The organism is Bradyrhizobium sp. (assembly GCF_022844465.1).
Lineage (GTDB): Bacteria > Pseudomonadota > Alphaproteobacteria > Rhizobiales > Xanthobacteraceae > Bradyrhizobium.
Map to the genome: position 1 here is coordinate 1235462 of NZ_JALHLP010000001.1, position 57671 is coordinate 1293132.

Here is a 57671-nt window from a genome sequence, read left to right on the forward strand (position 1 = left end):
ATTTCGCGAGAAGTCAAAATCCCAGTTGGCGTCGGAAATCTGGAGTATGCGATGGATTTTGCCTCAACAAGCATCCTTCCCATGCTCCTTCCCTACTTCGATTCGGACGATGAAGTTGAATATCTCCAGCTTGCCGTGGCAAGCCAAGGCATCCTCCAGGGTCTCGACGCAGAAGGCCGCTTCCATCGTGATCGACAGCCGCCACGATAGAACCCTAATTCGTGCGCGTGATCGCAATGCCGCAAAGCAGCTACAGAGAGATTCGCGGCGAGGCTCGAGCTGGGTAATACGAGGACGACGATGGAGCGCCTCTATCCCCTTCCGCCGCATGAACGTTTTGACATGCCGGCGGTTCGCAGATCGTTTCGGGTCGGCGAATCAACTCTCAACGAACTGGATGCGGCCATCGGAGGCATGAACTACACCCCCGGCACGAAAACTGATAATGTGATCGATACACGCGGTGGGCAGGATAACATTTTGTGGTTCACCATCACGAAGGATACTGACGGTAAGTCAGCAGCCTCACGTGAGGCAAGAGCCGACATTTCCCAGCGAACGCACTAGTTGCCCGGCGACCAGGGATTACGAGATGATCACAGAAGGGAGCAGCGCTATGGACATCACCTTGATCCAGAAAAATATCGCGGCGGTCGCAGCCGGATGGTCGTCCGAATCGGCGGCAAGGCTGGAACGGCGCGCGCTCGACAAGGCCGATTTTGCGACGCTGCGGGACGCCGGCCTGACCCTGACCGGCGTGCCGGAGGAGATGGGAGGGGTGTGGCAGAGCGGAGTGCGGTCGACGCGCCCGACCGCTGCGATATTTCGTACCCTCGCCCGCGTCGATCCTTCGGTGGCGTTGGTGGCCACCATGCATCCCACCGTGCTGGCGCTGTGGCTTGAGGAGCCGGCCGAGCCGCCGGCCGACTCGAACGCCTGGCGCGAGCAGCATGACCGCGTGCTGGCCGCGGCGAAGGCGGGGCATTGGTTTGGCACCATCTCCTCCGAGCCGGGCGGCGGCGGCGACTTGATGGCGACACGGGCGACGGCGGAAAAAGGTAGCGATGGCGCTTGGCGTCTGACCGGCGACAAGCAGATGGGCAGCGGGTCAGGCGTGACCTCTTTCATGATGACCGTTGCAGTCCCAAAGGGAGAGATGACGCCCGATATCTTCCTGCTCGACACCCGCGAATTGCCGTGGGACGGTTCGCGCGGCGCCACGCTGGTCCGCGCGTGGGACGGTCACGGAATGGCCGCAACACAGAGCCACGCGTTTCGCTACGACGGTGTCGCGGTCGAGCGGCACGCTCAAATGGGCGGCGCGATCAAGCTGGTACCCCGCGTCTTGCCGATCATTGCTTACATGTTCTCCTCCGTGATCATGGGCATCCTCGATGCGGCGCTGGCCGAGGGTAGGCGGCGTCTGCAGCCGCGCGCGGAACGGATGTCGGCATTCGAACGAGTGAGCTGGACCAAGGCCGTCAACGACATCTGGCTGGCGGAGCAGGCCTTCCAAGGCATGGCACGCGCGATCGAGAGCGGTGCAGCGTCACCCGGCGTCCCGCGCGGAAAGCTCGCCATCGCCGAGCTCGCCGAGGCTTCCATGCTGTCGATCTCTAGGGCGATCGGAGGGGCAAGCTATTCCCGGTCGAGTCCGTTCGGGCAATGGTCGCAGGACGTGCGCGCACTCGGTCTGCTTCGTCCGCCCTGGGCCCTCGCCCATCACCAGCTGTTCGAAGCAAGCTTCGCCGATTGAGACGGTCGGACCTTTGACCGATGTCGGCTTTGCGCCAAAAAACGGTCGTTCCAAAACGGAACGCACGCATGTCGCGTGTCAATAGGGATTCTGAGAAGGTGGCCTCAACATCCAAGTCCTTCAACACGAGGACTGCACGGGCAAGCCGGATGCGCGACGCCGAGTCGGTTCGGCACGAAATTCTCTGCGATCTCGCGAAGATGTTCACGCAAGACGGTACAGACGGGTCCGAGGACGAACTGGACTTCTATGAATACAAGTTTCTACGGGCGTTGCGATTCCTCGAATCGATCATGTGCGCAAGGCGGTGTCCGAGGGGAGAAGCGCGAGTTCAGCTCGCAGCGTCGGAGATTCAAGCTGACCAGCCCGCTCGATCTGCCCCGGTCGCATCGGCAACAGGGGTTGCGTGCTATCGAGCGCCTGTACCTGGCTTTTCTCATCGACACACAACACAATAGCGCGTTCGGGTGGCGACAAGTAAAGCCCGACGATATCGCAAACTTTCTCGACGAACGGCGGATCTGTAGAGAGCTTGAAAGTCTCGACGCGGTGCGGTGCAGGCCGATTGCACGCCAGATGCGATGCACCGTCGAAGGCGCATGAGCGATCTCCTTAGCCATGCTCCTGAGGCTCCGGTGGGTGCCACCCTTTGGTGGCGTCTCCAACGTCTTGCGGATCATGCTCGCGATTTCGTCGTCGCCAATCTCACGCCGCGCGCCAAGCCGCGGCTCGTCGTAGAGAACGTCCATACGGCGTTCGGCAAAGCGATGCGCCATGTTCCAACGGTTGCAGCGCAGACCCCGATCAAGACACTAGCTAGAACCGAGATTCCCCCTTAAGAAATCCGGTTTGTCAGGCAAGCTCTGGTTGTTGGACGGACTGCTTGCCGGGCCGGCGTTTGCGGCGCGGTGGCTGCGACGGCGGATTGCAATGATTTCAGGAAATCAATCTGCGGCCTTCCGGCGGCCCGAACGAGTTCAGGCGGCATAGATGCGCAGAACGCCGTAGAGCACGGTGCCGGCCACGAGCGCAGCGGCGATCAGTGTCAGTGCGACGGACTGTGCCCAGGTCATGTGCTCGCTTCTCCGGTTATGGCAGATTGTGGCGTCCACAGCTTCTGCAGCAGCAGGACGACGGCAAGCAGGACGAGGCCGATGACGTCGGTGACGGCGCCGGGATCGATCAGCAGCATGGCGGCCGCAAAGAACAGCGCCCGCTCGAACCACGTCGCGACACGCAGGAAGTAGCCTTCGAGGCTGGCTGCCAGTGCGACCACGCCGATCGTGCCGGTCAGCACCGCGCCCAGGATCTCGGGCCATGGCCCCTGGAACAGCAGCGCAGGGTTGTAGACAAAGAAGAACGGCACGATGAAGCCGGCGGCGGCGAACTTCATCGCCTGCACGCCAGAGGCCCATAGCCCGGCCCCGCCGATCGACGCGGCAGCATACACCGCCAGCGCCACGGGCGGCGTCACCGCCGACAGGCACGAGAAGTAGAACGCGAACATGTGCGCCGCCATCGGCTCCACCCCGAGCTTCATGATCGCGGGCACCAGCAGCGCCGCCTGCATGATGTAAGCGGGGGTGGTCGGCATGCCCATGCCGAGAATGACGCCGGCGACCATGGTGATGAGCAGCGCGGGCAGCAGCGAGCCATAGGTGAAGTCGATGAGGAACGCCGTGAACCGCAGCGCTAGACCGGTTTGCAGCACGATGCCGATCACGATTCCGGCGGACGCGCAGGCCATCGCCACCGGCACGGTCTGAACCGCGCCGTCGCGCAGGCCTTCGAGGCACTCGCGCCAGCCCAGCCCGGTCGAAGGACGCAGCCACGAGATGCCGACCAGCGCCACCGTGGCGATGATTGCGCCATAGGTCGGCGTGAAGCCGTAGAGCAGCAGCGTCAGCAGCACGATGACCGGCAAGAACAGGTGCCCCTGGCGCAGCATGATGTGGCCGAGGATGGGTAGTTCCTCGCGCGGTATCCCCTTGAGCCCCGAGCGCACGGCGTTGAAGTGGATCGCAGCGAATAGCGCCCCGTAGTAGAACAGCGCTGGTATCGCCGCGGCGATCATCACCTGCGTGTAGCTGACGCCCTGGAACTCGGCCATGACGAAGGCCGCCGCCCCCATGATCGGCGGCATGATCTGCCCGCCGGTGGAAGCCACCGCCTCGATGGCGGCTGCCGCCTCGGGCTTGAAGCCGGTCTTCTTCATCATCGGAATGGTCAGCCAGCCGTCGACCATGACATTGGCGACCGCGGAGCCGGAGATCGTGCCGAACAGGCTCGAGGAGACTACCGCTACCTTGCCGGGGCCGCCGCGCGCGCCGCCGGCGATCGCGTTGGCGAAGTTCATGAAGAACTGTCCCGCCCCGGATTTCTCGAGGAAGGTGCCGAAGATGATGAAGAGAATGACGTAGGTGGCGGCCACCGTCATTGGCACCCCGAAAATGCCCTCGGTGGTGAAATAGACTTGGTCGACGGTGACCTCGAGACTGAGTCCCTTGTGGTAAGTCCAGCCGTACAGCCAGGGGCCGGCGAACCCGTAGACCAGAAAGACGATCGCCACGATCGGCAGCGCCGCGCCGATCGTGCGCCGCGTCGCCTCCAGCACCAGCAGGGTGGCGGTGATTCCCACCGCGATGTCCATTCGGGTCAGCGTATCGGCGGTGGGAAAACGGTTCACGATGTAGTCGTAATTTACGAACAGGTAGCCGATGCACGCCAGCGAAAGACCCGCCAGGGCGAGATCCTCCCATGGTATACGATCCTGTGTCGCGTCCTGGCTGCGCGGCCACAACAGGAACGACAACACCAGGCTGAAGGCGAGCGTGATGTAGAGCAGGGCCTGCTGATCGGGGGCGTATACCGTCAGCCGGGCGTAGACGTGGTATACCGACATTGCGATTGCGACGACGCCAACGACCAGGCCCGCGTGACCTGCAAGCTTGCGCACTGGACGTACTCTACTTCTTGAGCAATCCGGCTTCGCGGTAGTATTTCTCCGCGCCGGGATGAATCGGCATATCGAAATTCTGTGCCATGTCCGCTCCCGTCACGCCCTTCATGACACTGGTGACGTTGCCGAACTCATCCCGCCCTTCCACGATGGCCTTAGTGATCTTGTAGATCACGTCGGCGGACGTCCTGGAGGATGCTATCAGCACGGTGGGCGACTGGAAGGTCTGCACGGCCTCGGTCACGCCCTGCTCCTTGTAGAGACCGGCCTTCAGGGTGTAGGGCACGAAGCCCGGATTGAGCTTGCGCAGTGCGGCGATCTCCTCGTCGGTGACGCCGAGCACCCGCACCGGCATCGCTGAGCCCAGGTCCATGATGAAGGACGCTGGCACTACCGTGAACCATCCGACCGCCATCGCCTGCCGGTTCTTCACAGCCTCTGCATTGGACGTTATCGGCCCGTAACTCTTGGCGCCGAGATCGTTCAGCGTCATGCCGTTGACCTTGAGCAGATACTCCCAGCCGGCCGCCAGGCTTGTGTTGCCGCGTGCCGGCAGCGCTACCGGCTTCCCCTTCAAATCCTTGACACTCTTAATGTCGCTGCTCGCAGGCACCACCAGCTGCCAGACGTTGGGGTAGAAGTTGGCCACGAAAAGACCCTTGTCGGTCTGCTTGCCGACGAACTGACCCTCGCCCTTCTGCGCATCCGACATCACGGTCGTCATCGACCAGCCGATATCGGCCTTGTCGTTGCGGATCTTCTCCATGTTGACGAGGGCCGCGCCTGGCTCGACCTGCACATTCAGCTCGGGATACCGCTTGTTGACGACCTGCGACGCTGCCGCCGCCATCGGTGTCCAGCTCCCGCCGGTCGGGCCGGCGCTAAAGATGACATCGGTCTTCTGCTGGGCATGGGCGGCGCCTGCCGCGGCGACGGCCAGTGTTGCCGCGGCGGCCAGACGCAGGAGTCGTCGTGAACCACGGATGTGGACGGACATCGTCAAATCCCCCTTTGCCGTAAACTCTCCCTTTGGCGCAGCTTGTTTGGGCTCTCGTCCGCACATTGACGGGGCGACTTTGTCGTCACCCGCGGCATGCGATTATCCGGCACCTGCTCTGCAGCAGGCACGCTATTGCCAATCGCGCCGCATGTCAACGAACTGTGCCGCGCCGACGTTTGCACGCACTGCATCACGGTCTGTCGCAGGTATCGCGGTGGTTGAGCGTGCGTCGCCGGCATCACCTGGCGCCATCGCGCCCTAACGAACTTGAACCTTCATAGGACCGATTCCCTCGAGATCGAAACGATAGCTTGCGTCAGCTTCCGGAAAAATCGTTTTCAAGACGCTTCCGGTCATCACGACCTCGCCGGCCTTGAATTCCACGCCACCCGAAGCCAACTGCGTGGCGAGCCACGCGACCGAATGGAAGAGATGCCCCAGGATATCACGCCCGTGGCCTTCGCCGATCGCAACGCGGTCCTTCGTTGCACGGCCGACCACGCCCGCAACGTCGGGCCATGTCGCCGCGAATTCAGACAGCACAATGCCGGCGTTCCAGGAATTGTCCGCCACCAGCGAAAGCACATCGACCTTGGCTTAATCGGCGCTTCGATCGTCCACGACCGCGACGGCAGCGCCAACGCCGCCGATCCTTAGGTTTTTTCAGCAAACTGATAGTTCGTCCGGTCCCGGACGATCGTGGTAGACTGAATGTCCGAAAAGGTACGGTACCTTTCTATTGCGTGGCCTGTACTGGCTGCTTTTTCAGGACGAATCCTTTGTATTGCTGCGCGGCTATGTCGTCGCAGATGTCGCGGTACTTATCGAGACCTGCGACGTAGGGCATGAATACGCGAGGCTTGCCTGGGATATTAGCGCCCATATACCAAGAATTCGCCAGTGGGTAGAGCGTCTGATCGGCCACCTCGTTGACATGAGCGACCCAGCGATTCTCCTCTTCGGAATCAGCTTCGATCGTGGAGTAGTTGTTCGTCTCAATATGCACGATGAAGTCCGAAATCCAGTCGACATGCTGCTCGATGGCGGCAATCATGTTGGTTTTCACGGACGGGCTTCCCGGCCCAGTGATGATGAACATGTTTGGAAAGCCGGCGGTCATAAGGCCCAGATACGTTCCGGGACCATCGGCCCATTTGGTAGTGAGCGCGAGATTGTTCTTGCCACGAATATCGATGTCGAGCAGCGCGCCCGTCATGGCGTCGAACCCGGTCGCGAAGACGATGTCGTCCAGTTTATAGTCAGCACCCCGAGTCCGCAATCCACCTTCATAGATCGTTTCGATTGGCAACGTCTTCGCGTCAACAAGGGTGACGTTGTCCCGATTGAAGGTTTCATAATAACCAATGTCCAGGCAAAGACGCTTGGTACCGATATAATGGTCGTTCGGCATCAGGAGCTTTGCCACCTTCGGGTCGCTTACAGTTTCAGCGATCTTATCGCGTACGAATTGGCAAGCCGTCTCGTTGGCATCCTTGTCGACCAGCATATCTTTATACGCATACAGGAAGCTAATGTTGCCACCGGTCCCCCATTTGGCTTCATAGCTTCTCGTCCGCTCCTCCAGCGGGACGTCAAACGCCGATTTTTCCGGCGGCGGGTGCCCCGCAATTCCGAATGGAGTTTGCCGAGCTGCCTGCCGCCATTCGCGGTAGCGAGCCTTGTGCGTCTGGCTGACTTCCATCGTTAGCGGGCGATTGACAGAGGGTACGCTGTAGTTCGCCGTGCGCTGGAAAACGAAGAGGTGCGCCGCTTGCTCGGCGATATTCGGAATCATTTGGATACCCGACGAACCGGTACCGATGACGCCGACCCGGCGCCCTGAAAAGTCGACGGTCTGGTGCGGCCAGAGCCCGCTATGAAACCAGCGTCCTTTGAATGAATCGAGCCCCTCGAACTGCGGCACCCGTGGCAGCGACAGATTTCCCGACGCCATGATACAGAATTTAGCCGATGCGCGATGACCGCGGCTAGTCACGACAGTCCAGCGGCTCTCAGCCTCATCAAACGTCGCTGACGTTACCTTGGTATCGACGACAATGTCGCGCCGCAGATCGAATCTTTCCGCAACATGATGAATATACTTGAGGATATCCGGCTGCGCGGCAAAGCGCTCTGGCCAATCCCATTTCTGCTGTAACTCGTCGGAAAACGAATAGGAGTATTCGAGGCTCTCGACGTCACAACGCGCACCTGGATAACGATTCCAGAACCATGTTCCCCCGATGTCAGTGCCAGCCTCGAAAACCTTGGCCCGAAGGCCGAGTCCCCGCAGGCGATGGAGCGCGTAGAGACCGGCAAAACCAGCGCCCACAATGATCGCATCAAACTCCTCCGGGGCGCACGCGCTTACATCTTTCGGTGTCATAAAGTTACTCCATTCAGCATTTCACACTATTGATCTGGTTTTGACGCTTCAAGGATTGAGATTCTTACGGCCCTCGGACTATGTGTACCAAAAACCTAAACCCGGTGCGCGTATCAAAAACCTAAACCCGGACGTAGTGGTGATGCAAGCCGCCCAGGATTGGCAGCGGCAGAATGCGGCCGACGGTCTGAATGGCGTACGATGCCGGCGCATCTTTTTCCAATGACCGGCGCGTCACCGATGTGGGATTGCCCGGCGGGATGAACGGGCGGCAGCTTGCGTATTTTGGCCGGACCGTGCGACCTGATCTCAAGGTGCTTTTCATTACGGGATATGCCGAGAAGGCGGCGATGGGAGATGTCGCACTGTCTGTCGCCAGAAACGAACTCACCGTTGAATAAAACTTGGGGCACCGTCATCCTTGATGATCGCGTCGGGTGTGGCGTCGTCAGGGCTTTGGTGCGGTCGGCGGCGATTGTAGAAGTCGAGATATCGGCCGATCGAGGCGCGGGCCTCGCCGACGTTGTCGTAGGCCCGCAGGTAGACCTCCTCGTATTTGACGCTGCGCCATAGCCGCTCGACGACCACGTTGTCGCGCAGGCGCCCTTGCCGTCCATGCTGATGGCGATGCCATTGTTGGCGAGCAGGCTGGTGAAGGCCGCGCCGGTGAACCGCGAGCCCTAGGTGGTGTGGACTCTAGGGATTCCCTTTTAGGAGCAAATCAGATTCAAGGCTGCTTTTGGGGAGGCAGTCTTGGGTGTGAAGAACCGTTTGGTTTTGAGCGACGCGGCTTGGGAGCGGATGGCGCCGCTGATTATCGGCCGGCCTAACCAAAAAGGCTCGACCGGGCGCGACAACCGGATGTTCGTGGAAGGCGTGCTATGGATCGTGCGTACGGGCTCTCCCTGGCGTGATCTTCCGGAGGCATTCGGGGATTGGAACAGCGTGTTCCGGCGCTTCAGCCGGTGGAGCGTCAAGGGTGTTTGGTCGCGCATCTTTGAGGCGATGTCCGATGATCCAGACTTCGAATATTTGATCGTGGATTCTACCATCGTCCGGGCACATCAGCACGCCGCCGGGGCTAAAAAAGAGGTCTGAAGATCAGGCGCTCGGCCGCTCGCGTGGCGGGCTGAGCACCAAAATACATATGGCCGTCCGAGGCCTGGGCTGTCCGGTTCGCTTTACGCTGACGGCAGGCCAGAAGGGCGATGCACCGCAAGCTGCCGCATTGATCGAGGGATTGCCCGCCGAAATCGTCATGGCTGATACGGCCTACGACGCCGACCACCTGCGGCAAGCCATCGCCGCCAAGGGTGCGCTCGCCGTCATTCCCAACAACCCGTCACGGGCGCTCAAATATCCGCTCGACAAGCACCTGTACGCCCAGCGCCATCTCGTCGAATGCTGCTTCTCAAAACTCAAGCAGTTCCGCCGCGTCGCAACCCGCTTCGAAAAAACCGCGCGAAATTACCGGGCCGTCGTCACTCTCGCCGCTATCATCTTATGGATGCGATAAGTGTCCACACAACCTAGTCCGTGTTGAAGATTTCCGGCTTGCCGTAACGAGCCAGGGCATCCTCCAGTCTCGACCCAGAAGGCAGCTTCCATCGTGATCGACAACCGCCAGGACAAAACCCGGCGGGTCGCCCAATCTAGCACGACAGCGAGATAGACGAAGCGACGCGACCGGGCTCAGGGCTTCGTGGTGCGCGGACGGCGATAGAGCGCTTCTATCCCCATCCGCCGCATGAGCGTCATGCCGGCGGCCGATCATGCACCCCTGCAAAGCTAGCAGGCCGCGCAACATACGCGAACCGGCGAAGGGATATTCCAGGTGCAGCCGAGCCAGACGCCGCATGATCGCGAAGATCGGCGTCCGGCACCAGGCGCGGCAGGTAATAGACGCTGCCGCGGCTGATCCGCAGAACCCCCGCCTGCCTGGTGATCGACAGGTCGTGCTTGCGATCGATCATCGCTTTGCGCTCAGCAAGCCCGCCTTGGTGAACGCTCCTTCAAAAAAATCGTTCTCCAGCGTCAGCTCTCCGATCTTGGCATGCAGCGACTTTGCGTCGATGGCTGCCTGCTCCGCTCCGGTCCCGCCGCCGGGACCGAACGCATCGGCGGCCTTGCTCTCAAGCTGAGCCTTCCACGTCGTGATCTGATTGGGTGAAGGTCGAACTGCTCAGCAAGTCGGGGCATCGTCCGGTCACCTTGACGGCGGCAAGCGCCACCTTTGCCTTGAAGGCCGGTGTGTGGTTTCGGCGTGCTCGTCTGCTCATGGTCGCTCCTGATTCGCGGGCTTATCGTGCCGTCGTCAGGCAGAAATTCCACTTATCGCCCTATGCAGAATTCCGGGACCGGCTCGCCTCTAGTCGATAGTACCGGTGCCTAGGCTAGGCTTGATTATCCTCAATTTGAAGAAGTATCTGTTCCAGATCTTCCTTCAACTCGATCAAAGCTTTGGCAGAGGGCCGCTGGCGGCCCAAATGCAACGGTAAGGCTGCCGCAACGGCCTGACGGGCTTTTCCTGACATCCTCCGTGCAGGATCAATCTTAAAATGCCTTTGTTGCGCGAGCAGGCAACAGACCGGCCCGTGCCATCGTAACCGTCTTCGGGCATATAGATCGCACAAGGTGAATACAGGTGAAGAGGTTTTTAGATCTCACAATTACATTTCTCCTTGCCTTAGCCAGCGCGGCAACCGTGGCGTACGCGATGGCGCACTTCGTACACTACAGTCTCGGCTTTTCTAGATCCGCATTAAGCGAACAGGCGCTGATCTGCGCGGCACTCATCGCCGGCCTTATCACGATCGAAACGCTCGCGAACACGAAAGATAACAAGTGATCCGACGATGAGAACCATAGAACGGGTTGTTGTTCTCACTATCTTCATAGGAAGTGCAGGCGTGGCCGCATTGTTTACCGTGTTGCTTATCCGTTACGGACTGGGAGTCCCGCCAGCGGTATTGAGGCTGAATGCTCTCATCTCGGCGGGGGCCCTTAGCTTCGTGCTTGCAGTGGCGATTGTCGGTGGGGCCGACGAAAGAGAAAAGTAGCAGGAGGCCTATCGCGAGGTCATTCAAGATCGGGGCTTTAAATGCTTAATGGCAAGACAGTCAAGAACCAACCGTTGGCTTACTGCGTTCCCTGCTCAGACAGAACACCACACCGTTACGAGCGGGTAGGCGTCGATGGACGACTGACATCCAAAGCGGTCTGCTTGGTTTGCAATAATGATTCACGCAGCGAGGCCGTTTCGCAAACTGCTGCGGGATCGTGTCCGTCGCCATGAGTGTCTGGAATTATGCACGCGGCTTACCGTTGGCCGTCGGTCGCAATTCAGTCCTGAAATCGCTGGATGAATGACTGCCTGACAGGCTTTTCCTGACGCGCTCGGATTTTGTTGCGCTCTAGAATGGGGCGGCAGTCGGCGCGCGACCGCCCATAGACAGAGCGGGTGTGATGGTTGAGCTATACAATTGAAAGTTGCGAAGCCCGTCTGGAAGCAGGCAATTGCATGACCGCGCTATTTTTTTCAAGCGTTTGGTGGTCGACGCCGCCAACCCAAAATTTGCAGCTAAGCTTCAGGCGCTGGTCGACGAGTATGAAGGCGAGGCCGCACGAATTGAGACACCAGTGGAGGCGCCCGCTACGCCGGCAGTTCAGAACTCACCGGCAACGTAATCCCGCGGCAGTCAGATTGGTTCAAAATCCTCCGCCGAAAGTGTCGCTGGTGGATTCAGACATCCGCTCTTGTTCGCACGCAGAACGTCGGCCCAAATCATGCAGCCCGATACGTACGTCCCCGGCGATGTTCGAGACTTCATACTGAAGCACATCGCTTCGGTGGCACAACTCGAAGCGTTGCTGCTGATCTGGTCCAGCCCGGAGGAGCGCTGGGAATTGCTTGATATTGCGGCCCGTATCTACACTAGCGAGGCAGAAACAGCGAAGGCTCTCGAAGGGCTTTCTGCCGGCGGAATCGTCATTTGCATGAATGGAGTCTTCCGCTTGAACGTTTCAGCGGACGTCGAAATGATTCGAAGGATTCAAGAGGTATACGCCCGCTATCTCATCCCGGTGACGGATATTATTCACAGTCAATCCCTGAATTCTCACTCAGGAGAGGAGAAGTTCAGCCTCCAAAAGGACCGATGAAGTTCCCATGATCGCATGTACCGGTTGCCTTGATGACGGCGCATCCTTTGTCCCCAAGCGCATTTTGCGAAGACTCGCGGCCTGGGCAGTGCTTCTGGCGGCCTTGTTCGTTGTGCATCCGTCCTATTCACAAAAGCTCTATCCTTACGAACCGCTGATGATGGATCCGTACACCACGATTTATGTCAACGATGGCTCGTGTTCGGCTGGCAAGGTCTTGAAGGTGCGGGGGGCACCGCGAAATCAACGGCGAAAGAAGAGCTGTGTGCCAATGAGTGACCTGCCAGGCGCTGCGCGTACCGGAGCTTCCAGATAGCAGGGGACTGCGGCGGCGGGCGGGGATGAGATTAGGCATGATGCCGCCACGACAATGGCCGCCGACACGATTTTCCACGATTCATCTAAATACTCCTGGTCTCGAGCCTCATATCAAACTCGACCGACAACGCGCCGTCGGAGATCGTTCTGGCAGGTTAATCCTGACGGCGGTCTGGATGGCTGAAAGACGCTTCGCACGCGCCAGCATGAAAAGCTGATCTTATGCACCACACGGGTTGGCGTGTTCCGTCCGGCTTAATTAGGCGTCGCGAGCCAGCCCTGCTTGATGCCATAGCGAACGATATCCGCGCGGCTACGAAGGCCCTTCTTCTCAGATGCGCGCGCCTTGTAGGTCTCAACGCTTTTGACGCTGATTTCGAACTTCCCGGCGATCTGCTTGTTACTGAATCCTTGCGATACAAGTTTGAGAACGTCCTCTTCGCGCGGGCTGAGTTCACCGCCATCGTTCTCGCTCGCCAACACGAGTTCGGGCACCTTCGTTGACGCCTTTTCGGCAATTGCTGGGTCGAGGTAGAGGATTCCCAGGTTGACGACCCGGATGGCGCGCAGCAGTTCGTCTCCGGCCGATCGCTTCAAGAGATATCCCCTCGCTCCGGCGTCAAGAACCGGATGGACATAAGCGCGATCCTCATGAACAGTAAGCGCGATGATCTTTGCTTCCGGACACCGCTTGCTCAAACGACGCGCCAGTTCCATACCGCTGAAATCGGGCAGGGATAGATCGATCACCGCGATGTCCGGCGAGCATTCACAGATCGCCTTCAGGCCGGCAGCTCCCGTATTTGCCTCGCTGACAAGTTCGATATCAGGCACGCCCAGCAATAGCGCTCGTATGCCTGCCAGTACCACAGGATGATCGTCGACAAGGGCGATGCGAATGGGGGTCATAGGACTTTCACAGGCTCTTCCAGCGGTATCTGAACAAAGATCGTACTCCCTTTTCCTGCCGCGGATTCCAGAGCAATCTTGCCGCCGAGAAGCGCGACTCGTTCCTTCATGCCGGAGAGGCCCAATCCGGGTGCTCGACCGCCACCCGACACATTACGTTGGGAGGTTTCCTGGTCGAAACCTATTCCGTCGTCTTCAAGAACCAGCGCTAGCACCTCCGATTTTCTCTCCAGTACAAGGCTAACTTTGCTGGCCTGGGCATGCTTCAGAACGTTGTTCAACCCTTCCTGAACCAACCTGTACAACACCGCGGCGACATCTGTGGGCAGTGGATTGTCTCGCCCGAACGTCTGAATATCGACACGAACGCCGTAGCGCTCCTGCCACTTTGCAACATAGGCTTCGATCGCTTTGAAAATTCCGAGGTCGTCGATCGCCGTCGGCCGCAGGTCCGAAGCAGCGCGATGAATATCTCGGCCTATCTGTGCCGCAAGCTGTTCTAGCCATCGTACCTGCTCGGTTGCCGCTTCTCCATTGTTTCCTCTGGCCAACCCCTGCTCGAGTGCCTTGAGTCCCAGAGACAGCCCTGTCACAGTCTGGCCGATCTGATCGTGCAGCTCCCGCGAGATCCGGCGCTGCTCCTCTTCCTGGGCGGAGGCGAGCCGTCGAAGCAAATGCGACCGCTCCGCCTCCGCGCGCTTGGAAACATCGATGTCGGCCAAGACGCCGTGAATAATATGGCGATGATTGGGCCGCCCTTCAGCTCTCCCTGCCGCGCGCAACCAATACTCTCCACGGTCGTCGGACTGAATCTGAAATGCGACGCTGCTCGACTTGCCGCTCGCCAGGCACTCGGCACCAAACGAGGTCAAAGCCGAGCTATGCGATGGTTTGATTACCGCGAAAATCTCATCGGCCAGCCATCTTGTTTCGCCCAATCGGGCGCTGGGTAAGCCCAGCAGTGCGCAAAAGCGACTGCAGCCGCTGAACTCGTTCGTATGCAAATCCCAGCGCCAGGTGCCAAGTTCAGCGGCGTCGATCGCAAGCGCACCTCGGTTTTCGCTGTCCAGCAAGGCCGCTGTCGACTCAAGCGCCTCCATGCGGCGCCGTCGGGCAATTTCGCGGGCGATCACTAGGCCCAGTGCAATTGCGAGCCCGACGCTCGCGGCCATTCCGCCAAACAGCAGCCGCAAGGAGCGGAATACGGGAGCGTTCAGTTCGGCGAGCGGAACTCCCACGTTTACCGACCATCCTTCGGTGCCGGCCAGGACGCGATGGATAGTTTCAACATCCACACCCTCTCGCGTCTGAGTTCTCCGCGAACCTCCGCGAGCAATGGCTTCCTGCACCGCAGGCGTTTTCGCGTCTGCATTGGCGGATTTCGTGTCTGGCGTGCGCGCCACCATTCTCTCTTTGGCGTCAATCACGGCGCCGGCCCATCCGGCTGGTAGCCCGGCTTGACCGAGAATCGCGGCGATCTGGTCGGGTAGCAATCCAATTGTAAGGATGTAGCGGAGTTCGCCATCCCTGATAACCGGGACGCGGAGGGACACCAGCTGTTTACCGATCGAAGCTTGGTAAGGACCAAGTCCGCCTAGGACCGGTTTTCGCGTGCGGAGAACAGCGTTGAAACTTTCGCTGTCCATTACTGGACCGAGCGGCGCACCGAGTGGGCGCAGCACGTTCAGTACGTGCTCCTGATCAGGCTTTGTCAGAGCGGCTGTCTCCCATAGCAGGCGGGCGGCCACGATTCGTGTTGCCTCGCGGTAGAAATCCTCCATATTCCCATTGTCGAGCGCGGCCGAGCTTGCAAGCGTTTCCGCGATCTGCATCTCACGCGAAATTTCGGCTTCAATCTGATGCGCGACTTGTGTCAGCGCTTCCGTGGCGGCCCTACGTGCGTGGCTTCGTTCTTGGTCAGCGGTTATATAGACTATCCCCCCCCCCCAGAAGCAGGACAGGGATGGCGGCGGTCAGAGCAAGCGCGGCGAAAAGCCAGACGCCCTCCTTGCCTCGTCCTGAGCCAGAGGAAAGCCTGTCAGCCAACTCCTTAATCACAGCTGTTCGCATTCGTACCGCCGGAGTAAATTGACCACAGGCGGGCTACTTTTACGTGGTGTTCCCCGGTCGGACTAGGGCCCAGACTCATTAAATCCACCATACCAGAGCTGTGGCGAGGCAGACAGAAGCGAGGTAGTTTCGCGCCAGCCTGTCATATCGGGTTGCGATGCGCCGGCATCGCCGCGGGGGCTTCAATCGATCGGACGCTTTCGGCCGCGGTCGCGGCGACCTGAACCGGGACAAGCCGCGGTCCCGCGCCGCTTGCTCGGCGATATTCGGAATCATTGGACACCCGACGAACCGGTACCGATGACGCCCGACCCGGCCCCCTGAAAAGTCGACGGTCTGGTGCGGCCAGAGCCCGCTATGAAACCAGCGTCCTTAATGAATCGAGCCCCTCGAACTGCGGCACCCGTGGCAGCGACAGATTTCCCGACGCCATGATACAGAATTTAGCCGATGCGCGATGACCGCGGCTAGTGGACCTCTCGGTGATCGTCGATGAACGCGATCATGGCTTGTACCGGCGGTCGAGCCATCGCAAAATATGCCGACGCCTTGCGCAGGATCTCATTGGCCTGGCGAAGCTCCCGGTTCTCCCGCTCAGCGCCTTGAGCCGGTCCGAGACATCGGATGGAACGCCGGATCGTCGGCCGCTGTCGACCTCGGCCTTCTTTACCCATTCATGCAATGTCTGCGGGGTACAGCCGATCTTGGCTGAGATCGAAACAACCGCCGCCCAGCGCGAGGCATGCTCGCCCTCATGGTCCAGAACCATCCGAACCGCGCGGGTCCGGACTTCAGGTGAGAATTTGTTCGTCGTCTTGCTTGTCATGGCTCCACCTTCTCAAGAGTTGGAGCCTCCGGCAATCCCGGGGCGGTTCAGTACGCTGCGAACAACCGAAAGAGCGTGGTCGGCCGCCCAAGAATAAGCGCTGGCAAAAGGGGGCTGCCTGGCTCGCCAACGATCTGCCGGCACGCTTCCCCGAGCGAATTCTGCCTATCGATCACGCGGTTGCCGAGCACTGGGGCGCGGAGCCCGTGGGACGGATAAGTGGCCGACCAGGAGCAGTCGAGGAGCTCCGTTGACGCCTGGTTACCGATGCTCCGGACCATGAGCTTCCAATATTTTTTCCAAGCCGACTTCATGCCCACACACCCACCCGCCATGCTCGGCTGGTGCATCGCTGGGTTGGAGCATCGGCCTAGAGTCGACCTCTTATGGTACGCACTTGATGCGGCGCACAAAGCCGCCCAAATCCATCGTGGCAACCTGCGCGTTGCATGGCTGCAGCCGATGCCGCGGCTCGTTAGCAAAACCGGAACAGACTGATTACAGATATCCCATTGCGGCCAAATATGCCCTATGCTTCTCGGATAGCTAGACTATTACTAGCCGGATACTCACACCGAGATTTGATATGGCGCTTGTGAAAACCTCAAAAGTTGCGGGTTCGGTCGCGAAAAGCCGGCGTTTGAATGTGGCTGCCACTTCGACGCAGTCCGTCCCGACGACTAGGGATCGTAAATCAAACAGGGGATTGAGCAAGGACAAGGTGTCCGAGAGGGTAGCAGCGGCCACCGAAGAGCTTGCGAGCGGACTGGCCCAGGCTTCGGCAGCGGCAGAGGAGCTTCGGCGGTCGATGGAACAAATCGCAGCCGGGGCCGACGAGGCCGCTGGCGCGTCGCAAGAGCAGTTGGCGGCAATCAAGCAGGTCACGTCGAACCTGACCGCAGCCAGAGGTGAGGCCGATAGCTCGCGGCGAAGGACCGAAGCTGCGCAGGTCCTGCTTGCCGAAACGGGCGCGCAGATCGGCGCGTCTGTCCAATCGATCGAGCGCAACTCGGCGCGGCAGGTGGCCTCTGGAGAAATTATCGGGGAGCTTGAGCGCCGGGCGCAGGATGTCAGCGAGATTACCGGCGCGGTCAGTCGGATCTCCGATCAGACAAACCTCCTCGCCCTCAACGCCGCGATCGAAGCGGCACGCGCAGGAGACCACGGACGCGGCTTCGCCGTCGTTGCCGAGGAGGTCCGGGCCCTCGCCGACGTCTCCGACAAGAGCGCGCTGCAGGTGCAGGGGCTCGCCGAAGAGATCCAAGGGAACGTTCGCAACGCGGCCGCAACGGTCAAGGCAGCGGCCGCGGCGGCCGTCGCGCAAGCCAAAGCCGGACGAGCCGTCATCGAGACATTGTCCGGTCTTCGGGAAGCCATGATCGAACTCGCCGACGGCAGTCAGGCGACGCTTACGGCCGCCATCGAGGCGCAGCGCGCGATCCAGGAGGCACAAAAAGGCGCCGAACTGGTCGCGGGTGCCGCCGAGGAGCAGGCTTCTGCCGCCAGCGAAGCGCAATCGGCAATTCGCCAGCAAGCCCAATCGCTCGACCAGGGCCAGGCCGCTGCGCAGGCCTTGGCATCCGTGGCAGAGCGTCTTCGCGGTGGCACTGCGGACCAATCCGCGCCCGAGCAGATTGCAAGTACGGCGGAAGAACTATCGGCAACCATTCAGGAACTGTCCAGCGCGGCGAGCCAGATATCGACGGCGGTCGAGCAAATCAACCGTGGGTCCCAGCAACAGGCTGCCGCCGCGCAACAGACTTCGGCTGCGCTGGCGCAAATCGAGAAAAGTGCACGCGTCGCGCAGGAAAGGGGCCGGCTGGCGACCGACCGGACGGCGGCCATGGGTAAGGCCCTCGCGGACGGCCGCAAGACCGTCGAAGGTTTGATCGAAGGCGTCACCCAAACCCTCGATGAGACCCGGGGAAGCCTCGAAACCATCGTCTCCCTAGAAGGCATCGGCCGGAAGATCGAAAAGATTGTCGATGCGATTGTCCTGGTGAACATACAGACCAACATGCTCGCGGTGAGCGGCGCCGTCGAAGCGGCACGCTCGGGGGAGACCGGTCGGGGATTCGCCCTGGTTTCGAACGACATCCGTTCCCTCGCCCGCGAAGCGGCAGAAAGCGTCGAGCGCATCAAGGATACGGTGCGCGGCATTCTCGACCAGATCGCCCTGCTGCGCCGCGATCTCGAGCAGATCATCGCCGCCGGCGAAATCGAGGTGCAAAGCAATATCGCGGTGGTGAAGACGCTTCAGGACATGACCGGCGAGATCGATGCCTTGGGAAATGCCAACAAGGTCATTCAGCAAGGCGCGGAAGCGATCCTCGCCGCAGCGGGAGAGACCGCGGCGGCCGCCCGGCAGATTGCAACAGCGGCGGAAGAAGCAAGTTCCGCCTCGCGCCAGGCCGCCACGGCGTCGGCTCAACAGGCTCAAGGCGCCGACGACCTTGCCGCGGCGATCGAAGAAATCGCCTCCCTTTCGGACGAATTGAAGAATCAGAATGGCTGACGCCACCCAATCCAGCGAGGACCAGCGCTTTCTGACCTTCAAGAGCGAAGGACGGCTCTATGCCCTGCCAGCCGCATCGGTGTTGGAAGTCGTACGCATGCCGCCGCTTGCCCGCGTTCCCCAAGCGCCGCGGAGCCTGATGGGTCTTGCCAATCTGCGCGGATCCGTCCTTCCGGTAGCCAGCGTGCGCGCCCTTCTGGGACGACAGGAAGCGGCGACCCATGCTTCCCGGCTCATCGTCCTCGACGGATCATCGCCCGTCGCGCTCGCGGTCGACGAGGTCTCGAATCTGGTCCGGGTTGCGGTCGGAAAAGTCAAAACCGCGGAAGCCGATATCGCTTCCGAGGCCGGTGAGCATCTCAGCGGGGTGTTCGAAATCGATGCTGACGTTACCAAGATATTGGACGTTGCGGAACTGCTCCGGGGGGGATTTGAGCAAAGCGCTCCCAGGCGGCGGGCGGTAGCAGCCACCGTCGCTGCGAAAACCGCCGAGAATGCCTCGATCGAAACCATTCGACAGCGTCTGGTGACATTCGAGGTCGCCGGCCAGGAATATGCCTTCCCGCTCGACGCCGTGCGCGAAATAGTCACGACTCCGGAGAGCCTGATGGCCATTCCGGGAAGCGACGACGCCGTTCGCGGCGTGATGCCTTACCGGGACGGTTTGTTGCCGCTGTTGTCGCTCCGCAAGCTCCTCGGCTTGCCCTCGGCCGTATTGTCGCGGGAGAAAGTACTTATCGTCACCCTCGGCGACGTCCTGATCGGCTTCGTGGCCGATCGTACTCGCGCGGTCCTTTCGGTCGATCCAGCCCGGGTCGAGCCGGCCCCTTCCGTTTTGGCCGCGCGCGCTGGCGGCGAAACCCAAATCAAGGAAATCTATCGGGCGGGACAGGGTCGACTGGTCTCAATCCTGGCGCCGGAACGCTTGTTCCGGGAGGAAGTGATGCGGAAACTGACGCAAGGCGATACCGCGATGAAGGCCAAAGCGGAGGAAAATCATCGGGAATCCGACGCCGACAAACTCCGGTTTCTGATATTCCGGCTCGACGACAACGAGTTCGCGCTGCCGATCGACGCGGTGGATGAAGTCGCACGCGTACCGGACCAAATAACCCGCCTTCCCAAGACGCCAAAATTCCTGGAAGGCGTCATCAATCTGCGGGGCGAAGTCCTGCCCGTCGTGGATCAACGCCGCCGCTTCGAAATGCCGCCCACGACCGACGGCGCCAACAGGCGCCTAGTGGTGGTTCGCAGCGACCGTCATCGTGCAGGGCTGATCGTGGATGGCGTGTCGGAGGTCCTGCGATGCTCGCCGGATGCAGTCCAACCCTCGCCCGATCTGACCGGAGAGGCGCTTGGCCTGGTGCACTCCGTGATCAATCTCGAGGCGTCAGGCAGGATCGTGCTGCTGCTAGATCCCTCGGAGTTGCTGACGCGCACGGAGCGGGGCCTGCTGGATTCGTTCGCCAAGGAAACCCGCAGTAAAGAAACCCGGCAGACCAGGCCGTGATCAAGATACTTGTGGTCGACGACTCGGCACTCGTCCGCAAACTGATCGGCCAGGTCTTTGCGACACAATCCGACTTTGCAGTCCAATTTGCCCGCAACGGCCGCGAGGCGCTGGACGCGATCAACCTCGCCCCTCCGGATGTGGTTACGCTCGACGTTCACATGCCGGAAATGGATGGCCTTACCTGCCTGGACCGGATCATGATCGAGCAGCCCTGCCCCGTGATCATGGTATCGTCCATGACGGCTTCCGGTGCCGATGCCACGCTGGAGGCGCTGCGGCTCGGTGCCGTCGACTTCGTTGCGAAACCAACTGGAGCGGTTTCGCTCCGGATTGGAGAGATGGCGCAGCCGCTGATCGAGAAGGTGCGAGCGGCGGCCGGGGCCAAGCTCAAGACCTCCTTGAGGCTGCGCGAGAGGGTCCGGCACCGGGTCGGCGAGGGCGCCCGAGACCTGCCGCATCGATCTGCCGGGAGTTCCCGAGTCGCCACCAAGGGAGAGGGCCTGGTGCTGATCGGCACCTCGACCGGAGGCCCCCCGGCCCTCGAAGCGCTTCTGACTGGGCTCCCGGCCTCGTTTCCTTGGCCCATCGTCATTGCGCAGCACATGCCGGCTACGTTCACCGGCCCGTTGGCACGGCGCCTCAACGGAATTAGTCGGCTCACCGTCCAGGAAGTTCGCGATCCCATCGTGCTCAACCCCGGCCACGCTTACATCGGCCGCGGCGATGCGGACGTGATCATTTCACGGCGGGGAGCCGGTCTCGTTGCAATGGCCGCACCCGCGCTTGCGAATTATCCGTGGCACCCCAGCACCGATCGGCTGGTGCGGACCGCACTGAACCATATGGCTGCGAGCCAGTTAATTGGGGTGCTCATGACGGGCATGGGAAATGACGGCGCCGGGGCCATGGCTCTTATCCATGCGGGGGGAGGCAGGACGATCGCGGAAGCGGAAGAAACCGCTGTTGTCTGGGGTATGCCGGGAGAACTGGTCAGAGCCAACGGAGCGGATCTCGTCGTTCCCCTCCACAAGATTGCCGCCGAATTGAAAAAGCTGGTGACCTGATGCCCCTAGTCCGAAAACCCTCTTCCCCCACTGGCGCGCCCGTTCCGGACGGTCGGCAACTCTCCGAAATATTTGCCACCGGCTCCGATGATGATCGCTGGACGGCCGCGCGCGGCGCCGCCGACTCTCCCGACGGGCTTTCGCTGCTGGCCGACGCCCTTTCGAGGGAGCGCATCCCGCGTGTACGCGAAGCCATCTTCACAGCCCTCACGAAGATAGCCACGCCCGACAGCGCCGCTGTCGTACTTCCCTATTTGCGTTCGGACGACGCGGCCGAGCGCACCGGAGCGCTGGATGCGCTGCGCGCGATGCCGGCAGCTGCGGCCAAGTTTCTGCCGAGCCTGTTAAACGACACCGATCCGGATGTCCGCTTGCTCGCATGCGAAATTGCGCGCGTATTGCCCGCCGGTGACGGCAGCTGCGCTCTCGGAGAACTCATCGAACGTGAAACGAACAGCAACGTCTGTTCGGCGGCGGTTGAAGTTCTGGCCGAAACAGGAGACCTGGCGAGCTTGCCGATCCTGGCGCGTTGCGCTGCGCGTTTTCCCGACGATCCGTTCCTGACCTTCGCAATCAGGGCCGCCAGCGACCGCATCGGATCATCGGACTGATGACCGATCCGCCTGAGATAACGGAGGAGGAATTCCGCAGGCTTGCCGATTTCCTTTATCGGCGCACCGGCATGGTTTTCACGGAGACAAAGCGCTACTACGTTGAGCGTCGAATCTCGGAGCGGATGGTTGCCACCTCGAGCGAGTCGTTTTCCGTCTACTTCGCCTATCTTCGCAGCGAGGTGCGCAATGAGGTCGCGCAGCTCATTAATGCGTTTACCGTCAACGAAACCTATTTCTATCGGGAAGATTATCAGCTTGACTGCTTGAGCACCGATTTGCTCAGGGAGCGTGTGGCGACGAAGCGACCCCGAGATCCGATCAGGATCTGGTCCGTGCCGTGTTCGACCGGCGAGGAGCCGTATTCAATCGCCATCTGGCTGCTGGAAAACTGGAAGGACGTCGACACCTACGACATCGAGATAGTAGGTTCGGACATCGATACCCGCGTTCTCGAGGCCGCGGCAGAGGGCATTTTCGGGAAGCGCGCCCTGATGAGATTATCGCCCGAATTGGTCGCACGCTATTTCCATAGCCTCGACGACGAGCGGTGGCAGATCCTGGACGACCTGCGCCAGTCCGTGCGTTTCTCGCGGGTCAATCTGATCGAGAACCGGGAAACCCGGCCCCAGGGTCGATTCGACGTGATTTTCTGCAGGAACGTGCTGATCTATTTCGACGACGAATCCCGCCGCGTCGCGGCGGAAAATCTGTACGATAACCTCATGCCCGGCGGCTTCATCTGCCTCGGGCATACTGAATCCATGAGCCGCATCTCGCCGCTGTTCGAGGTCTGCCGATACTCGGGGGCGATCGTTTACCGCAGACCACAGGGGTTGCGCGCGTGACCGACAAAGCCGGAAGGAGGGTCCTGATCGTCGACGACGCCGCGCTCGTCAGGACCTACTATCGCACTGCGCTCGAACAAGGCGGCTTCCTCGTCGAAGAGGCGTTGAACGGATTGGAAGCGCTGGAAAAGTTGCTGCTGTATCCGTTCGATCTGGCAATCGTCGATATCAACATGCCCCATATGGACGGAATTACGTTTCTCCGCACGTTGCGATCGAAGGATATTCCGGTCTCCGGCATTCCAGTCCTGATCACGAGTACGGAGGCGGGTCCTCAGGATATGGCCGCGGCGCGAAGCGCCGGGGCGAACTACTATCTGGTGAAACCGGTCAAGCAGGAAACCCTTGCGGAGTATGCTGCCATCTTCTGCGGAGCGCCGCGATGAACGAATTCGTCGAGCAATTCCTCGTCGAATCGCGCGAACTGGTCGCCCAGGCGATCGACGATTTGATGGCACTCGAGGAGCGCCCTGATGACAGGGAAAGGCTCGACGGCGCGTTTCGGGCATTCCATACCTTGAAGGGAGCCGCCGGCATTGTCGAGTTTGCCGCCATGGCGCGCATGCTTCATGCCGCCGAAGACATTCTCGCTTCGCTTCGGTCGTCGGAAGAGCCGATCGCGCCGAGCGTCCTCGATGAATGTCTGGCCAGTCTCGACCTGACTTCGCACTGGCTGGATGCCATGCAGACGAACGGCGAAGCGCCTTCGACAGCGGAGGGCGAGGCGGATGCCATGATTGCGCGGCTCACCGGCTCGCAAGACGGCGACGAGCGCGATCAGGCTGCCCTCCCGGAAAACGAAGTTTGGTTGAAGCCGCTGCGCGCCGCCGCCGGCGAACATTTTTCCGGTATTTGCACCGCCCTGCGCTATGTGCCGTCTCCCGACGCGTTCTTTCAGGGTCACGATCCGCTGAAAGTTGTGGCCGCCCTGCCCCGCTTAGTGGCGGTCGACCTCGCGCTGACAGACGCGGCCGGTGCGCTCGACAGCATGAACGCGTTCAATTGCGGTTTGGAAATCCGCGCGCTGATGGAAGCGCCGGCCGCGGAAGTATGCACCGCGATTGACGGCGCACCGGGCAAGACAGAAATCATCGAATTGACCTCGCCGGCGACCTCCCTGTCGGAGGGGGATTCTCCGTCGAAGGCGATGTCGCTGGTAGAAGCCCAGCTTCTCGTCTTGCAGAATACCGGACTTGAGGGGCTCGCCGGTCGGATCGCCGCCGCGGGCCGTACAGCCGCTAACGCGTTGCTGTATCTGGGCCGGGCAGAAGCCGCCGCAGACCTGGAGAAGGCTACAGCGAGGGCCCAGGCCGAGCGGAAGGCCGCTCCCTTGATCGCGGCAATCGAGCGGACACTGGGCGACGTTGCGCAACCCGAGCGTCCCAAGAGCGACGGTACCGTGCAGCCTGTAGCACCCCGCGCGCTGCGGGTAGACATGGGTCGGGTCGATGCCCTCGTCAAGCTCACCGGAGAATTGATCGTAGTCAAGAACGCCGTCGGACATGTGTCAAAGTTGCTCCAGGCGAACCTAGATCCCGCCGCCGCGGCAACCTTGCGCGAGCAGCACGCGCTGTTCGATCGATTGGCGGCGGAGCTGCAAGGGGCGGTGCTTCGCATCCGGGTGCTTCCGCTACGCTCGGTTTTCCGCCGCTTTCCAAGGTTGGTGAGAGAGACTGCCGTTGGCGTCGGCAAGACCGTGAGGCTGGTCACCGAGGGCGATGGCACGGAGGCTGATGCCACCATCGTCGACGCGCTGTTCGAGCCTTTGCTGCACGTCCTGCGCAACGCCGTGGACCACGGCATCGAGAGGCCGGAGCAGCGCGCGTCTGCCGGAAAACCGGCGATGGGAACCCTCGTCTTGCGCGCCCGCCGCGAAGCCGACACCATCAGGATCGAGCTCGAGGACGATGGCGGCGGCATCGACCTCGATCGCGTGCGTGCGGTGGGACGCGCGCGCGGGGTTGCCACCCAGGAAGCCATGACGGCGATGACCGACGCCGAGGCGATCAATCTGGTTTTTGCGCCCGGCTTTTCTACCGCTGCCGCCGTTACCGGTCTGTCGGGGCGGGGCGTGGGCATGGATTCCGTCAAGACAGCGATCGAACGTCTGGGCGGAACGGTCACGCTGGAAAGCCGGCCAGGGACCGGGACCACTGTCGGATTGATCCTTCCGTTCAGCCTGATGATGACCCGGGTCATGACCGTCGAAGTGGCTGGTCAAGCCTTTGGGCTTCCCCTCGACGGCGTTGTGGAAACGTCCATCGTCGCTCGCGACCAGATCGCGCCAATCGGCGCCGGGCGGGCGTTCGTGCTGCGGGACCGGACGGTTCCGGTCATCGATCTCGCCGATACGCTAGGCATCGCCCGCGACGTGTCCGGCCAAGGCCAGGCAAAAATCGTCGTCGTGCAGGCGGCAGGACAGATCGGGGGACTTGAGGTCGACCGGCTCGGGGAGCGCATGGACGTCATGCTGACACCAATAAATGGCTTGTTAGGAGGCATGAGGGGCGTCGCCGGAACCACGTTGCTGGGAGACGGGCGCGTACTGATCGTCCTGAACGTTGAGGAGATATTCACTTGACCGTCGTGCTCCATGACGCGAAAACCATCCGCCTGATCGGGGCGTGCCCTGCGGACGACGGAGAAGCCTTGTTACAACACCTGTTGGCCAATCCGGCGGCTGAAATCGACTGGCGGGGCTGCGAGAGCGCCCATGCCGCCGTGATACAGGTACTCCTGGTTTCCAAACGACCTTTGCGGGGCCCCCCCGCCGGTCAGTTCCTGCATCGGTTCATAGGACCCGCGCTTGCTCGCAACGGCAGCCAAGTTTAACCTTTCCCCCTCGTGCCGGGGGTGCGAAAATGGCAGCAACCGGGTACAGCCGAACAATCGTAGAGAATTCATGCCCTACAAGCTCTTGATCGTCGATGACAGCAAGCTCGCCCGGATGTCCGCGGCCAAGGCGTTGAACGCCCTCTATCCCGACTGGACCCGTCTTGAAGCGGCGAACGCCGAGGAGGCGCTCTCCCTAGCCCGGGAAACCGCGTTCGACATTGCTCTGCTCGACTTCAATATGCCAGGTCGCGACGGCCTCCAGTTGGCCTCCGATCTGCTGGCGCTTCGGCCCTCCACTCCCCTCGCCGTCGTTTCCGCCAACCATCAGGAGGAGATCGTCGAGCGCGCCCGGCGCATTGGAGCCATGTTTCTCTTCAAACCCTTGAACGAACAAGCACTAGGTGCTTTTCTCCAGGACGCGGTGCGACGGCTCGAACGGGGCAATGCATGAGTTCAGCGCCTTCTGAACTTCTTACCGAACTGCAACTCGACGCGCTCATCGAGTTGGTGAACATCGGCGTCAGCCGGGCCGCCACCAGCCTCAGGGAAATGGTGGGCGAACAGGTCCATCTTTCAGTGCCGAATGTCTCGCTGGAGACCCGCGCGCGGGCGATTGCGATCCTAACCAAACGCGAGGACTCCAACCTCGTCGCCGTTCACCAGATCTTCGAGGGCGATATCACCGGCCGGGCGCTCCTGATCTTTCCTGAGACAAAGAGTCTCGAACTCGTCCGCGCGATTACCGGAGGCGATCTTCCGCTCGAAGACATCATCGAGCTGGAGCAGGAGGCGTTGGCCGAGACGGGCAATATTCTCCTGAACAGTTGTCTGGCTACCATCGCCAACATGCTTCAGCGCAGCCTGAAGATGTCGCTGCCCGAAGTGTTGCGCGGCAACGCGGCGACTTTCTTCGGCCTGGCGCCGCCGCCTGAGGCCGGTGATGTCGTGATGTTCCTCTTCATCAACTTCGAGGTTCGCAAGCGCGACATCAGCGGCTACATCGCCCTGATCATGGATCTTCCTTCCCTCACCGCCCTGAAGCATCTGCTGGACGAATTCATCGAACGAGAGATGGGCGAAACGACGCAACTTCACAATGATTCGGCTTGAGCGCGACCAGTTTGCAGCGGTCTTCGATGCCATGGACTCTGGCGTTGTCGTGCTGGGTGGCGACCAGCGGGTAATCTACTGGAACTACTGGTTTGCCTCCGCCAGCGACATTTCTCCCGAACAGGCGATCGGAAAGACAATGCCGAAGCTCTTCCCGGGAAGCTCGCTCGGCCGCTTGATGAGGTCCATCTCGGAAGCTCTCACCTTGGGCTCATCCGCCTTCCTGACCCATTCGCTCAACCCGAATTTGCTGCCGCTTCGGACCCGCGCCGGCCTGCCGCTGGTCCACAACGTTTCGGTCCGGCCATTCGGGCAACGATCCTATTCACACTGCTTGCTCCAGATAACCGACGTCACCGGCGCCTCCCATCGCGAGCAGGTCCTCCGGGAGCGGCAAAACGCACGCTACGACGCCGTTGTTGAAGGTGCCTCGGACATCATCCTCACCCTGGATGCGAACGGCATCGTCCAATCCGTCAATCCTGCGGCAATTCACGAAACCCGATTTGAGCGGTCCGAATTGGTGGGGCGCCCGTTGGGGCAACTCTTCGAGCAACCGCGGCAATGGGAGGACCTCTGGCACACGATCCTCACTGGCGACACATCGGTACGTCCTGTGGAACTGGTAGCGAGGCGCAAGGATGGTTCGCGAACGTTCCTCGACGTTTCCGCATCACGATGGCTGAGCGAGGGCCGCGTTTTCATCACCGCCATTCTGCGCGACATGAACGAGCGCCATGTCGCGGAAGAAGCTCTCCGTGAACTAAACCTCAGCCTGGAGCAACGCGTCGCCGAACGTACACAGGAACGCGACCGGATCTGGCAGGTCAGCCTTGACATGCTTGGAGTGGCGACCGCCGACGGCATATGGATCAGCATCAACCCTGCCTGGACGAAGATCCTCGGCTGGGTTCCGGAAGAAATCCTGGGGAAGACATCTGAATGGCTTGAGCATCCCGACGACTGCCGAAAAATGCGCAACGCAGTGGTTCGGCTGGCGGCACCGGGGCAGACGTCGGATTTCGAAAGCAGCTTCCGCACCTGCGGGGGAGACTATCGGGTTCTGTCGTGGACTGCAGTCAATGTCGAGGGACTGCTCTATTGTGTGGCGCGCGATATTACAGAGCATCGCCGCCAGCAGGACGCGCTCGACAAGGCCGAAGACGCCCTGAGGCAGGCTCAGAAGATGGAGGCGGTCGGCCAGCTTACCGGCGGGCTGGCGCATGACTTCAACAATCTGCTGACCGGGATTTCCGGCTCACTTGAACTATTGCAGATCCGCATTTCGCAAGGACGATACAAGGACGTGGAGCGCTATATATCCACGGCACAGGGGGCGGCCAATCGTGCCGCCGCGCTGACGCATCGACTGCTGGCCTTCTCCCGGCGCCAAACCCTCGACCCCAAAGCGACCGACGTCGGCCGCCTCGTCGCCGGGATGACGGACCTCATCAACAATACGGTCGGCCCCGGGATCGAGTTGGCAACCGACAATGCGCCCGATCTGTGGACCACGCGCGTAGACTCGAACCAGCTCGAAAACGCGCTGCTCAACCTCTGCATCAACGCGCGCGATGCGATGCCGCACGGCGGTCTACTCGGGATCAAGACTGTCAACCGCGTTTTGGACAGTGCCGAGGCATTTCAGATGGAGATGCGAGCTGGTGAATACGTCTGCTTGTCCGTATCCGACACCGGAACGGGCATGAGCGAGGAGGTCGTCCAGAGGGCATTCGATCCGTTCTATACGACTAAGCCCCTGGGTCAGGGCACCGGCCTCGGCCTTTCGATGATCTATGGTTTCGCCAAGCAATCGGGTGGTCAGGTACTTATCGAGTCGGCTCTGGGTCGCGGCACGACGATCTGCCTTTTCCTCCCGCGGCACTCCGAGGCGGCGAATGCCTCAGACGACGCGGCCGATTTCGCGTCGACGCCGCGCGCCAGAGCAGGTGAGACGGTGCTCATCGTCGACGACGAGCCATCGGTTCGAATGCTGGTCTCCGAGGTACTTGCCGAGCTTGGATATGCGGCTATCGAATCTAAAGACGGTGCGAGCGCACTAATGGTCTTGCGATCCGAGACGCGCATCGACCTGCTCGTCACGGACGTGGGCCTGCCCGGCGGGATGAACGGGCGGCAGCTTGCGGATTTTGGCCGAACAGCGCGACCCGATCTCAAGGTGCTCTTCATTACCGGGTATGCCGAGAAAGCGGCGATGGGAGATGTCGGACTGGCTGCGGGGATGGCAATTCTCACAAAACCCTTCGCGATGGATGGGCTGGCTACCCGCATCAACGAGCTCCTATACTAGCTTAAGCCGCGTTGCTGTCCGAAAATGCCCGCCCGCAAAGTCCCGCGTTCATTTTACGAGAACGCCCGAGACCGATTGGCGGCGGGTCCGGCTCTTCAGCGACATTCGTGTAGAAGGCGAGTGCGGGATCGAGGCTGTTGGTCCCGATCGTGGGATCAAACAGAGCTTCGCAAAGCCGCGTTTTTCCGACGCCTGAGAGACCAACCAAGCGCACAACCTGTCCGGGCGGGCGCAAAACATCACGAATACGGTTGATGCCATCAATGGCCTTCAGTCCGTCGCCCTCATTCTCGCCGCCTGTCTTGATGCGGGCTTCGTCATCAAAGAGGTAGGAATTCTCAACACCACCCGGCGCGCGCGACCAAGAGCCGAAGGATTGCCACCCTGGGATTGATTTGCCGATCAGGGACCGGACCCACGGGATAAGACCGGGATGATCGCGAAGCCAGGTTGCAATGCGATTGCGGTCATAGAAATCGAGCGCGAGCTTGGAAGCGTCGGTGATACTCTCAACCGCTTCCGCCATCGCTTTTTTGCGGTTCTTGAGCGCTGAATGAGCCGTGGACCCGGTCGCACTTACGATGATGTATGCGCCCGACGCCTTTGCAAGATCGACGATGACAGGGCGCACCACCCCGTCAAGCTTCATCTCGTCAAGGATTTCTCCGCGGGGCATGTCAGGCTTCTTAACCTGAAATCCCGTCTCGGGACGCGGGATGAAGCCGTCGGTGCTTGCGCCAGCCGGTAGACCCACATGCACGTCAAGGCCGCCGTCCTTGGCCGTTTGGCTGCCGCCCCATGTCACGTGCGAGACAGAGTGACCCTGCCGGCGCAGCTCGGCTTCGCATAGCCGCCCAATCAGCGCACGCAGGTCCGTGTCATTCAGGAGGGCAATATCGTCCCCGGTGATTTCAAACATGATTCGAAGCTAGGTAAGCCGCCGAACGTCGTCAATCACTGATTGAAAGCCACTTTGGATGCCACGAGCCGGGCGATGTGCTGCGCAGGCCGGATGCCCCCTACGTCAGAATTTCCTGAAGGACGTGCAGCGCAAGTCGGTTGGAACTGGATGTCACGTCATAACCGACCGGTGGCGCGATGGCTGCCCCGATCCGCTCCATTTCACTTGCGAAGAATGCGCGATGTTTCACCCGGCCTTTGCTGCTCCCGCCCGCAAGGGCGAGAAGCGAAATTGCCGCAGATTCAGACGGGGCGCCCTCGACCGCCTCGATCATCCTGTCCCCGATATCGGGGTCCCGCTCGATCCGCCGCAGCAAGGACGGTGTCCAATAGGCGCAATTCCAAAAGATGGTTTCATGTTTTGCTTCTTCCAAAAGCCAGAATAGCGCATCGATGATCTTGTCTGCCGTACTAACGGCCGACAGAACCTTGAAGGCTGCCGCAAGTTCAACCGCCCGTGGGGAACCGCGCTCCTTCAGCAGGTTTACGATATCGGGCTGATGCCTTCTCAAAGTGACTTCGGCCAAGGCCGCTGCGGCGCACGAGCGGGTGGGGTCTTCCTCAAAGCATTCGACGACCTGCCGCAAAAGCGCGGGCTGGTTCGAAAACTGATCGGCGAACAAATCCGCCGCCACCATGGCCGCCCAGGTGTCCGCATTGGTCTGGCCGTAGCCCTTCGCATGCGTCAGCACAATCGGCATGATCAGCTCACGCAGGCGATCGCTTTCCGGACGAAACCGGGCCACCACCTCGACATGGTCGTATTTCTTCACATGATGTGCCGTCGGAATCGTCGCCGTCAGCAACTCGAAGACATGATCGGCGTTTTCGATTCCGGGATTGAGAACGGAAAGACTCGTCTCTGCTGAAAGCTCCAACCGTTCCAGAACTTCATTGTCACCGCCGAGAGCCATTGCAAAACGCTTCCAGAGCGGAAGCAGCCGCCGAAAATACCGATCATCCTTGCTCATCAAGGAAAGAGATCCGATCCGGATCGAGCGCGACTGTCCCTGGCGGTCCTTGGCCGTTGAAAATGCTTCGAGCCTGTCCGCCATGCCAAGCCCGATCACGCCAGCCGCCCGCCGGTGCTCATATTCAGGTCCGATGGCGTCGAGTTCCTCGACGAGATAGGCTTCCTTGTCTTTATCGAAACTGCCCTTGGCGATGTTCACTTCAGACCAGCCCATGATGGCTGTTCCGCATGCCGCACCATCGGTATCAAACCGCGCGCGATTGAGCAGCGCGAGCGCAGGGTCGCTTGATTGCGCTGCCGCTTCCACATGGTTGACCAATGTCAGCCGGGCAGTCGTGGGAAGCGGAGCCACGACACCGAGGATACGCGCGCACATACCGGGATCATTGCCGAAATTGTGCGAGATCGCTCCGATATTCCCGTCACGCCGCCGGAGTTCGGCAATTGCGAGTTCACGTATTTCCGGGCGGGATGGAAACGTGTGGATCAGCTCGCGCCGCCACATATCGGGGTAGAGTGATTGCTCGGTCAATGAGTCAGCTTCATAGCACGCCCTGAAGAGTTCTTCGTCGTCCGGCGCCACGCCAAGCTTCCTGACGCCCGTGACCAGTATCTCGGTCCGCTCAGGCCGGCTAGCAAAGGCCCGGAGAATCCCTGCGCGGATGGCGGCCTTGTCGTCGATCACATCAGGGAGATATTCGGCTACATAGGCGATCTTTTCGGCGGGCCCGTCGAGCACGGCTTGGAACGCGGCCATTACCTCGGGATCGGCTTTCCCCATCCGTCCACCAGGCCGTGCGCTGACCAGAAGGCCATCGTGTCTCTTTCTTTCAGCGACGAAAGCAGCGCTTTTTTCACGAATGGTAAAGGAAGCGCCTTGCTGATCCGGTACGCCACGTGCTCGGCAAAACGCTCTTTGCTGAGGTAAGATTCGATCAGCGCGATGTTTTCGGCCGACCATGTCACCTTCTCGGTCAGAATATTCGAGTGCGCGAAGAGATCGCGGAAGGCGTAGTCGCGCGACAGTATCTGCGACAGCGTCGGGTTAATCAACTCGTGTGTCGGATCGACGACGATCAAGCTGCCGACGAGAGAGGTTTGGTCGCGGTTGCGCGCCCCGTTGGCGAGCCCCTGTTCGACGTGAGCGATGACCTTCGTCTTGTATTTATTTCCGAAGTAGCTAACGAGGTCGGGCGCAAAAACCTCGCTCGAAAAGCGTTCTTCCCGTCCGAACGCCATCGGCGCAAATATCTCGAGATCGGTGAGGTCAGCCTCGTCCCTTGCCGCTCGGATTCGAATGGCCTCAGTCTGGATTCTGTTATCCCCACTCTCCCTCAAGTTCTCGGCCACCGCAGCCACATCGGCATCCCCCTTCCAGCCCAGGCCAAGCGCAACCAGCGCAGCCTGAACGGTGTCCACCGATCGCGGCGCTCGCAATAACTGTAGCAACGCATCTTTCGTGCCTTGATCGCCGCCCGCGAATTCGGCCAGGACTTGCGCGCTCTCCCTCCAGACATAATTGTTTTCGCCCGCAATGGTCCGAAGCAAATAAGGCATGCACGCCGCCCGCATGGCCTTATCCCATTGACGCATTCCCCGGACCGCGCCCGCACGCTCTGAGCCGTGAAAATCCGGAATCCATTCGGTGAGCTTTTGACCGCATTGGGCGAATAGCGATTGCGAAAATAGCCCATCGGTAATGGAGGATAACAACTGCCGCTGCCGGGCGCCCCAGGCGAAGAGTTCCGCCTCGTTGAAAAGCTTGCCGGCAAGGCGTCGCACGGTCGGCAGGTCATGCGAGAAGTCCGCGAATACAGCTTCGGTTAACAGAGCATCGCGGACGGACCGCTCGGCAACATCGGTCGCGGGAGCCTCTTCAATGGCCGTCAGCAATTGCCCCACTTCCTGCTCGTTCGTCTCCAGATAAAGAAGATAAAGGATCGGCTCGCTCCATGTTGGTTGCGCAGCGCGGCCCTTGATGAAATCAATCCGTTCGGCAAGTGAGGATTGATCGACTTTGCGGGCGACGAGGTATTCCTGCAGGAGTCGATGCAGGAAGCCGATCGTGTCCGGTGCTTTCTTGACCAGCAGCCCGGCACTTTCCTCGCTGAATGAGAACACAGTGCGCGCCGCCTCTTCAGCCAGGTCGAGATTGGGATTGCCGGTGCGGGCCATGATGATTTTTGCCGCCCTTTCGACTGCGTCCGTTTCAAGGCCGCCATCGGCTACGGAACCAAGCAACTCACCCGCATGGAGCCCGTACGCAAAGTCTTCGAGAAGCCTGTCGCGAAGCCTAGTATCGAGCGGAGCCGCTTTGGTTTCGACCGAATCCTTGGCACGACGCTTGGGCTGGTGCTCCAGGAGCTGGTCAACGATCTCCCTGCTGGCTTCAAAGCGGTTGCGCGGAAGAACGCGACCGGCGCGGTGCAGTTTGAGCAGCGCCACGAGAAACAGCGGCGTAAATGAAAGACGCGCGATACCGGCATTCTTGGCGAGTGCGGTGACAAACGTCTTTGCACGATGCTGCGCCTGCGTTTCGACGACGGCGGTTGCTGCATTGGAGCCAAGATCGCTTCGCTCCAATATCCGATACCAAAGTAGCGCCAACGCATCCCGCTTCGTCTCTGACAATGGTGCCAGTCGCACCCGCGTCCAGTTTCCACCTATTCCACTTAATGTCCGCAACCCGTGTGGTCTCGACGTGGCGATCACGGGGACGTTGTGTGTTTCCGCGAACGTCGTAAGCCCGGCCAACACACTGTCCGGCGCGACGTTACCCCGGGCTTCGTCGAGGCCGTCGACGAGGAGGATAATCTTCCCGGTCGCAAGCACCCGCTTCATGTCATTGGCAAGAGCAACATCGTTCTGCGCGGAAATGAATCCGTAGACGACATCTTCCAACGGCGGAGGGTGGTCCTTGCCCTCGGCCATTCGAGCCCATAGCGCAAACGGGACCCAAACGGGAATGTAACCGGCATAGTGGTTGCGAACCGCTTCAATATCAGGCGTGTCAGATAAGATATCCAGCGCCAGGAACCGAAGCAGCGTCGTTTTTCCGACCCCCGCATCCGCCGTGATGACAGACCGCTTCTCGTTCGCCATGAACTGATCGACGGAGAGCAGCCGTTCTCGTGTGCGTGGCGCTTGCGCCTGCACCGCCGGGCCGGCTGCACCACGGTTGGTATCCATTGTCTGGATACTGGCGTCATCCCTCGTCGGCGGAGCCGTTGGACTGAGCGCGTCGGGCTCCGTCTCGATAACCCCCATGTCCATCACGAGATCTGGCAACACGTAACGCTGCGAGAGCTTGGGCGCCGGAATCGGTCGGCCGTCCTTGTCCTGACCCGCTATGGGCAAACCCGGGTCCACGGTCGCAATCCATGCGCTGTAAAAATCGCGAAGCCGAACGCGCAAGGCCTCGACGTCAAACCGGGATAACCGGTTTGAGAGCGCCGCTGCTGCCTCTGGGCCGCAGACCGCGTCAACCCATGGTCTACCGAAGAAGTCGTCGATGATTTGTGGTTCGCCGCGCAACTGCTCCGTCAGTTCTGAGTTGCCAACCGGCTCGAACGCAATTCCCTTCGCGTGGAGGGCCGTTCTTGCCGCCTCCATCGCATCAATGGCCTTGGGGGTCCTCGTTGATCGGGCACGCGAGCGCAAGCACAAACCGCGTCGCTTGCGCGGCCCATTCATGCTGGAGAAAATAATTTATCGCGTTTTTAACCTGGATAGGCCCGAACTTTTTATGGCGCTTGCTCTGCCAGACTTCGAACGTGCCGTCCTTCATGCGCACGAGGACATCGATGCCGCGTTGCGCATGCCCAGGACCGCCATAACACCAGGCCTTTTCAACCGTGCCGCCACGTTCAGCGAGCTTGCGGCACAGTCGCTCGAAATTCTCCCATGGAATGCCGAGCAGCGGTAGGGCATCGACTTTGGCCTGAATAGGAGGCGCGGGCCGCGCGCCGACCGGGTCCGCCGTAAGCCAGCGCGGATTTTCCTCGCGATCAGGCAGCAAGGCATTCGGTTTCGGCTTTCGGGCTGGTTTCTTCGACATGGTACCGATCAGGCACGGCTCAATGGCAAATCAAATCACCACCACCCTGGATGACGACTCAAGTGGCGCTTTCATAGGGCACCCTTTGTACGCCGGATGTCTCATTGTTTCGGCCACAAGCATGAGCGCCGGGTCCGGCGCGGCGAAATCTAATCGCAACTGTCGCCCTCGTGCAGAATCCCCCCGACAAATCCCCATTTCCGCTGGGGGCAAGCAAACTTGCCCAATCAGAGTGCCGTGGTCGGGCGGCAGTACCGATCGAACCAGTCTCCGCCAATAGTCTCCGCGAAACGGGAGTTTTTCGGGAAACGGCGGGAGACTTTCCGCCATTTCGCCCCGGAGGTTGGGAGACCGGGAGTCTGGAGACCGAGCCGAACGCTGAAAAAGCCGGGATTTCCGGGCCTGTGAGGCACAGGTTGCAAACTATCGCCAGTCGCAGGACTGCCTGGCTGGCGACGCAGTGGAGATCGCGCCCGTCTCCACACAAATTCCCTGCTAACAGGGAATTTTACAGGGAATTTTACGATTCCAGGGTGCAGACGGCAGATTTGGTAGCAAGAAAACCCTCTGCTGCAGCCGTTTATCGAGCAATTCCCTATGCAAACTAACAGGGAAAATATTCCGAAGAACAGGGACTTCTTGGCAAGGTAACAGAGAATTTTCGGTATCTGCGTAAGCGTCCATTTCTCGCACGCTTGTTTCTTCGCGGTTCGTACGCGATATGTTCTCACCGACAATTTTGCAGGTGGAGGGCGGGCTGTCGTCAGTTCGAGAACGCTACGCGACTCTTTTTGGCGGGCTGACCTGCCCCTGCACAGTTCCTCCACGCGGAGTTAGAATCTGGCCTTCTGTGAGCGGTCGGCTGGCGTTCTAATCGATTCTCCTTTCTTCGATGATCTGGCGGGCCAGCTGAGCTCGACGAACAGGTTCTCGTTCAGGCACTCGCACCGCCGTCCGTTGAAGCGCTCGACAAAACCATTTTGCATGGCTTCCCGGGTGGAATGTAGTGGGCTCGGCGTCAGCCCCTTGGCGTGCGTGATCCAGCACATGGCGCCAACCTCATTCACGTCTCTGGGATCTTGAAGCGCAAACTGCGCGAGCCGATCGAGATGACATCTCCGTCGGACAATACCACGCTGACGATTCTGTGGCCATTGACAAGCGTGCCATTGGCGCTCGACTGATCGGTTATGGAGAAGGCCAGATCCCCGATCTGCTGCACCATGGCGTGCCAACGCCCGACGGTCGGTTCATTGATAACGAGATCGTTCTCAGGGCTGCGCCCGATGCGCAGGAACGGCGCCGTGAGTGGATAGTGTCTGCCGCCCTCCGGGTCCTCGAGAACTGCGGCCGAGCCAATGGGTTGAGGTAGCCGCACCGCTCTGCTTCGTGTCCCGGCGAGGGCGGCGCCGAGCAGCGCGAAGATCATGCCGCCGGCCGCAACGACGCTCATCGCATGCGCGCGCCAGAGATAGGCAGCCGTGTCGTGGGTGGAGGCGGCCGCGATATCCGCGGACGCGGCGATGTCGAGCCGGCCGTCGCCGTAATGGATCACAGCCCGAAGCTCGCTCTCCGAATCCCACATGAACTTGCGCGCGCCATCGAGCGGGAAGCGAACCTGGGCACCGCTGTTGAGCAGCGCGAAGGGATCGCCGAGGAAGGTCGCTATGCCCTTGTCGTCCACGAGTTGGCCCGCGGTCGATTCGGCGAGCAGCGCCAGCGCCGGCAGATCGGCGGAGCGTCCGGGCGCGATCAGGAAGTAAAGCGAGACGCCGAGCGACTGCGCCAACGTTGCCACGTCACCCAGTGCGACCGCGCCGTCATTGTGGCCGTCGGTAAGAACGAATACGGCGCGGCGGTCGGCTTCGAGCGCGGCCAACGTGCGGATCGATGAAACAAGCGCACCGGACAGGTTGGCCTCTTCATCGAGCGGCGGAACGGCGGCGAGCAGCGCCAGCGTCTCCCTTGGGTCGTTTCCCGTCGGCACGAGCAAATGCCCTTCGAGCGCATAGACGGCGAAGCCGAGCTGAACGTGGGTCGGCTTGCGGGCGGCGAGTAGTAGCATCGCCTGCTTGAAGCGCTCGATCTGCTCTTCACGCTGCGGGCCGCTGACATCGAGCAGCGCGATCGCCGCGACCGCCTGACCCGCGCCGGGATAGGGTTCGACCGTCGGAACGCCGAGCGGGCGGCCGTTATACGTCGCCGTAACCTGATCGATCGGACGGGTGGGCTTGCGCAGGAACCGCCAGCGCATCAGGGCTTCGCTGCCGATGATGGTCAGCTCGGCGAGGATGCCGTCTTGCGCCTTGACCATCGGCGCATCGGCAGCGCACGCCTGCGGGGCAACCGCAGCAGCGACGGATATGGCGAGCGCGAGCCGCCTCATTGCTGCGGCATCATAATGACCGGCGGTGTCCGCGAGAAGCTGTCACTCGGAAACTGCTGCGGGAGGTCGAACAGCGACTTGAACTCGCTCAAGTGCTTGTACATGTCGTAATCCTCCCGGATATTGCGGCCGAGGCGATCGAGATTGGGACGAAAAGTGTCCTGGCGCCTGAGATCGATCGAATCCTTGACGAAAAAACCCTGCTCGACAGCCTCCTTGGCCTTCAAGATGGCGTCGCCGGTGTCTTTGGCGGCGGGAATGGTGCCGACCTTGGCAGCATTGCCGGCATAGTCGAGATAGCTCGTTGCCTTGTCGCGCAAAGTGGTGGCGTCGCTGGCACGCTTGAGCGCCTCGGCCGCCTTGGCCGCGGCCTCGACCTGACTGCCATAGGGGCCGAAAGTCTTGGCGGCGTTGGTCACGCCGTCGCGCGCATGCTGCCAGACCTTGTCGTAATTGCCGCCCTGCGCTTCGTAATAAGCCGCCGACATGTCAGCGCTGGTCTGAACGATGCTGAGAACCTGATCGGCGCTCTTGAGACCCTTCATGACCTGCGCAGAGATCGGGAATGCGCCGGACTCACCGCGATTTCCCATCAGCTTGCCGGCACGGTTGGCGATGTCGATCGCGGTCGCGCCCGCTTGGGTCACATCGCGCGTGAGCTGCACTTCGGCTTTGGCGGTCGCCACGAGGTCCCCGCCGCGGCGCGCCGCTTGCACGTCGGCGATGCTGCTGGCGATCTTGAGCGCGGAATCGACCCCCTCGCCCACGCCCTTGCTGACCTTGAGCGCCGTCGTCTCCTCGGCCTTGCCGGACTGTGGGGTGGTCCAGCCGCGGAAACGGTCGATGCCCGGAATGCCGTGGTTCAGCCGCGAGGTCTCCTCGACCGCCTTGTGCAGATCGCGCGCGAACTGCGCCTGATTGGCTGTGGTTTTGATCTGCTCGTCGGATGTCTTTGGCTGGGTGGCTGCGGGCATCGGCGAGGCCGCCGAGCCTGCTCCTCCACCGCCGCCGCCGGGCGTGGAAGTTATCGAGCCACCCGCAAAGCCGGGCAAGGACCCACCCGCGCCCGCGGGCGCATGAGTGAACGGCACTGCCGGAGCGGCCGGCGGCGAAGGAAGCAACTCGCTGGCGACCTTGACGCCCTGATCGGCGACGCCGCGCACCGTGGTGTAGAACTTGGCCAGCGGCACACCGCGTGCGGCGAACCCGTAACCGACCATGTCGACGAGATTGACGACGGCAAGCCCGCCACCGCCAATGACGCCTTGCAACGCCGCACGGTCGCGCTCGTGAATATATTTGACGTACTCCTTCTTCAGATCGTCGTATGTGGCCATGCGCGCGAGGGACTGCTGGCGATAATAGCCCTCATTGTCGGCGAGCTTGCCCATAATGTCGCGCGCGCGCCCGAGATTGTCGCGATTGGCTGCGGGCAGGCTGGCGAGCGTGGTCTCCTTGCGCAGGATGGCGAGGCCATCGGCGCGGGCTTGCTCCCAATCGACCGCGCGGGCTTGCTCGCGCAAATTCGCCATCAGAGGACGCGCTGGGGGAGACGCCGCCACTAGCGGTGAAGATGACCTCGGCTCTGTCGGTGACGATGCCGGCGCGGCAGCGGAATGAGACTCGCTTTGTAAGGCACCCGGTGGCTCGGCTTGCGGCGGCGACAACCTCGCGATTGCAGGCGGCGCGACGGGAGGTTGAGCCGTAAGCGGCGGTGGCGATAGCGGCGGCGTGGCCGTCGTCGTGCTAACACCGACGGGGCTCGAGGGGGGCGTCGGCGGCACCACGGGCGGCTGGATGCCGAGCGATTGGGCCAGCGTCGGAAAATCGAGCTTAGCGAACAGATTGACGCGCAGGCGCGGCGGCGACCCGGCCACAGGCGCGCTGGATGATGAGGACACGGGCGTCCCGGATACGCCGGACGGACCGGCCGCGCTCGCTGCGGCCACACCCGATGAAGACACCGACGATCCACTGGAATTCGACGACGCGCCCGCGGCACTCGACGATGCTGACGCGCTGGCGCCTTGACTGCTAGCAAGCTGGCCGCTCATGTCGCCCGACGACTGCGTTCCGCCTGATGCTCCGCTATGCGACGGGCTGCCGACATTTGACGTCGCGCTTTGCGACGAGCTCGCCGGGGTGTTGCCCGGCGTGCCCAACGCGGCGCTTGCCGATGGCCGAGTCGCTACCGACGCGCTGACGCCGGCTTGCTGTGATCCACCTTGCGCCGGCGCGCCGGACGCCGAGCCGCCGCCGACAGCCCGTTGCGTGACGGTGCCGCTTGCTGAATTTCCGGCTGCCACATTTCCGCTGGCCGGATTTCCCGCAGACTGATGGCCGCTCGTATCGTTTCCGGCACCGATGCCGCCCGACGCCGAGCCGGGAGTCGTCGAAGTGCTGCCACCCATGCGCGAGGCGCCGATGCCGGAGGCGTTCTCATGAGGACCGCTGCCGGACTGCTGCGCGCGCCTGGCTGACCGCTGCGTATCGCCAGCGGGGGCTCCGCCTTGCGCGGCGTTGCCAGGCGTTGATCCTGACGCGCTGCTTCCCGGTGCCGCGACGCCGTCCGCGCCGGATGATGGCGCATCACCGCCGCCGGCGCCGCCGCGACGATCGGCAATACCATCCCCACGCACCGTGCCGGGCGCGGCACTGGTCATCGCGACGCGGCCCGACGATGCCGAGGTGCCGATCAGCGACGAGCCAGAGCCGTCTGCATCGGTCGCGCGCGCGGCACCTCCGCGTCCGACGCCGCTGCCACTACCCGACGCTGACGCGCCGCGAACGCGCGCGTCGAATTGCGCAAGCTCGACGCGGCCGGGGGTCGTTCCGACGACAGGCGGATTGCCACCGGACATCGGGCGGTCGTTGCCAGCTGCGCCGCCGTTAATGCCGCTTTGGCGCAATCCGTTCGGCGGCGCGCCGGACAATGGCTCAGAACCGGATTGCGAACGGTCGGATGCAGTGCCCGGAGGCGTGCCCTGACCCGCGTTCAGAGTTGTATTTGTAGCCGCTGCGCCCGGCGTCTGGCTGCCCGGTGAGGCGGATCTTGTATCGTCCCCAGCAGCGCCAGTCTCAGTACCAGGCATCGCGACACGATCAGGACCGCCCGATGACGAAGCTCCCAATGCCGGAGCCCCTGATGACGGCGCGCCGGAAGGGGCGGCGGCCGCTGACCCGCCGCTACTGGCGGGGCGATCATTCGATGCGCCACCAGGCGATCCGGCGACGGAAGGTGTGCCCGGTGACGGCGATGCGCCCTGTCCGGCTGCACCGGGTATTGCACCGCCGCCTGTTGCGGCCGGAGCCGACGCAGTCTGTTTGCTGGGGCCCTTGGTGTTGGAGCCCTTGGCAGTGCCGTTCTCAGGTCCCTTGGCCTCGCCTTTCATATCTCCCTTGATATTTCCCTTGGCATCGCCGGAGCCACCGCTGCGCGACCTGCCGAGTCCGCCGCCCGCCTGGCTCGGATTGCCGGCTCCACCGCCAGCGACCGCGGCCTGGGTGCGCTGGTCGCCACCCTGATAGGCGCGGTCGGTGTAGTTGCGGACATCGCCCTGCCGCGCTGCGGTATTCGGGCTGACGCTGCGCAGAAAGGGCCGCGAGCCCGCACCGGCAGCGGGGTTGGGTGCAATCTCACCGGGCTGCGGCCGCGCCCAGTTGGTCTCTCCGGGCGTTGCCGTCGCTGCGGAGGCTGGCATTTCGGCGATGCCGGGATCGCTCGCTTCCCATTGCACATCAGATTCGAATTTTGCCGAGCTGACATCGCGCAGATAGGGACGTGGAGCGGCCGAGCCATCGGGATTCCGGGCTGTCTCCTCTGGCGACGGTCGCGTCCAATCATAGGTGCGGGTTTCGTCCCGGCTGCCGACACGGTCGCCGGACGCCAGCTGCTCGGCCCGAGCAGGCGGCGCACCGAGTGCCACGACCACGGCCACATATGCAACAAGTCTGCGCATCATGACCTCACAGCAAGTAGATGGACCACAAGGTCCCTCCGCCGACGACGTAGAAACCGAAGCCTCGCGCACGGCTCAGGGTCGATTTGGGCACCCGACATGTCACCTGCGTGATGCCGACGCGCGCCACGCCGGCCTTGACCTGCGCCTGGATCGGTTTCGCCTCGTCGAAAATCCATTCGTTGCGACCGCTGGCGCCCGCGCGCTGCGCCCCGCAGCCGAACCATTCGAGTGTCGCCGACGGTCGCTTGCTGCCAGGCGCCAGCGAGAAATTCATGTAGTCAACGCTGTAGACAAACGCATCACCATCGTCAGCGCAATTGATGATCCCGTTGGCGAGCAACGTGTCATTGCCGGCACTTGCCGCCTTCAGCGGAATGGCGGTGCGCGCGCCCGCGCATGTTGGAAAGTTCGCGCCCCATTCGGCCTGCTCGACGGCGAGTTTCGGCACGTCAGGCGTGACCGGCTTGTCCGGCGCGCCCGGCGCAGCGGCGGAGATCGAAAGCGCCGGCATCGGCGGCAAACTGTCCTGCTGCGCGGGGCGCGGGGCGGCGACGCTCTCGACGCGCGACCGCAGCAAGATCGGCCAGAACACGCCGCCGCCAACGGCGTAAAAGCCGAAGCCACGCGCCTGCATCAGAACCGCCTTCGGCACCCGGAACGACAGATTGGAGATCGCGACGCGGCGGCCGGGCGCAGGAATCTGGACGCGGATTGGCCTGACCTCGTCGAAGAACCAGTCGTTGCGGCCATTAGCGCCGGCGCGCTGCGCGCCGACGCCGAACCATTGCAAAGAAGCCTGCGGCCAGTTGCCTTGCGGATTCAAAAGGAAATTGACGTAGTCCACCGCATAGATGAAGGCATCCCCGTCATCGCGGCAGGTAACGATGCCATTGGCGATGACGTTGCTTTCGGGGCCCGCGATGCGAAACGACACCGGCGTCCTGGCGCCGCCGCAGCTCTGGAAACCAGAGCCCCAGTCCTGTGCGAGGAAATCGTCGCCCTCGGCGCTGGCCTCTAAGCCGGAAGCCGTGACAGCAAGCACCAGCACAGAGAGACCCAGCGCGAGGACGCGCATCATTCGCGCCGTTTCGCCTGTTCGCTGTCGAAGACGCCTGCCCGTGCACACTTCATTGCTCCATTCAAGGATCGAAACGTGCGTCGACGCCGCCGCTTTGGTTCACAACTACCTTCGCTACGGGACGAAGCTTGTGCGTCTCGGTCAATGTAACATTCGGCAGTTGAATGCGTCCATTGCGGTGAAACACATTTCCCCTCACCTCGACCGGCTGATTGCCCCCTGGCGAGCCGTAATAGTCGTAGGCGATGGTGTAGCTGCCGGTCACAGCTTTGGGGTGCTGCCACAATTCGACACCCGGCCCGCGGGTGTTGTCGTAAGAGAGCTGCGCCTCCGTGGCAGGGAAGTCACGCTTGTCGCGGTTGCTCTTGCCCCAGAAGAATTCTCGACCCTCGGGATCGGTGACGTGGAGGTCGACATCGAAATTGCCGGCGTAGCTCCATTCGATCACGACCACGAGGAAGGTCGAGGCCAGCGCTGACTCGCAGGTGGCGAGCGCAGCGGTCTTGGTCGCGAGCGACTGCCTGGCCTCGCTCTCGGCCTTCTTGCAGACCTGGAGATCGCTCCTGGTTTCCTTGAGCTCGACCTCGGCCTTCTGTGTCTTCATGTAGTTGGGAAACAGAATAACGGCGATCAGGATGAAGCCGCCGAGCGCGGCCGCAAACAGATCCAGCACCGACATGCTGAAAATCTCGATATTGCGGTTCGGACGCCTCATATCGAGCTACGCCACGTACAGGCGATTGACAAGGTTATCGAGGCAATATTGCCCGGCGCGATTGAGCGCATGCTCCTCGCGCGACTGGGCGATATTGGTGAGAAATACCAGCAGCGCGGCGAGCACCAGAGCGAGGAAGGTGCCGTCGAAAGAGATGGCGAGACGCCGTGTCACCTCGTTGAGCAGCAGCGGGTCCTGCGCATTTGCCGGATCGCCGGCAAAGGCGAGCGCGCGCCCCATACCGATGACGGTGCCGATAAAGCCGAGCGAGGGAACGAGCCAGGTTAGATAGCGCAGCATGTTATATCGAAGGTCGACCTCGTGGAGATACATCTCCATGCTGGTGTTCAACAGCGTAGAGGCCTGATCGATCGAGCGGCTCGACTGAAACTGGAGAATGGTGCGCTGGATCAGCCGCGGCAGGAAGCAATTCGACGCAAACGAGGTCGAGCGCACCTGGCGGTAGATTTCGCCGAGATCCTGCGCCTGCAGCACGGTGCGCTCGTCTTCGGGCAGATAATTGCGGCGCAACTGGTCCTGCTCGGCACGGCCGGCGCGGAAGCGCACGAACAACTCGCCGCAGCCGACTGCGAACACCACCCAGATGCAGTTCTGCACCGAGAACGGATAGCCGATGCCGCCGCGGTCGAGTAGGATCTTGGCGGGCTCCTCGGGCAGAACGAAATGCAAGACGGCGACGACAAGAACGCCGATCGCCGTGCAACCGGCGGCGATAAGCTGGCGATGCCGCTCAAGTCCTCCGAACTCAACATTCTCCCGCGCCATCGAATGCCCTCAGCTTCCTCTATTTGCGCCTGATGATCTCGCCTGTTTCCGGATCGCGCTCCAGCGCGGCGCGCTTGACCGGCTCCCTGGGCGCCGGCGATGCCGGCATAGGCTTTGTTTCAGCCGAAGCAGACCCACGCAGTCTCTCGATTACCGCCGACATCACCGCCCGAACGGTGGTGTCGTGGCGACCAAGCCTGATCTGATCGTCGATCGAAACCTGCGCGGTCGTAATCTGCTTCCATTCCCGCCCGCTGAGCACAAACGTCCCGTAGGTGCTTGCCGAATCGACAAGCAGAAACTCACGATCCGACTTCACGACGAATTCGGCATGTCGGCGCGAGACTGTCGGATCGGTGAAGATAACGTCGCATTCGAGGCCGCGGCCGAGCAGGAAGGATTTCATGACAGCCGCCAAGCCGAAACGCCCGCGATGACAACAAGCAAAATCAGAGCGGCGATGCCGGCGGTCCGAAACGTGATGAGTCCCGCCGCTGTGCTGGCGGAGAATGTTGGCGGCACCGCCACAACCACCGCGCAATTATCCTGATTGGATTTCTGCCGGTTCTCGACTTCGGTCAAGAGAGCGCGCGCCGCGGCCGCCGCGCCGGTTGCCGCCGTACCGCCCGCGAAACGGGCGATGTCGCTCTCCTCCAGCGTCAATATTCCGTCGGAGGCGAGAATGATGAACTCGCCGTTGCGCAGGCGGCGCGGCCTCGATTTAAGATCGACCATCGCAACCGGCTGGCCGTTCAACACCGATTGCAGCATGTTGGCGATCGCTTTCGCGCCTTTCGCGACCGCCGGACGAAAGGAATGATCCTCATTGACCCGCTCGATGCTGCCGGCGCTAACAAGCCACAACGGCGAATCGCCGACGCTGATCCAACTCAAACCCTCGGGCGACAAATGAGCGGCGACGAGTGTCGTACCCATGCCGTCGGTGTCGGGATCATCGGCCTGGCCGCGCGCGATGCGGGCGTTGGCCTCGTCAAGCGCGAACTGAAAGGACGCTGCCAGCGCGTTGCCGGCTGCGCGATGCGCAATAAAGGACGCCACGAACGCATCTGCGGCGAGGCGGCTCGCGGTGCCGCCGGCAGCGTGACCTCCCATGCCGTCGGCCACCACCAGAAGCCACGCCTTTTCCGCAGCGAGCCAGACCGAGCGGAAGGAATCCTGCTGCTCCTGCCTGCGGCCCTGGATGGCGGCGCCATGAACGTCGGTCGCAAGTCCGTCAGGCATCGTCACGACCAGTTGAAACGATCGTCGCAAAAGCGCACGAAGCGCAATTGCGTCGCGCCGACAATAATGGTCTCGCCACCCGTCAGCTCGACCGGCGCCATCACCACCTCATTGCCAACATAAGTGAGGTTACGCACCTCCCCATTGTTGAGAAAAAAACGCCCCGACCGCGGATCGTAGATGATGACAGCGTGGCGCTCGCGCGAAATCTGCATGTCGCCGAAATCGAGGCGCAGCTTCTGGCCGAGTGCGCGTCCGAGCGGATTGGCGCCCGCCCCTATTTCCACCGCGCGGCCACGGCCAGGACCTGCGATCACCACCAGCCAGCCGACAACGGGATCGACGTCGTGCGCCGCAGCCTGGGACGGCGAGACCAGGCGCGTCATCTCGTCGGCGGGTGGAGGCGCGGGGGGCTCGACAGCGTTATCCGGACGCCGCGACATCTGCCGCGATTCGTCGCGGGGCGCCCGTGCACCGACCATCCGCGTCGGCTGCTCGTGCAGATCGTAGGAATCGTCTGGCTCCGCGACCGGCCGCGCCGCCGGCTCGTTACGCGCCGGCCATGACAGCCGCTGCGACTTCGGTCGATCTATTCTCACTGTCTTCTCGTTGTCCACAGAATCGTCTTCCGCACCCGTCCGGCGCGAATGGGGCTCTGCCGGGGGCGCCTCCCCGGATTTGCCGAACATGTCCGAAAACCAGCGTGCCATGGCGCGGCAACCCTTGAAGACGATCTTACAAAATAACCCGGCAAACTACCCGGCCCAAAGCACCGGTCCCGCCGGGAATGTAATGTGCGAAGGCAATTGCCGGACGGGCACAACCCCCATCGCGATCCGCCTGGGCACCCGAACGGCCATGGAGCCCAGCTTCGGGGCAAGCGGACCTGACGTCAAGTCGGCGGCAACTGGCGATGCCGATTGGACAGGCCCCAAGCCCGAAAAATCCATTTGATTTCCTTATGGTTTCATAGTCGAAATGCCCCACCGAAGCGGCGCGGCCATCCCTGTTCAATTCATTGCAAAACGCGCGACCCGATTTTTGGGGGGTAACGGACGTGAACGAACGCGATTTTCCGCTGCGAAAAAAGCCGGGCGGTCACCATTTCGCCTTGCCTGCGGGCACCTCCCTTCTGGAATTCAGGGTCGAGTCCGTTCTCGGCCATGGTGGTTTTGGCATCACCTATCGTGCCCTCGACACGGTGCTGCGCGAGGTCGTGGCAATCAAGGAATACTTCCCCAATGAGCTGGCCGGCCGCGTCTCCACGGCTACGGTACGCGCGAAATCCGACGGTGACCGCGAGGACTTCGAACTGGGGCTGGAGGCATTCATCGAGGAGGCGCGACTAATCACGCGCTTCCGCCATCCCAATATTGTGCACGTGCGCCGCTTCTTCGAGATGCACGAGACCGGATACATCGTTCTCGACTATGAGCGCGGCGAGACGCTGACCCAGCGCCTGAGCGCGGGCCCGATGCAGGAAGACGAGTTGCGTAAAATCCTTTACGGCATACTCGACGGGCTCGACGCACTCCATGAGCGCGCAATCCTGCATCGCGACCTCAAGCCCAGCAACGTCATCATCCGCGAGGAAGACGGATCACCTGTCCTGATCGATTTCGGTGCGGCGCGGGACTTCCGCGAACGTCACAGCCGCAGCATCACCGCGATCGCCGCTCCCGGCTACTCGCCGCCCGAGCAATATGGCGTCGGCGGCCAGCAAGGTCCGTGGACCGATATCTACGCGCTGGGCGCCATCGCCTATCGCTGCGTCACTGGCAACGCACCGCCGGACTCGCTGCGGCGGCTCCGCAACGACCCGATGATACCGGCGGTAAAGGCGGCGAGCGGCAGGTTTTCTCCAACCCTGTTGAAGACCATCGACTGGATGATGGCGCTCGAGGAAAGCGACCGCCCCGCCTCGGGCGAGGCGATCCGCAAGGGGCTCGAGGGCGGCCGCATCAAGGGCAAGAAAAAAAGCGGCAAGACGGTCGCGCTGGCCGCAAGCCTTGCCGGCGTCCTGGCAACCGGCGCGCTCGGCGCGGTCTATTCGGGACAGATCTCGACGCTGGCCTGCGACCATGCGGGATTGCTGTGCGCGATGGGAGCGCCAGCACAAGCCAGGGCGCCAGTGGCAGCTCCGGCGAAAGCAACATCCTCTGCGACCGTGGCCGCGCCTTCCACATCGGCGCAGACCACAACGCCCGCGGTCGCGCCGCCGTCGAGCGTGCCGGCGGTTGCGGCAATTCCGCCAGGTCCCGTCAACCCTGCTCCCGTTGCAATACAGCTTCCGGTCCCCACCGCAGCGGCGCCACCTCCGCCGCCTGCCCTGCCACAACTCGTAACTGCCGCGCCAGGTCGCCCGGCCGATCCCGCGCGCCGCCTGTTGCCCGATGAGATCGCCTGGAACATGCTGCGCAACGGCGCCGACGCCGACCAACTCAAGCGCTTCATCGCGCAATTCCCGAACAGTCCGTACCGGACGGAAGCGACTACGCTGCTGTCGAAGGTCGCACAATGAGCAAGTGTCGCGCGCGCTGCCTCGCAATCGCATGTCTTGTCGCGCTGGTGCTCGGCGCACCGTCCGCCCGCGCCGAAGTCACGGAAGCGGTGCGTGAGGCGCTCGACAAGGGCAATGAAGCAGTCCAGCAGCGGCAATGGACCCAGGCCAACCAGTATTTCAAGATGGCGATGGATTCCGACAACTCCGCGCCGGAAGTGATGATCGCCGTTGCGCGCTTCAGCGACGCCAAGGGCGGCCGTGACTTGCCCGCTATCGCTTGGTATCGCGCCTATCTTGCCGCCCGGCCCGACGCCAGTGAGCGCGACCAGATCCTGGCGCGGATCGATGCACTCGAGAAGCGTCTCGCCAACTCCGCACGCGCCGCCATCGAGCGGGCGCTCTCGACCGCATCGAGTCTTCCCAGCAACGACCGCCCCGGCTGGCTGGTAAACATCGCGGTCGCGCAGGCGAAATCGCAAGATTTCCAGGGCGCGCTTTCTACCGCCTCGAATGCGCGCGCGATCATGAATCCGTACAGCGCGGACCCTTACGGCGAGGTCGCGAACGCTCTCGCCCAGAACGGAGACCTCGGCGCTGCCGACGAGGTGATGCGGCGCGTCGAACAGAACAAGCGCTCGGCTGCGTACCGGCAGCTCGCCCACACAGTGGCCTATGCAAAGAAGATAAAAGAAGCCCTGAGCTACGCTTCCCAGACGAGCGGGAGTGACCGCATCAGCGCCTACTCGTCAGTCGCAAAGGCGCAGTCCGAAACCGGCGACCAGAGCGGCGCGCGATCGAGCCTCAGCACCGCAATCGACTCCATGCGTAACATGGAAGCTAACACGCGCAAATCAACCTATTTCTCGCTCGTCGAGACCGCCGCGGATATCGGTGAATTCGAGACCGCCAGGCGCCTCTATGCGGAAGGGGCCAAGCTTTACAACCCGAATGACCGCTGGGAGTCCTACTCGCTGAACTCCGCGCGCTGGCAAATTGCCAAGGGTTACGCCAAGTGGGGCCGGATCGACGAAGCCACGGCCATGCTGCCGCAGATATTCCCCAACAACAAGGATCCGACATTCGCCTGGTACAAACCCTCGCTTGAGCGCGATATCGCCGCCGCGCGAGGCAGGCAGATCGAGAAACAAACGGCGGTCGTGGTTGCTCAGATCAAGGAAGGCAAACTGCTCGAGGCCGATGCCGCGCTCTCCAGGGAGCCGGCGACGCTGTCATTTGCCGCCTCGCGCATCGCGATGGCGAAAGCCTATGTGGCGCGGCGCGATTTCGCCGCGGCGCGCAAGCATATCGAGCCCGCAGCGGCGGCGCTGTCAAAGGCAACCGTGGCGACGTACGATTCGGCCTTCAACTTCACCTTGGCCCGTCTCCAGCTTTTCGATCTCTATGTCGATATCGACGACCTTGCCGCAGCCAAGCGCGTTCTCGACGCCACGGTCGGCACCATCCTCAAGCTGGCCGATGCCGAGCAGAAGGGATACCCCATCGAATATCTCACTGGCGGCTACAGCCGGCTCGCCGGCGTCTCCGCCGCCACCAAGAATTTCGCTGGCGCGAAGGTGTTCGCGCTGGAAGGATTCAAACTCGCGGCTCAGGCGAAGCCGGCCCCGCGCGCGGCGGCGCTGGCCCGCCTGTCATCGCTCAGTCCGCAGGTCGGCATCGGCGCCGACCTTGCAGCCACGCTGCCCTCACTGTCCGACGGCTCTTACAAGAAAAGCGTCGCCAGCGCCGCCATCCGACACTTTGTCGAACTCGGCCAGGAGGCCAATGCACTCATCGCGGCAAGCCACATCGGCGATGTCAACGATCGCAAGTCGGAGCTGTCGAGCGTGCTAAGCAGATACATCAACAGCAAAAACTGGACCAAAGCGCTGGTGCTTGCCAACGAGCCGGCGACGGCGGGCCGGCTGTTGCCGGAAGTCGCGGTCGGACTAATCAACGACGACAAGACCGCCGACGCCATCGCGCTCGAACCGCGTTTCACCATGTCGTCGAGCGAGGCGGGCGCCTATTTCAGCCGGCTTGCAAGCCATCACGCCAATCGCGGCGACATCAACGCTGCGGTGACAACGGCAATGCGGATCGCCTCGGTGCCGAGCCGGATTACCTCGCTGCTGTCCGTGGCGCAGGTGGTCAATTCCCTCGCCGGACGTCCGGCAGCGCAGGCCATCGTCGAGCGGGCGATGCGATTGGCAGCCGAGATGAAGACGCCGCTGGAACGCGCCGAGATCTGCAATTCGGTTCGCTACTATCTAAGCTCCCTGCCGAACGACAGCAAACCGGACTCCGGCCAGCCGCCCGAGAGTTCTTGCGTGGCCGAAGCGTTAGCGATCACGGACCCGAAGACCCGGCTGTCGCCGTTCGGCAACGCGTTGTCGTCGTATTACCCGACGACGCAGCCGATCATCGCCAACGCCATCGCGCCGCTAAGGCCCGCTTCCAGCCGGCTGATCGCCGAGGCCCATACAAGCGACTCCCGCGACTCCTACATCTCCTATGCGCTAGGCGCGCTCGCTCGCGAGGGCGCCGTCGAGACGGCGATCGATCTCGGCTTTCGGATGCTCGAAAATCCATTGTCCTACGCACCGTTCAGAGAAGCGGCGACGTGGTTGGCGACAGCCGGTGACACCCAGTCCATACTCAGGCTCGTCGAGCGCATGGCCGTGCAGGCCGCCACGCTCACCGAAACAAGCCCCAAGGACTCCGCTTTGTCGACCGCTGCAAGTCTCGCCACCCAGGCGGGCGATTTCGACCGCGCCATAAAGCTGGCATCGGAGATCGCCTCACCGAGCAGCCGCGTCGGCGCGTTCGTGTCGATCGCCAACTCGGCCAATTCGCGCCAGAAGTTCGACGTCGCGCTCAATGCACTCGATCGCGCAATAGCCGCAGACAAGCAATCGGATACGCATTATAACAACTCCTCGTTCGCCTCGGTCGCGATCCAGGCCGGACACAAGAACGCCGAGTCGTTCGTCGAAACATATTTCCAGGACAAGAGCCTAACGCCATCGACGCGCGTCAGCATGCGCAACACGCTGATCAACAAGCTGCTGGAGCTTAAGCAGTACCAGCGCGCCGCCGCGCTCATTCCCGCGCAGGAAGCCGATCTGCCGCAGCTTCCGGCCAACGAGCGCGTGCCCAGCCACTACTATTCCACATCTTACGCGACAGCACTGGGGACGCTGGGCGACACCGCGCGTCTCAATGCCATTTTCGCGAATGCGTCGCTTCCTGAGGACAAGATCTCGGTGCTGCTGGCGGCGATGTCCGGGTTCCTCAAGGCGGAGAACAAGGATGCCGCGCGGCTGGCAGTCGAGAGCGCTGACAAGTTGGCGTCGGCCATTTCCTCTACCCAGACCAAAGCGTCGAACACGTTGTCGATCGTGAACGCCTACAACCGGATCGGCAATGCCGAGGCCGCACGCAAGGCGCTCGACCGCGCTATCGAACTAAACCCCTCGATCAACGATGTGGCGACGCGGGACTCCCAACTCAGGTCGATCTCGAGCTACCTGGCGCGCGCCGGCAATCTCGACGGCGCACGCAGGACGCTTGCTCAATCGCTCGAAATCATCAAGAACAGCCGGCCCGATGCCGCCGGCTGGATCGAGTACAACGTCGCGACGTCGATAGAGAGCGTCAATGGCGAGGAGGCGGAGCGGATCGCCCTGGCGATCGCCGACCCGCGCTGGCGCGCATTGTCGCTGCTGTCGTTCGCGACGGCCCGACGCTCGCGCAGCGCCCCGGACCCGCTTGCGATCCTGCGGCACATGCAGCCGCATCCTGTCGCTGACACTTTCTTCGAAACGCTCGTCAGCACGGCCGTCGGCAAGCTGGATTTTGACGCTGCGCGCGAACACCTCGCCCGGATCTCGCATGCCGGCAAGCGCGACAAGCTACGCCGTTTCATTGTTCTCGCCCAAGCTCGCGCTGGCGGCGTCGCGGCAGCGCTGGCCGACATGGCGGCGATCGCAGACAAGCCGCTGCGCGCCTATACTTTTATCGATCTTGGCGTGTTCCTGCAGACCGAGAAAGGCGAAGCCGCGCAGCAGAACGCCTATTTCGCGCAGCTCTGCAATTTCGAGGCGATCAAGCTTGCCGACGCGATACCCGATCCGCTACTTAAATCCGATCTGCTGGCGGCAGCCGCCGCAGCGCAGAACCAGATAGAGCACGGCTCAGGCACTGCAACGCAAGCCAAAGCCGTCGCCGTAGCGGGCCAGATCGGCGACGAACGTGCGAAACGCTATGCGCTACAATGGGCGCAGGGACTCAAAGCCGCGCAAAAGCCGGATCCCATTAATGTAGAGGAGTTCAACGCCTATACCAGCAAGGCAAGATATTCGCTGACCAACGACATGTATATGGACCTCGATGCCTATATCGATTCGTTCGCGACCAGCAACCCGACAGATCGCATCGCGAATCTGACGAGCATCGCCACCTCGTTTACCGGGGAGGTCCGCGCTTTGAAAAAAATCGCGGCCGACTTCGCACAAAAGCGCAAGGCCTTGGGCAAGTGACCTCGGGACAGGAGATAAAGCTAAACAAGCTTCTCGATCACTGCGATCTGTTTGTCAGGCGCCCCAGTGACGGCGGCGCCGATCGCTGGGCGACCGTCTGCTCCCTCATCACCAGCGCCAAGCTCAACGACGTCGAGCCCCTCGCCTATCTCCAGCACGTGCTCGAGCGAATGTCCGGCGGCCATCCCATGAGCGAGCTCGACCAGCTCCTGCCGTGGAACTGGCGTCCAAAAACCCTTAACTGACACGACGTGCAAGAAATGGACGCTTACGGGAAATTCAATGGCTGAACATCTTTTCGGTACACACAAGGTTTCCGACGCTCATCTCGCGAACAAGCTGACGGACTTATGACGATGCCTTCGGCTGGCCGCCGTGAGGTTTCGATTTCCAGCGCCAACACAATCTGAACCCGGCGCTATGCTATTTGATGACGGTCCCCGGCTTCACAATCGTCAGGGCGTTCAGGACATTGTTGCGAAGGCGAAGGCGGAGCCAGTTACGGCCCAAGCGGCAAGAGCTACAGGATTGCCGTTTACCAGCCAGGTTCAGCTGGTCAGGCGCATGTAAAGCAGCGGCAGCTTGTTGGGGAGACGGGCGATCTGGTCGATGACGACGAAATTCCGTCGGCCGAATATCCGCCCCAGATAGCCCGTGCCGGCGCCGTCGGGCCCGATGCCGAATACGTCGATGGCACTATGCGCGAGGCTTTGCACCGCCTTGCGTGCATCCTCGACGAAATAGCGCCTGTCGGCGACGTCGATGTCGGACGGTTCACCGTCGGTGACCACCAGTACCAACCGGCGATGGGTCCGCTGCGCCCCCACCACCACGCCGGCATGGCGCAGCGCGCCGCCGATCCGGGTCGACAGGCCGCCGCGCAGGCCCGCGAGCCGGGCGCGGGCGTCGCGGTCGTAGGGTTGGTTGAAACCTTTTACCGGATAGAAGCGGACGTCGTCGCGGCCGTTCGAGCAGAAGGCGGCAACCGCAAAGGCGTCGCCAAGGTCGGACAAGGCCTGGGACAGCAGCGCGGTGGCGATTCGCTCAAAGGTCAGGATCGTGGTCGAACTGCCTTTGACAAAATCCTTGGTCGATTCCGAGATGTCGAGCAGCACCAGCACCGACAGGTCGCGGTTGCGCCGCTCGGTGGTTTCATAGACCCGCGGCGACGGCGCGAGACCCGCGCGCCGGTCGATCGCCGCCTCAATCGTGGCGTCGAGATCGAGCCGATCACCTTCGGTGCGGGCGCGCAGCCGAGCCGGACGGCTGACCCGCGCGGCGCCGACCAGATTCTCCAGCCGGTTCAGCACGTCCCCATAGCTCTGCACCTGGCGATCGAGCAGTGTGGTGTCGACCGGTTGCGGCTGGTATTCCACCACGGTCGTCCATTCCGAGCGTTCGCGGCCGAGCAGATAGTCATATTCGGCATATTTGCCGACCGGCACGCCGTCGTCGGCGCGCGATTCTCGCGCGGTCGCCTGGCCGACATCGTCATCCGGAATCGAGCTCTCCAGATCATGGTCGTCAAGGTCTTGGGTCCGCTCGATGCGAACGGTTTCAACGATGACGTCCTGTTCGTCGCTTATCTGCGGCGGCGCGTCGTCGGTGTCCCATAGGCCGGAATTGTCGTCGCGATAGAGCGGCTCGACCCGATAGGTGCGCGGATTGAACTGGATGCGCATCTGGCCGAGATCGTTGCCAAGCAGATTGCCGATCTGACGACTGATACCCGGATCGACCCAGGCCTCGCGGTCGGCGAAGAACATCTGCCGGCCCTTTGTCACCCATAGATCGTCGTCGCGATAGTTTGGGTCGATCAGCGCCCGCGATAGCCGCGCGAACAGGCTCGGCGCAGTGACGCCACCATCGGCGCGGGCGGTATGGAAAGGCGCCCATAACCGAAACAGCCCGGGCAACTCGCGCATGGCCAATTGCTCGACCCGGGCGTCCTCGATCAGGGACACCAGCGCCACTTGCATCGGCTTCAGCCCGCGGACCTGGAACCGTGGCCCGGAATGGACCAGATGCGCGCCGATATGGGCAAGCATCGCCCGATAGACTTTCCTGACCGAACTGGTCGCGACGCCGCGCATGCGCGCCGGCACCTGCACGAACTGGCGCTCGAAGCTGGCGCGGCGCTGCAGGGTGTCGCCCGGCGTGCCGGCGACGGCGCGGATGAACGGTTTCTGCCGGAACAGCGCGATCAGATAGGCCTTCAGCGCACGTTCGGCATCGGTGAAGCCGATATCGCCGGTCGCCTGTTCGAACAGATCGAAGGCGCGCGGGTCGGACAGGCTGAACAGCGCCAGCCGGCGCTCGGGATCGCCGCCACCGGCGCGCAGGCCTCCGAGCACCCAGGCGCGAAAACCGTGGGCGCCGAGTTCGGCGAGCAGGCCGTCGGAGCGGGCCAGCACCGGTGCCACCGATTCCGGCCCTTGCGCGGCCAGTTCAGCGACCGCATCGAGCCAGTCGCGGAAATCGCGCTCATTGCCGAGATGGCGTAGCGCCGGCGCGGTTGCCTCGCTGAGTGCCGCGGCGGCGGCGCGGCCGGCATGCCGCTCGACATCGAGAATGCAGGGGGCGAGCGCAAGCGCAGCCAGCGGCCCGCGCTTTTCGGCGAGGGTCCCGGTCGCGCGGATATAGGCTTCAAGTCCGGCGGGCCCGAGGCCGCTCGCCTGCAATCTTGCCAGATCGGCGCGCCAGTCGGCGAGTTGATGAGCGTTGAATACTTGCCGGAGCGCGCGCCAGATCGAACCGTTGCGCGGATCTCCGACCAATCCAGATTCCACGAGATCGGCAAAGGGCGTTTGATTGGTCATCCCGGCGAGTCCGCCTTTAGATGCAGGCAGCAATGGCGTCCTTGAGCGCTTCGCGCATGTCCGGATCGTCGGTGATCGGCAGCACCAACGCGGCATCGCAGGCCGCGCTGAGCGACACGTCTTTCGCCACCAGCCGTCCAGCGTGAATCAGCATGCGGGTCGAGGCGCCTTCGTCCAGACCGTGGCCACGCAGGTTGCGGGAGCGGATGCCGATCTCGACCAGAGTGCGCGCGGCGCTGGTAGGGATGCCGGCCTCGTGGGCGACGATCTCGGTCTCGACATCGGCGGCGGGATAATGGAAATCGATCGCGCCAAAACGCTGTTTGGTCGATTCCTTCAAGTCCTTCAGCACGCTCTGGTAGCCGGGATTGTATGAGATCACCAGATGGAAGTCCGGATGCGCCCGAACCAATTCGTTCTTCTTCTCCAGAGGCAGAATGCGTCGATCGTCAGTCAAGGGATGGATAACGACAGTGGTGTCCTGGCGTGCCTCGACAATCTCGTCGAGATAGCAGATCGCGCCGTAGCGGACCGCATTGGTCAATGGTCCATCGTGCCAGACTGTGCCATTGGCGTCGAGCAGGAAGCGGCCGACAAGGTCGGAGGCGGTCATGTCCTCGTGGCAGGCGACGGTGACCAGCGGCTTTTTTAGGCGCCAGGCCATGAATTCGATGAAACGAGTCTTGCCGCAGCCGGTCGGGCCTTTGAGCATCATCGGCATGCGCGCCTGATGGGCCGCCTCGAACAGCGCGATCTCCGTGCCAACCGCCTTGTAATAGGGTTGCTCGCGAATGCGATAGTCGTCCAGGTTGGTCATAAGCTCACGCGGTTCCGGAAAAAAAATGCCGCGGCCGAAGCCGGATCCGGAGAATGCAGGGCTCTCACGGAATTGGCTACCACCAAGGGTCCGGAGCATCGTCTGGGACGACGATGCTCCGGACCACGCCCGCTAAAGGCAAAGTGAAGCGATGCCCCAAGCCAGCCTATCCTTAGCGGTGAGCCGGGGACTTCTCATTCGGGATGCCGTCAATCGGGCATTCTTCAGTCCCCGCGGTCGGGCGGGTCATCGCCTCGACCATTTCGCGCGTGCCTTCCGGATCGGCGATCCAATTCTTGTAGAAATCATAGGGGCAGGCCGCGACGCCGCGCGCGCTTTCGCCGGAATTGATCATGCCGGTATAGCCGCGATGGACCAGCTTGTAGAGGTGGTTCTGCGACTGGCCGGTGCGGCGGGCATCGCGGATCAGGCTCTTCGACAATTGGGCATACTGGATGCCGTATTCCTCCTCGCCGGTCTCGCCCAGGGTGCGGCCGTCGAAGCCGATGATCGCGGAGTGACCGAAGTAGGAATAGACGCCATCAAAGCCGGCGGCATTGGCGACCGCGACATAGACATTGTTGGCCCAGGCCATCGCCTTGGAAATGATGACCTGCTGTTCCTTGGCCGGATACATGTAACCCTGGCAGCGCACGATCAACTCGGCGCCCTTCATGGCGCAGTCACGCCAGATTTCCGGAAAGTTACCGTCGTCGCAGATGATCAGGCTGACCTTGAGGCCTTTCGGACCTTCGGAAACATAGGTGCAATTGCCGGGATACCAGCCTTCGATCGGCACCCACGGCATGATCTTGCGGTATTTCTGGACGATCTCGCCCTTGTCGTTCATCAGGATCAAGGTGTTGTACGGTGCCTTGTGCGGATGCTCCTCGTGGCGCTCGCCGGTGAGCGAGAACACGCCCCAGACCTTGGCCTTGCGGCAGGCTTCGGCAAAGATCTCGGTCTCGGGACCCGGAATCGACGAGGCGGTCTCATACATCTCTTTCGAATCGTACATGATGCCGTGAGTGGAGTATTCCGGAAAGATCACCAGATCCATGCCCGGCAGGCCGGTCTTCATGCCCACCACCATGTCGGCGATCTTGCGGGCGTTGTCGAGCACCTCGGCTTTGCTGTGCAGGCGCGGCATTTTGTAATTAACGACGGCTACGCCGACGGTATCGTTGCTGCTGGAAATGTCACCGTGAAGCATGGGGGTCGTCTCCTGTTTTGGTTTGAGTTTGCCGTCGATCAAACGGCCATGTGACGGTGGACGAGGTCGTCAGTTAGCGTATCGATCGATCCGGACGCCGCGACGTGGCCTTTTTCGATGATTACGAAGGATCGTGAGGCACGTCGGGCGAAGTCCACGTCTTGCTCGACAAGGATGATCGTGATGCCGTGCTCCTTGTTGAGGCGGATAATCACGTCCTCGATCTGCTCAACGAGGTTGGGCTGAATTCCCTCGGTCGGTTCGTCGAGCAGGACAATCCTCGGATTGGTCAGCATCGCGCGGGCAATGGCGAGTTGCTGCTGCTGGCCGCCGGACAAATTGCCGCCGCGGCGATTCAGGAATTCCTTCAGCACCGGGAACAGATCGAACACCTTGTCCTCGAGCACGCCCGCATCGCCGGAATTGCGGC

Annotated in this window: 47 protein-coding genes and 6 pseudogenes (1 of these 53 cut by a window edge); 26 read left to right on the forward strand and 27 right to left on the reverse strand. The window is 61.9% G+C overall.

Annotated features, from left to right (window positions below):
* The 3 genes from Q0D31_RS05830 to Q0D31_RS05840 form a co-directional block, all read left to right on the forward strand.
* Positions 1 to 210: hypothetical protein (locus Q0D31_RS05830; RefSeq protein WP_291846842.1), on the forward strand; the 210-nt coding region annotated here is incomplete at its 5' end.
* 90 nt (positions 211 to 300) lie between these two features.
* Positions 301 to 567: a hypothetical protein gene (locus tag Q0D31_RS05835; protein ID WP_291846381.1), complete on the forward strand. Its 267-nt coding sequence runs from the start codon at positions 301 to 303 to the stop codon at positions 565 to 567.
* Between the two features lie 49 nt (positions 568 to 616).
* A complete protein-coding gene (locus Q0D31_RS05840) occupies positions 617 to 1756 on the forward strand; it encodes an acyl-CoA dehydrogenase family protein (RefSeq protein ID WP_291846383.1) in 1140 nt (379 codons plus the stop codon).
* Positions 1757 to 2125: 369 nt separating this feature from the next.
* Here the strand turns inward: Q0D31_RS05840 and Q0D31_RS05845 are convergent.
* Positions 2126 to 2409: pseudogene (locus Q0D31_RS05845) on the reverse strand (IS630 family transposase); the annotation flags it as partial.
* On the opposite strand from Q0D31_RS05845, the gene Q0D31_RS05850 reads away from it, so the two are divergent.
* Positions 2356 to 2595, forward strand: coding sequence for a hypothetical protein (locus Q0D31_RS05850; protein ID WP_291846847.1), 240 nt, complete (start codon positions 2356 to 2358; stop codon positions 2593 to 2595). The pseudogene Q0D31_RS05845 and the gene Q0D31_RS05850 sit on opposite strands and share 54 nt — an antisense overlap.
* 230 nt (positions 2596 to 2825) lie before the next feature.
* On the opposite strand, the gene Q0D31_RS05855 is transcribed toward Q0D31_RS05850, so the two are convergent.
* From Q0D31_RS05855 to Q0D31_RS05870, 4 genes are all read right to left on the reverse strand, one after another.
* A complete protein-coding gene (locus tag Q0D31_RS05855) occupies positions 2826 to 4712 on the reverse strand; it encodes a TRAP transporter permease (RefSeq protein ID WP_291846385.1) in 1887 nt (628 codons plus the stop codon).
* A 10-nt stretch (positions 4713 to 4722) separates the two neighbouring features.
* A complete protein-coding gene (locus Q0D31_RS05860; RefSeq protein ID WP_291846387.1) occupies positions 4723 to 5712 on the reverse strand; it encodes a TAXI family TRAP transporter solute-binding subunit in 990 nt (329 codons plus the stop codon).
* Between the two features lie 261 nt (positions 5713 to 5973).
* Complete coding sequence (locus Q0D31_RS05865) at positions 5974 to 6300, reverse strand: hypothetical protein (protein WP_291846389.1); 327 nt, start codon at positions 6298 to 6300, stop codon at positions 5974 to 5976.
* Between the two features lie 151 nt (positions 6301 to 6451).
* Positions 6452 to 8101, reverse strand: coding sequence for an NAD(P)/FAD-dependent oxidoreductase (locus tag Q0D31_RS05870; RefSeq protein ID WP_291846391.1), 1650 nt, complete (start codon positions 8099 to 8101; stop codon positions 6452 to 6454).
* 191 nt (positions 8102 to 8292) lie between these two features.
* Here Q0D31_RS05870 and Q0D31_RS05875 point away from each other — a divergent pair, with 191 nt between their 5' ends.
* Positions 8293 to 8502, forward strand: a complete 210-nt coding sequence (locus Q0D31_RS05875; RefSeq protein WP_291846849.1) for a hypothetical protein — start codon at positions 8293 to 8295, stop codon at positions 8500 to 8502.
* On the opposite strand, the pseudogene Q0D31_RS05880 reads toward Q0D31_RS05875, so the two are convergent.
* Positions 8489 to 8808: pseudogene (locus tag Q0D31_RS05880) on the reverse strand (integrase core domain-containing protein); the annotation flags it as partial. The gene Q0D31_RS05875 and the pseudogene Q0D31_RS05880 overlap by 14 nt on opposite strands.
* A 46-nt stretch (positions 8809 to 8854) precedes the next feature.
* Between Q0D31_RS05880 and Q0D31_RS05885 the strand changes: the two are divergent.
* A protein-coding gene (locus Q0D31_RS05885) for an IS5 family transposase (RefSeq protein WP_291846396.1) occupies positions 8855 to 9617 on the forward strand; the annotation gives its coding sequence in 2 pieces (ribosomal slippage) (positions 8855 to 9184 and positions 9186 to 9617; 762 coding nt in all).
* Positions 9618 to 9633: 16 nt separating this feature from the next.
* Here the strand turns inward: Q0D31_RS05885 and Q0D31_RS05890 are convergent.
* Positions 9634 to 10380, reverse strand: a pseudogene (locus Q0D31_RS05890) (IS3 family transposase); the annotation flags it as partial.
* A gap of 365 nt (positions 10381 to 10745) precedes the next feature.
* Between Q0D31_RS05890 and Q0D31_RS05895 the strand changes: the two are divergent.
* The 4 genes from Q0D31_RS05895 (at position 10746) to Q0D31_RS05910 (ending at position 12578) form a co-directional block, all read left to right on the forward strand.
* On the forward strand, positions 10746 to 10949 hold the full coding sequence (locus tag Q0D31_RS05895; RefSeq protein ID WP_291846398.1) for a hypothetical protein: 204 nt from the start codon (positions 10746 to 10748) through the stop codon (positions 10947 to 10949).
* Positions 10950 to 11617: 668 nt separating this feature from the next.
* The gene (locus Q0D31_RS05900) at positions 11618 to 11788 is read left to right on the forward strand and encodes a hypothetical protein (protein WP_291846399.1); all 171 of its coding nucleotides are present in this window, start codon (positions 11618 to 11620) and stop codon (positions 11786 to 11788) included.
* 99 nt (positions 11789 to 11887) lie between these two features.
* Positions 11888 to 12262: a hypothetical protein gene (locus tag Q0D31_RS05905; RefSeq protein WP_291846400.1), complete on the forward strand. Its 375-nt coding sequence runs from the start codon at positions 11888 to 11890 to the stop codon at positions 12260 to 12262.
* A gap of 7 nt (positions 12263 to 12269) precedes the next feature.
* A complete protein-coding gene (locus Q0D31_RS05910) occupies positions 12270 to 12578 on the forward strand; it encodes a DUF6719 family protein (RefSeq protein ID WP_291846405.1) in 309 nt (102 codons plus the stop codon).
* A 257-nt stretch (positions 12579 to 12835) separates the two neighbouring features.
* Here the strand turns inward: Q0D31_RS05910 and Q0D31_RS05915 are convergent, their stop codons facing one another.
* From Q0D31_RS05915 to Q0D31_RS05930, 4 genes and pseudogenes are all read right to left on the reverse strand, one after another.
* Entirely contained in the window at positions 12836 to 13489 is a 654-nt protein-coding gene (locus tag Q0D31_RS05915) for a response regulator transcription factor (protein ID WP_291846407.1), read from the reverse strand.
* Positions 13486 to 15321, reverse strand: a complete 1836-nt coding sequence (locus Q0D31_RS05920) for an ATP-binding protein (RefSeq protein ID WP_291846409.1) — start codon at positions 15319 to 15321, stop codon at positions 13486 to 13488. Before Q0D31_RS05920 ends, Q0D31_RS05915 begins: the two co-directional genes overlap by 4 nt.
* 316 nt (positions 15322 to 15637) lie before the next feature.
* Positions 15638 to 15724 (reverse strand): annotated as a pseudogene (locus Q0D31_RS05925) (IS5/IS1182 family transposase); the annotation flags it as partial.
* Between the two features lie 308 nt (positions 15725 to 16032).
* Positions 16033 to 16385: pseudogene (locus tag Q0D31_RS05930) on the reverse strand (transposase); the annotation flags it as partial.
* Positions 16386 to 16501: 116 nt separating this feature from the next.
* Here Q0D31_RS05930 and Q0D31_RS05935 point away from each other — a divergent pair.
* The 12 genes and pseudogenes from Q0D31_RS05935 to Q0D31_RS05995 all read left to right on the forward strand — a co-directional run.
* A pseudogene (locus Q0D31_RS05935) lies at positions 16502 to 16582 on the forward strand (VapC toxin family PIN domain ribonuclease); the annotation flags it as partial.
* Positions 16583 to 17091: 509 nt separating this feature from the next.
* Positions 17092 to 18900 (forward strand): methyl-accepting chemotaxis protein, encoded by a 1809-nt coding sequence (locus Q0D31_RS05940; RefSeq protein WP_291846411.1) that lies wholly within the window; start codon positions 17092 to 17094, stop codon positions 18898 to 18900.
* Positions 18893 to 20410: a chemotaxis protein CheW gene (locus tag Q0D31_RS05945; RefSeq protein WP_291846416.1), complete on the forward strand. Its 1518-nt coding sequence runs from the start codon at positions 18893 to 18895 to the stop codon at positions 20408 to 20410. The genes Q0D31_RS05940 and Q0D31_RS05945 overlap by 8 nt, the downstream gene beginning before the upstream one ends.
* A complete protein-coding gene (gene cheB, locus Q0D31_RS05950; protein WP_291846419.1) occupies positions 20407 to 21477 on the forward strand; it encodes a chemotaxis-specific protein-glutamate methyltransferase CheB in 1071 nt (356 codons plus the stop codon). Before Q0D31_RS05945 ends, cheB begins: the two co-directional genes overlap by 4 nt.
* Entirely contained in the window at positions 21477 to 22088 is a 612-nt protein-coding gene (locus Q0D31_RS05955; protein ID WP_291846425.1) for a HEAT repeat domain-containing protein, read from the forward strand. Before cheB ends, Q0D31_RS05955 begins: the two co-directional genes overlap by 1 nt.
* Complete coding sequence (locus tag Q0D31_RS05960) at positions 22088 to 22936, forward strand: protein-glutamate O-methyltransferase CheR (RefSeq protein ID WP_291846439.1); 849 nt, start codon at positions 22088 to 22090, stop codon at positions 22934 to 22936. The genes Q0D31_RS05955 and Q0D31_RS05960 overlap by 1 nt, the downstream gene beginning before the upstream one ends.
* On the forward strand, positions 22933 to 23322 hold the full coding sequence (locus Q0D31_RS05965) for a response regulator (RefSeq protein WP_291846445.1): 390 nt from the start codon (positions 22933 to 22935) through the stop codon (positions 23320 to 23322). The genes Q0D31_RS05960 and Q0D31_RS05965 overlap by 4 nt, the downstream gene beginning before the upstream one ends.
* Positions 23319 to 25517, forward strand: coding sequence for a chemotaxis protein CheA (locus Q0D31_RS05970; protein ID WP_291846447.1), 2199 nt, complete (start codon positions 23319 to 23321; stop codon positions 25515 to 25517). The genes Q0D31_RS05965 and Q0D31_RS05970 overlap by 4 nt, the downstream gene beginning before the upstream one ends.
* A 5-nt stretch (positions 25518 to 25522) precedes the next feature.
* Positions 25523 to 25768: a hypothetical protein gene (locus Q0D31_RS05975; RefSeq protein ID WP_291846825.1), complete on the forward strand. Its 246-nt coding sequence runs from the start codon at positions 25523 to 25525 to the stop codon at positions 25766 to 25768.
* A 70-nt stretch (positions 25769 to 25838) separates the two neighbouring features.
* Positions 25839 to 26222: a response regulator gene (locus Q0D31_RS05980; RefSeq protein ID WP_291846449.1), complete on the forward strand. Its 384-nt coding sequence runs from the start codon at positions 25839 to 25841 to the stop codon at positions 26220 to 26222.
* Positions 26219 to 26881: a chemotaxis protein CheC gene (locus tag Q0D31_RS05985; protein ID WP_291846452.1), complete on the forward strand. Its 663-nt coding sequence runs from the start codon at positions 26219 to 26221 to the stop codon at positions 26879 to 26881. Before Q0D31_RS05980 ends, Q0D31_RS05985 begins: the two co-directional genes overlap by 4 nt.
* The gene (locus Q0D31_RS05995; RefSeq protein WP_366518498.1) at positions 26868 to 29192 is read left to right on the forward strand and encodes a PAS domain S-box protein; all 2325 of its coding nucleotides are present in this window, start codon (positions 26868 to 26870) and stop codon (positions 29190 to 29192) included. The genes Q0D31_RS05985 and Q0D31_RS05995 overlap by 14 nt, the downstream gene beginning before the upstream one ends.
* Before the next feature lies 1 nt (position 29193).
* On the opposite strand, the gene Q0D31_RS06000 is transcribed toward Q0D31_RS05995, so the two are convergent.
* From Q0D31_RS06000 to Q0D31_RS06055, 12 genes are all read right to left on the reverse strand, one after another.
* A complete protein-coding gene (locus Q0D31_RS06000; protein WP_291846455.1) occupies positions 29194 to 30111 on the reverse strand; it encodes a hypothetical protein in 918 nt (305 codons plus the stop codon).
* Positions 30112 to 30211: 100 nt separating this feature from the next.
* The gene (locus Q0D31_RS06005; RefSeq protein ID WP_291846457.1) at positions 30212 to 31906 is read right to left on the reverse strand and encodes a hypothetical protein; all 1695 of its coding nucleotides are present in this window, start codon (positions 31904 to 31906) and stop codon (positions 30212 to 30214) included.
* Positions 31882 to 34737, reverse strand: a complete 2856-nt coding sequence (locus Q0D31_RS06010) for an NACHT domain-containing protein (RefSeq protein ID WP_291846459.1) — start codon at positions 34735 to 34737, stop codon at positions 31882 to 31884. Before Q0D31_RS06010 ends, Q0D31_RS06005 begins: the two co-directional genes overlap by 25 nt.
* Before the next feature lie 4 nt (positions 34738 to 34741).
* Positions 34742 to 35182: a hypothetical protein gene (locus Q0D31_RS06015; protein ID WP_291846461.1), complete on the reverse strand. Its 441-nt coding sequence runs from the start codon at positions 35180 to 35182 to the stop codon at positions 34742 to 34744.
* A gap of 1063 nt (positions 35183 to 36245) precedes the next feature.
* Positions 36246 to 37568, reverse strand: a complete 1323-nt coding sequence (locus tag Q0D31_RS06020; RefSeq protein WP_291846463.1) for an FHA domain-containing protein — start codon at positions 37566 to 37568, stop codon at positions 36246 to 36248.
* The gene (locus Q0D31_RS06025; RefSeq protein ID WP_291846468.1) at positions 37565 to 39622 is read right to left on the reverse strand and encodes a hypothetical protein; all 2058 of its coding nucleotides are present in this window, start codon (positions 39620 to 39622) and stop codon (positions 37565 to 37567) included. Before Q0D31_RS06025 ends, Q0D31_RS06020 begins: the two co-directional genes overlap by 4 nt.
* 1912 nt (positions 39623 to 41534) lie before the next feature.
* On the reverse strand, positions 41535 to 42608 hold the full coding sequence (locus Q0D31_RS06030) for a hypothetical protein (protein WP_291846470.1): 1074 nt from the start codon (positions 42606 to 42608) through the stop codon (positions 41535 to 41537).
* 61 nt (positions 42609 to 42669) lie between these two features.
* Positions 42670 to 43323 carry a hypothetical protein gene (locus Q0D31_RS06035; protein WP_291846472.1) on the reverse strand — a complete coding sequence of 218 codons (654 nt, stop codon included), beginning with the start codon at positions 43321 to 43323 and terminating at the stop codon, positions 42670 to 42672.
* A 6-nt stretch (positions 43324 to 43329) separates the two neighbouring features.
* Complete coding sequence (locus Q0D31_RS06040; protein WP_291846475.1) at positions 43330 to 44109, reverse strand: MotA/TolQ/ExbB proton channel family protein; 780 nt, start codon at positions 44107 to 44109, stop codon at positions 43330 to 43332.
* 19 nt (positions 44110 to 44128) lie between these two features.
* Entirely contained in the window at positions 44129 to 44515 is a 387-nt protein-coding gene (locus Q0D31_RS06045) for an FHA domain-containing protein (RefSeq protein WP_291846477.1), read from the reverse strand.
* Complete coding sequence (locus Q0D31_RS06050; RefSeq protein WP_291846479.1) at positions 44512 to 45351, reverse strand: protein phosphatase 2C domain-containing protein; 840 nt, start codon at positions 45349 to 45351, stop codon at positions 44512 to 44514. Before Q0D31_RS06050 ends, Q0D31_RS06045 begins: the two co-directional genes overlap by 4 nt.
* 2 nt (positions 45352 to 45353) lie before the next feature.
* Complete coding sequence (locus Q0D31_RS06055; RefSeq protein ID WP_291846481.1) at positions 45354 to 45950, reverse strand: FHA domain-containing protein; 597 nt, start codon at positions 45948 to 45950, stop codon at positions 45354 to 45356.
* Between the two features lie 88 nt (positions 45951 to 46038).
* Between Q0D31_RS06055 and Q0D31_RS06060 the strand changes: the two genes are divergently transcribed.
* The 4 genes from Q0D31_RS06060 (at position 46039) to Q0D31_RS06075 (ending at position 52637) form a co-directional block, all read left to right on the forward strand.
* A complete protein-coding gene (locus Q0D31_RS06060) occupies positions 46039 to 46305 on the forward strand; it encodes a hypothetical protein (protein WP_291846483.1) in 267 nt (88 codons plus the stop codon).
* A gap of 103 nt (positions 46306 to 46408) precedes the next feature.
* Positions 46409 to 47872, forward strand: a complete 1464-nt coding sequence (locus tag Q0D31_RS06065) for a serine/threonine protein kinase (RefSeq protein WP_291846485.1) — start codon at positions 46409 to 46411, stop codon at positions 47870 to 47872.
* Positions 47869 to 52392 carry a hypothetical protein gene (locus Q0D31_RS06070; RefSeq protein ID WP_291846487.1) on the forward strand — a complete coding sequence of 1508 codons (4524 nt, stop codon included), beginning with the start codon at positions 47869 to 47871 and terminating at the stop codon, positions 52390 to 52392. The genes Q0D31_RS06065 and Q0D31_RS06070 overlap by 4 nt, the downstream gene beginning before the upstream one ends.
* On the forward strand, positions 52389 to 52637 hold the full coding sequence (locus Q0D31_RS06075) for a transposase domain-containing protein (RefSeq protein ID WP_291846489.1): 249 nt from the start codon (positions 52389 to 52391) through the stop codon (positions 52635 to 52637). Before Q0D31_RS06070 ends, Q0D31_RS06075 begins: the two co-directional genes overlap by 4 nt.
* 303 nt (positions 52638 to 52940) lie before the next feature.
* On the opposite strand, the gene Q0D31_RS06080 is transcribed toward Q0D31_RS06075, so the two are convergent.
* The 4 genes from Q0D31_RS06080 to urtE form a co-directional block, all read right to left on the reverse strand.
* Positions 52941 to 55211 (reverse strand): VWA domain-containing protein, encoded by a 2271-nt coding sequence (locus Q0D31_RS06080; protein WP_291846491.1) that lies wholly within the window; start codon positions 55209 to 55211, stop codon positions 52941 to 52943.
* 16 nt (positions 55212 to 55227) lie between these two features.
* Entirely contained in the window at positions 55228 to 56028 is an 801-nt protein-coding gene (locus Q0D31_RS06085; protein WP_291846493.1) for a CbbQ/NirQ/NorQ/GpvN family protein, read from the reverse strand.
* 172 nt (positions 56029 to 56200) lie between these two features.
* Positions 56201 to 57241, reverse strand: a complete 1041-nt coding sequence (locus Q0D31_RS06090) for an aliphatic amidase (protein ID WP_291846496.1) — start codon at positions 57239 to 57241, stop codon at positions 56201 to 56203.
* Between the two features lie 38 nt (positions 57242 to 57279).
* Positions 57280 to 57671: the 3' portion of an urea ABC transporter ATP-binding subunit UrtE gene (gene urtE, locus Q0D31_RS06095; RefSeq protein ID WP_291846500.1), read on the reverse strand. The gene runs 310 nt beyond the window's last position; the window shows 392 of its 702 coding nt (coding positions 311–702); its start codon lies off the right edge, out of view; the stop codon is at positions 57280 to 57282.

Excerpts from the sequence above, each read along its gene's own strand:
- Q0D31_RS05835 (WP_291846381.1), top strand. The coding sequence starts at position 301 with ATGGAGCGCCTCTATCCCCTTCCGCCGCATGAACGTTTTGACATGCCG.
- Q0D31_RS05840 (WP_291846383.1), top strand. The coding sequence starts at position 617 with ATGGACATCACCTTGATCCAGAAAAATATCGCGGCGGTCGCAGCCGGA.
- Q0D31_RS05850 (WP_291846847.1), top strand. The coding sequence starts at position 2,356 with ATGAGCGATCTCCTTAGCCATGCTCCTGAGGCTCCGGTGGGTGCCACC.
- Q0D31_RS05860 (WP_291846387.1), bottom strand. The coding sequence starts at position 5,712 with ATGTCCGTCCACATCCGTGGTTCACGACGACTCCTGCGTCTGGCCGCC.
- Q0D31_RS05870 (WP_291846391.1), bottom strand. The coding sequence starts at position 8,101 with ATGACACCGAAAGATGTAAGCGCGTGCGCCCCGGAGGAGTTTGATGCG.
- Q0D31_RS05875 (WP_291846849.1), top strand. The coding sequence starts at position 8,293 with ATGGCGTACGATGCCGGCGCATCTTTTTCCAATGACCGGCGCGTCACC.
- Q0D31_RS05905 (WP_291846400.1), top strand. The coding sequence starts at position 11,888 with ATGCAGCCCGATACGTACGTCCCCGGCGATGTTCGAGACTTCATACTG.
- Q0D31_RS05910 (WP_291846405.1), top strand. The coding sequence starts at position 12,270 with ATGATCGCATGTACCGGTTGCCTTGATGACGGCGCATCCTTTGTCCCC.
- Q0D31_RS05915 (WP_291846407.1), bottom strand. The coding sequence starts at position 13,489 with ATGACCCCCATTCGCATCGCCCTTGTCGACGATCATCCTGTGGTACTG.
- Q0D31_RS05920 (WP_291846409.1), bottom strand. The coding sequence starts at position 15,321 with ATGCAGATCGCGGAAACGCTTGCAAGCTCGGCCGCGCTCGACAATGGG.
- Q0D31_RS05945 (WP_291846416.1), top strand. The coding sequence starts at position 18,893 with ATGGCTGACGCCACCCAATCCAGCGAGGACCAGCGCTTTCTGACCTTC.
- Q0D31_RS05955 (WP_291846425.1), top strand. The coding sequence starts at position 21,477 with ATGCCCCTAGTCCGAAAACCCTCTTCCCCCACTGGCGCGCCCGTTCCG.
- Q0D31_RS05960 (WP_291846439.1), top strand. The coding sequence starts at position 22,088 with ATGACCGATCCGCCTGAGATAACGGAGGAGGAATTCCGCAGGCTTGCC.
- Q0D31_RS05970 (WP_291846447.1), top strand. The coding sequence starts at position 23,319 with ATGAACGAATTCGTCGAGCAATTCCTCGTCGAATCGCGCGAACTGGTC.
- Q0D31_RS05980 (WP_291846449.1), top strand. The coding sequence starts at position 25,839 with ATGCCCTACAAGCTCTTGATCGTCGATGACAGCAAGCTCGCCCGGATG.
- Q0D31_RS05985 (WP_291846452.1), top strand. The coding sequence starts at position 26,219 with ATGAGTTCAGCGCCTTCTGAACTTCTTACCGAACTGCAACTCGACGCG.
- Q0D31_RS05995 (WP_366518498.1), top strand. The coding sequence starts at position 26,868 with ATGATTCGGCTTGAGCGCGACCAGTTTGCAGCGGTCTTCGATGCCATG.
- Q0D31_RS06000 (WP_291846455.1), bottom strand. The coding sequence starts at position 30,111 with ATGTTTGAAATCACCGGGGACGATATTGCCCTCCTGAATGACACGGAC.
- Q0D31_RS06005 (WP_291846457.1), bottom strand. The coding sequence starts at position 31,906 with ATGGGGAAAGCCGATCCCGAGGTAATGGCCGCGTTCCAAGCCGTGCTC.
- Q0D31_RS06010 (WP_291846459.1), bottom strand. The coding sequence starts at position 34,737 with ATGGAGGCGGCAAGAACGGCCCTCCACGCGAAGGGAATTGCGTTCGAG.
- Q0D31_RS06015 (WP_291846461.1), bottom strand. The coding sequence starts at position 35,182 with ATGTCGAAGAAACCAGCCCGAAAGCCGAAACCGAATGCCTTGCTGCCT.
- Q0D31_RS06020 (WP_291846463.1), bottom strand. The coding sequence starts at position 37,568 with ATGAGGCGGCTCGCGCTCGCCATATCCGTCGCTGCTGCGGTTGCCCCG.
- Q0D31_RS06025 (WP_291846468.1), bottom strand. The coding sequence starts at position 39,622 with ATGAGCGGCCAGCTTGCTAGCAGTCAAGGCGCCAGCGCGTCAGCATCG.
- Q0D31_RS06030 (WP_291846470.1), bottom strand. The coding sequence starts at position 42,608 with ATGATGCGCGTCCTCGCGCTGGGTCTCTCTGTGCTGGTGCTTGCTGTC.
- Q0D31_RS06035 (WP_291846472.1), bottom strand. The coding sequence starts at position 43,323 with ATGAGGCGTCCGAACCGCAATATCGAGATTTTCAGCATGTCGGTGCTG.
- Q0D31_RS06040 (WP_291846475.1), bottom strand. The coding sequence starts at position 44,109 with ATGGCGCGGGAGAATGTTGAGTTCGGAGGACTTGAGCGGCATCGCCAG.
- Q0D31_RS06045 (WP_291846477.1), bottom strand. The coding sequence starts at position 44,515 with ATGAAATCCTTCCTGCTCGGCCGCGGCCTCGAATGCGACGTTATCTTC.
- Q0D31_RS06050 (WP_291846479.1), bottom strand. The coding sequence starts at position 45,351 with ATGCCTGACGGACTTGCGACCGACGTTCATGGCGCCGCCATCCAGGGC.
- Q0D31_RS06060 (WP_291846483.1), top strand. The coding sequence starts at position 46,039 with ATGTCCGAAAACCAGCGTGCCATGGCGCGGCAACCCTTGAAGACGATC.
- Q0D31_RS06070 (WP_291846487.1), top strand. The coding sequence starts at position 47,869 with ATGAGCAAGTGTCGCGCGCGCTGCCTCGCAATCGCATGTCTTGTCGCG.
- Q0D31_RS06080 (WP_291846491.1), bottom strand. The coding sequence starts at position 55,211 with ATGACCAATCAAACGCCCTTTGCCGATCTCGTGGAATCTGGATTGGTC.
- Q0D31_RS06085 (WP_291846493.1), bottom strand. The coding sequence starts at position 56,028 with ATGACCAACCTGGACGACTATCGCATTCGCGAGCAACCCTATTACAAG.
- Q0D31_RS06090 (WP_291846496.1), bottom strand. The coding sequence starts at position 57,241 with ATGCTTCACGGTGACATTTCCAGCAGCAACGATACCGTCGGCGTAGCC.